This is a genomic window from Streptomyces sp. NPDC002787, from assembly GCF_053592095.1.
Genome location: NZ_JBSFVC010000026.1, coordinates 1 through 57,671, shown reverse-complemented (window position 1 = coordinate 57,671; position 57,671 = coordinate 1). Strand labels below are relative to the sequence as shown.

The window sequence follows — 57,671 nt, the reverse complement described above, 5'->3', positions numbered from 1 at the left end:
GGCACGGAGTGGGCACGGGCGGCGAAGGCCCAGGACCTGGAGATCGCCACCGTCGTCATCGGCCCCGGCCAGGAGTACGAGGACCCGTACGGCGACTGGGCACGGCTCAGCGAGGTCGCCGACGGCGGAGCCCTGCTCGTACGGCCGGACGGGTACGTAGCCTTCCGCCACGCGACGGCGGCCGGGTCCACGGCGGACGCCGAGCGGTTGCTGACCGAGGTGGTCCGGCGGATCCTCGGGCATGCCTGAAAGGGAACAGCCGCGCGCTCAGCCGTAGCGGGGTCGCGGGAACAGTCGTAGGAGTGGGGCATGACCACCGAATTCACCACCCGGATCACCGAGGCGGTCGTCGACAGCCTCGACGGCACGGCCGACCCGCGGCTGCGCGAGCTGCTCGCGGCCCTCACCCGTCACCTCCACGCCTTCGTCCGGGAGACGGAGCCGACGATGGCGGAGTGGGAACAGGCGATCGGCTTCCTCACGGCGACCGGGCAGGCCTGCACGGACACCCGGCAGGAGTTCGTCCTCCTGTCGGACGTGCTGGGCGTCTCGATGCTGGTCGAGACGATCAACAGCGACCGTGACGGGGGCGGCGGCGGGGAGCGGGCCGGGCACAGGGACGTCACGGAGTCGACCGTCCTCGGCCCGTTCCACATGACCGAGTCCCCGGTGCGGGAACTCGGCGCCGACATCGACCTGGTCGGCGGCGGCGAACCGTGCGTGATCAGCGGGCGTGTGCTGTCGAGGGACGGCACCCCGCTGCCCGGCGCGGTCCTCGACGTCTGGCAGGCGAACGCCGAGGGGTACTACGACGTCCAGCAGCCCGACGTCCAGCCGCCCGGCAACGGGCGCGGGCTCTTCACGGCGGACGACGAGGGCCGCTTCTGGTTCCGCACCTGTGTGCCGAGCCCGTACCCCATCCCCACGGACGGCCCCGTCGGAGACCTCCTCCGGGCGACGGCCCGGCACCCCTACCGCCCGGCCCACATTCACTTCATCGCCTCCGCCGAGGGACACACCCCGGTCACCACCCACATCTTCGTCGCCGGCAGCGACCACCTCGACTCGGACGCCGTCTTCGCGGTCAAGGAGAGCCTCGTCCAGGACTTCACCGAGACCGACGACCCCTCCCTGGCGGAGGAGTACGGCATCCCGAACCCGTTCCGGCACGCCCGCTTCGACCTCGTGCTCAACCCGCTCGCTCCCCTCGACGCGCAGGCCGCACACGGAGCACACGACTCGGGGCGGCCGTAATGGAATTCGAGTACGAGGCTCAGCCCATGCGGGTCGTCATGCGCCCCGGCGCGTCGGTGACCGCGATCGCCGGGGAGGCCGAACGGCTGGGCCTCGGACGGCTGTTGGTGGTCTGCGGGCCGAAGGGCGCCGAGACCGCGCGGGCCGTCGCGGACGCGCTCGGCGACGCGTCTGCCGGATTGTTCGCGGACGCTCGCCAGCATGTGCCGGTCGAGGTGGCCGACCGGGCCGTGCGGGCGGCGCGGGCCGCGGGCGCGGACGGGTGCGTGGCGGTCGGCGGCGGCTCGGCGATCGGACTGGGCAAGGCGCTCGCCCTCCGCACCGAACTGCCGTTGATCGCCGTGCCGTCGACGTACTCCGGCTCCGAGATGACCCCCGTCTGGGGCCTGACCGAGCACGGCGCCAAGCGCACAGGCCGCGCCCCCTCGGTCCTGCCGCGCAGCGTCGTCTACGACCCCGAACTCACCCTCTCCCTGCCGGTCGGCCTGTCCGTGACCAGCGGCATCAACGCGGTCGCCCACGCCGCCGAGGCCCTGTACGCGCCTGACGCCTCGCCGCTGGTGTCGCTGATGGCGCAGGAGGGCGCCCGGGCCATGACCGGCGCTCTGCCCGAGGTGGCGGCCGATCCCGAGGACGTGGCGGCGCGCGGTCGCGCCCTCTACGGGGCCTGGCTCTGCGGTGCCGCGCTCGGCGCGACGACCATGGGCCTGCACCACAAGCTGTGCCACGTCCTCGGCGGCACCTTCGGCCTCCCGCACGCCGAGACCCATACGGTCGTCCTGCCGTACGCCCTCGCCTTCAACGCCCCGGCCGCACCCGACGCCATGGCATCCCTCGGCCGAGCCCTGGCCACCGACAACGCCCCGCACGCCCTGTGGGAGCTGTCGGGCAGCCTCGGCGCGCCCCGCTCCCTGGCCGAACTGCGCCTCAGGGAAGCCGACTTGGCCGTGGCCGCGGCCGAGGTGGCGGGGCAGGCGTACGCCAACCCACGGAAGATCACCACGGCGGACGCCCTGGAGGTCCTGAGGGCGGCGTACGAGGGCGAGCGGCCCCCGGTGTGGTCCTGACCGATACCGCCTGACCGGCAGATCGGCAGAGCAGCCGACTGGCCCGACCGGCTGCCCGGGCGAGAACCGAACGACGAGAACCGAACGACGAGAACCGAAAGGTGAACACCATGCCCCTCGGACTGCTCCGGCGGCGATTCAGGAATGCCCCCGGAGGCGCCGCGGGCGCCACGTTCCCGGTCCCGGACGGCGCGGGTGTCGTCCTCCGCGAGGTACTGGACCCCGTGAACCAGCCCATGGGCGCGGCCGATGTGACGGTGACGGAACTGGGCAGCCACCGCCTCGCCGCACGCGGCACCACCGACCCGTACGGCTTCTTCGTGGCCGTTCTGCCACCGGGCACCTACAGCGTGCTGATCATGGCCGAGGGACTGGAACCGCACCGCGAGACGATCGAGATCGTCGCGGACGCCGGTGTCTCCCGGGAGCGTGTGTGGCTCCAGTCGGCCCGGGCGCTCGAACTGCCGGCCCCCGGGACCTGGCTCTTCGACCCGCCGCACACGGCGATCCGCTTCATCGCCAAGCACGTCGGGATGGCCCATGTGCACGGCCGTTTCGAACGGTTCGAGGGCGGCCTGCGGATCGAACAGGACATGTCCCGGTCCCGCGTCCATGTGCGCATCGACGCGTCCAGCATCAACACGGGCAACAACACACGCGACACGCACCTGCGGTCCGCCGACTTCCTCGGCGTCGAACGCTTCCCGTACATCGACTTCACCAGCACCCGCTTCGCCTACCGCGGCGGCAGCAAGTGGACCCTTCAGGGCAGCCTCACCATGCACGGCGTCAGCCGCTCGGTCTCCCTCGACACCACCTACCTCGGCACCGTCAACGGCGGCTACGGCGAGGAACTCCGCTGCGCCGCCCTCGCCAAGGGCGAACTCCACCGCGAGGACTACACCCTCAACTGGCGCTCCATGCTCGCCCGCGGCATCGCGGTGGTCGGTCCGACGATCCAACTGGAACTGGACGTCCAGGCGATGTACCGCACACATGACACGCCCACGCCGCCGGAGTAGAGGGCACAGGGTCTGCGCGACGTACCGTTCCCCTGGACACAGGCCTGCTCCGCACGGCCGGGGCCCGGGCTTCGGACGTGAGCCGCTTAGGGTAGGGTTTACCTGCGCGTTCACACGGAACATGGCACTGTGCGAAGCGCACCGGGACGTGGCGCAGCTTGGTAGCGCACTTGACTGGGGGTCAAGGGGTCGCAGGTTCAAATCCTGTCGTCCCGACTCGTATGAGTCGCAGGTCAGGGCCGGTTCGGAGACCTCCGAAACCGGCCCTTGATCATTGTTGGGGACCAGTTGGGGACCGGCGTCCTTGACCGCGTCAGCGAGTCATGACGATCGGGCCCGGCAGGGAGCGCGGTGCGCGGAGCACACTGAGGTGTGCGGAGAGTGCCGCGCCGGCGGCCGTGATCTTGTGTGCGTCGGGGTGTAGGTAGCGCTGGGTGGTGGTCAGGGAGCCGTGGCCGGCGATCCTGCGGAGGACGTGCACTTGGACTCCGGCGTCGACGAACCAGGTCAGTCCGGTGTGCCGGAGGTCGTGGCGGCGAAGGTGTTCGTAGCCGAGTTTGGTGACCACGCAGGGCGAGGTCCATGTTCGCTTCGCCGTATTCAGCGAGTTTCATGGTGGCCAGCGACGGGCTCAGGCCGGCCTCTGCGGCCTCGATGATGGCCTGGAGCCATTCCTGGGCCTCTTCTTCGCTGTCCTTTCCCTCGGACAGGGACTGGCGGCGCTTGCTGGTCGGATCGGTCCACCGGACACGCGCCCGATACGGAGTGGGGCGGTCAGGACGGTACTCGATATCGGTCGAGAGCCGGACACCGACAGGAACGTTGGTCTTATCGGCCATTGAGTCCCTTGGTCGGGACGGTACGTCGGTGGCGCAGCCATTCCTCGACGTCAAGGGCGCTGTACATGACGACGCGTTCCGAGACCGTGACGAATGGCGGCCCCTGGGTTGGCTGGGCGGTGCGCCAGCGGCGCAGGGTTGAGGCGTCGACTCTCAGGCAGGCAGCGAGGTCACTGGTTGAATACCAGGCGCTGGTGAGGAGAGGCGCTCGTCTATCAGGTGATACGGCATGATGGTGAGCAACTGCAGGGTCCGCTGTGGACTCCTTCTCGCGATGCGGTTCGGCGTTGGCGATGGTTGCTATCGGTTCATTGAGCAAGTGCGGCTATTCTCCGGGGAGCACGGAACACTAAGCGCTGTCCCGTAAATGGCTTCGGGCATGCCTGCTGACCTGGCTGTTTGCTTTGTCATCCGGCGAGGGTGAGGTTGTGCAGGCGGGCGATGCCGAGCATGGCGTGGTGGACGCCGTCGCCCTTGAGGCGGCAGTCGCGGAGGATCTTCCAGGTCTTCATGCGGGCGAAGGCATGCTCGACGCGAGCGCGGACCTTGCGGTGCGAGCGATTGTGATCCTCCTTCCAGGCCGGCAGTTCCGCCTGGCCGCGTTCGCGGCGGTGCGGGATGACCAGGCCGGTACCCCGGTAGCCACCGTCGGCGATCACCGTCGTGCGGCCGACGGCGGCCTTCGCTCCGGACAGCTCCCACGCCTTGCAGTCGTTGCGGTTGCCCGGCAGCGGCCGGCCGACCGCGACGACCAGCCGCGTGTCGGCGTCGATGACCACCTGGTGATTGGTCGAGTACCGATAGTTCTTCGACTGCTCGGCGACCCGATGGTCGCGGGTGGGGACCAGGGTGCCGTCCACGATCAGCACGGTGTCCTTGCGGAACCGTTTGCGAGGCTGCAGGGCCAGCGCCGGGCCAAGGTGGTCGACGATCCGGTCGGCCGCGGACTTCGACACCCCAAACAGCGGCGCCAGTTGGCGCAGTGTCAGGTTCGTCCGCCAGTACGCGGCGACCAGCAGCACCCGGTCCTCCAGCGGCAGGCCCCACGGCCGACCTTTGCGCACCGGGTCCGCACCCTCACGCCGCAACGCGGTGATCAGCTTGCCGAACTGACGCGAGCTCAGCCCGGTGAACGGGGCTATCCAGGAGGGCTCCGACGCCGTGATCACACCAGCCACGACAAGATCATCTCACCCGCGACCAGCAGTTACGGGACAACGCTTAGACGGATCTGCGGAAGAGTCCAGAGACGGACAGCACAGTTCGCGAACGGAGAACGCGCGGCGGATTTACAGCAGGCAGCGGCGACGTGCCTTCGCCATCGCTTCGATCTGTGGTTGTGCTCGGGTGCGGACGTTGGTGCATTGATCGTCTCCGGAAACGCCGGTTTGTCTAACCGGCGTTTTCGGGCTATGTTGCCGCCGAGTCGGACGGCGGTAGGCGGTCATTTGGATGTTTCACTGTCATGTCCATTGACGCGGCCGGAAGTCCCAGGAGGGGGCTCACAGGACTCCTGCCGTCGACGGCCGCTCTTTCGCTGCTACGCAGGGTGAGTGAGGGCTGGGAAGCGACAGGAGCGGGAACCTGAGTGCCGGGAAAATGACGCTGGGCCTATGAGCCCATTCCCTGCTGGACCGAGGCCCGTTGACCGTCAGCTGGAGCAGTGGGACGCCGGCGCGGGATGACGTCCCGCCGAGTGGTGTATCAGCGATCACGTCTATCGCCTTGTCCGTACAACGGTGCTGGTCGATGGACTGCTTGTGAGCGGCAAGATCGGCCCGTTACGCCTTGGGTGCCAGGGCGCGAGCGGTTTCCGGAGATGCCGATGGGTGCCGAGGGTGGGCGACCCTCTGCGCGGGGCTGTTCGTTCCTGATGGTCAGTTGTCCCGGAAGAGACCAGCGGACGCGGTGACCCCGCAATGGGTGGTCGCAGGTGGCTGACCTGCGCGAATGACCTTTCAGCTGTTTCACGCTCGTACCCGTTGATGCAGCCGGAAGTCCCAGAAAAGTCCCACGGAACTCCCACTGCCGACAACCACTCCTTCGGCTTCATATAGGGCGTGTGAGTGCGGTTGGGATGGTGAGGGGCCGCTCCGTCGTTGTGGCGTGCCAATGGCCGGTCCGCCGCACCGGGCGGTGCCACACGGCTGCTGCGACTTCGGCGCGGAGTTGGTGCGGGCCATCCGCGAGGGCCTCGCCCCGGGTGCCGGAACCGCCCGCCGGGAGAAACACGGGTGGTGCCGCTGCCCCCGCATCTGGTGGCCCTGTGGCGCGAGCACGTCGCCGCCTTCGGCACGGCCGACGACGGCCGGCTGTTCTTCAGCGAACGCGGCGGAGTCCTCGCCTACGCCACCTACCACCGGGTCTGGCACGAGACCCGTGACCTGGCTCTGCCGCCGGCCCTCGTCGGCACCCCGCTCGCGAAGCGCCCGTACGACCTGAGGCACTCGGCGCTGTCCACCTGGCTGTGCGCCGGGGCGGACCCGGCCGAGACCGCCCAGAGGGCCGGCAGCAGCGTCAGAGTTCTCCGTGTCGCGGTACGCCAAATGCCTCTACGACCGGCAGTCCATCAGTAACCAGGCGCATCGAAGGGCTTCTGAGCGCCTACGACCAGCCACTCGCGTCGGACGAGTAGCGCCGGGGAACAGCGGGGACGACTTCGGGGGCAACTGCGGTCGGCCGTACATCTCTGCGCTGCTCCCCGGTCAGGGCTGCGGGGCATTGCCCATCTCCGCAGTGAAGACCACGGGATCGCTGTCGAACCCGCGGACCGTCTCGTGGAACTCCCACACTCCGGAGGCATGCCGGGTGAACTCCGCAACCGTGGCCGCGGTGGATTCGGAGACCTGCGCGAAGTCGTCCTTCAGCAGCTCCGTGTACCCCTCGACAACCAGCACTCCGGCGTTCGATATGTCACCGAAGGTCTTGGGGCCGCTGTTCTGGTGGATCGCCACGCCCACGACCACCCGCGCGAAGGAGGAAGCGAGGCGATCGAGCTCCAGGGTCATCACTTCGACGTAGCCGAAGCCCTGACCGGTCTGGCTGTGCCGGCCCATGTTGATGGTGCCGTCCGGTGAGCGGCTGTCGGAGTGGACGACGTACACCGGCCGCCCGTAGGGAGCATCCGCCGAGTAGGTCGTGGCGATGATGTCGAGATGGTGAGGTGGCTGATTCCAGGGACTCGGGTCCCACTTGAGCCGCACCTCGGCCTTCCCAACTCCCTGACTGTCGCTGCTCACCTGATTGCTGCCTCTCCCGTATCGAACCATCACGGGATGGTCCCCGCATGGTCAAGTATGGCTCTCGGCCAACCTGTTGAAGCCTTGTGCGGCACGTTCCTTCGACATGCCGCCGGGGCAATGGTGGGCAGGCCGGGCAGCCTGGTGATGATGTCGTCGCGGGTGCTGTCAGCTCAGGCTGTGGGTCGATTCCAGGTAGCCGGTGCAGGATCGCCCGCCGATTCGGCTATTCCTGTCCATACGCTGTGGACAGGAGTAGCTCCGACTCACCGTCGTACGGCGAGAAGCTGGGCGCGTTCGTCTCCCTCGGCGAAGGCGTCGATGACCTGTTGCATGGCGGCGAGCGCGCCGTCGGCGGAGCCGGGCCGTGCGGGCGGCGGTCAGATGCGCGCTGACGAGGGCGCGCAGCCCGTGGCCGGCCTCGGCGGTCTGCTCTTCCCAGGGCGCGGCGGGAAGCGATCTCGTCCCGGGTGAGGCGTCGCCCGGTGGCCGATACCTCGGCAAGGATCGCGGCGTAACCGTCCAGATACTGCTCGGGAAGTTCCCGGTCCGTCACGTCGTCCCCCGCATCCTTGACGCGCCGGTAACGGCTTCTTAGCAGCCACCGGCATGCAGACCCTCATGAACACTGCCGGGAACCGGCAATGCGCGGCCGGGACTGGATCGTGCAGCATGGCTCGTGGGGAGCACGGAGGATGGTTTCTATGCCGGACACCGGCAGGTGTCCGGCAGCGAGGCTCGGAACGACCGTGCACCGTCGGAGACGACTCATGCGCGCCGCGGGCGGAGACGAACGGAGGGGGACCGGGAGATGCGGACAATTTTGGCAGCGGCAACGGGTCTGCCCACGATCCTGCTGACCACTGCCCTCATCGTGGTCGTCTGCTTCTGGCTCCTTGCCGCCGTGGGTGTCGCCCGCGTCGACAGCTTCGACACGGACGTGGATCTGTGGGCATGGCGCATGGGCGGCGTGCCTGTGACGGTCGCCTTCTCGCTGCTGACGGTGCTCGCCTGGTCCCTGAGCGTCGGAGCGGCGGTTCTGCTTGCCGTGTTCGCGCCCCCGGCACCGGTCGCCGGGATGCTGCGCCTGGTCGCATCCGTGGGGGCGCTGTTCGTCGCCTGGGCCGCGACCTGCCTGATCGTACGGCCACTGCACCGCCTCTTCCCGGACGAACCCAGGCCGTCCGTGCCGAGCGAGACTCGCACGGGCGATGCCGCCACACTGCCGCACACCCACGGCGGACATCCCCACGAGGGCGTGCCGCGCGACGCCGCGCTCCCTCCGCGGGACCGCGCTGCCTGAGCCGCGCCGCCGCCGGATCTCACCTCCGGCCTCTCTTCCTCGCGCTCAACTCCCTTACGCCTGAAGGACGTATGCCATGGTCGCCATGATCGTGGGCATCGGCGTGCTCTTCGCCGTCTGCCTGCTCCTCGTACTTGTCGTCGCCCATTTGTTCCGCAAGGTGGAGCAGGGCAAGGCGCTGATCGTCTCCAAGATGCGCAAAGTCGACGTGACCTTCACCGGACAGGTCGTGCTGCCGGTGCTGCACAAGGCGGAGGTGATGGACATCTCGGTGAAGACCATCGAGATCACCCGAGCCGGCAAGGAGGGGCTGATCTGCCGGGACAACATCCGCGCGGATATCCGGATCTCGTTCTTCGTGAAGGTCAACAAGACCGTGGAGGACGTCATCAAGGTCGCCCAGGCCGTCGGTACGGCGCGGGCGAGCGACCGGGACACGTTGCAGGAGCTGTTCCACGCGAAGTTCTCCGAGGCGCTGAAGACTGTCGGCAAGCAGATGGACTTCACCGACCTGTACACCAAGCGCGAGGAGCTGCGGTACCGGATCATTGAGGTCATCGGCGTCGACCTCAACGGCTACCACCTGGAGGACGCGGCGATCGACTACCTGGAGCAGACGCCGCTGACCCAGCTCGACCCGGCCAACGTCCTCGACGCTCAGGGCATCCGGAAGATCACCGAGCTGACGGCCGTGGAGCACGTGCGCACCAACGAGGCGCAGCGCAACGAGGAGAAGGAGATCACCCGGCAGAACGTCGACGCCCGCGAGGCGATCCTGGAGCTGGAGCGCCGCCAGGCCGACGCGGAGATCAAGCAGCGGCGGGAGATCGACACCGTACGGGCCCGGGAAGAGGCCGAGACGGCTCGGGTGATGGAGGAGGAGCGGCTGCGGGCGCAGGGCGCGTTCCTGCGGACCGAGGAGCAGCTCGGGGTTCAGCGGGAGAACCAGGCACGCGAGGTCGCCGTCGCCGCCAAGAACCGCGAGCGGGTCATCGCCATCGAGAGCGAGCGCATCGAGAAGGACCGTCTACTCGAAGTCATCGCTCGGGAGCGGGAGACGGAGCTGACGCGGATCGCCGCGTCGAAGGAGGTCGAGGCGGAGAAGCGGGAGATCGCCGAGGTCATCCGTGAGCGGGTCGCGGTGGACCGTACGGTCGCCGAGCAGGAGGAGTCCATCAAGAAGCTGCGGGCCGTGGAGGAGGCGGAACGGCAGCGGCAGACCGTGATCATCGCCGCCGAGGCTCAGGCACAGGAGAAGCTGGTCAAGGACATCAAGGCCGCCGAAGCCGCCGAGCAGGCCGCCACCCACCGTGCCGCCGAGGAACTGACCCTGGCCGAGGCACGGTTGAAGACCGCCGACCTCGACGCGCGGGCCAAGCTGCGCCTCGCCGAGGGCGTCCAGGCGGAGGCCGCGGCCGAGGGGCTGGCCGCGGTCCAGGTCCGCGACAAGGAGGCCGAGGTCATCGAGAAGGCCGGCCGTGCGGAGGCCGGGGCGACCGAGGCGCGTATGCGGGCCGAGGCGGAGGGTGCCCGGGCGCAGGCGCTCGCCGAGGCGGAGGCCATCGGCGAGAAGCTGAAGGCGGAGGCGGCCGGGCTGACGGAGAAGGCGGCGGCGATGGCCGCGCTGGACGAGGCGTCCCGGGGCCACGAGGAGTTCCGGCTGCGCCTGGAGGCGGAGAAGGACGTACGGCTGGCCGGGCTGGACGTGCAGCGGCAGGTCGCCGAGGCGCAGGCCACGGTGCTTGCCACCGGGCTGGAGAACGCCGACATCAACATCGTCGGCGGGGAGTCGGTCTTCTTCGACCGGCTGGTGTCCTCCATCGCCCTCGGCAAGGGCGTCGACGGCTTCGTCCAGCACTCCCAGACGGCCCAGGCGCTCGCGAAGCCCTGGCTGGACGGCACCTCCAGCTTCACCGACGACCTCAGCCGCGTCCTCGGCTCGATCTCCACGGCCGACGTACAGAACCTGACCGTCTCCGCCCTGCTGATGAAGCTCATGAGCAACGGCGGCGCGAACGCGGGACAGTTCCAGAAGCTCCTGGACAAGGCCGGTGAGCTGGGCCTCGCCGACACCTCGCTGGCCGCGCTCAACGGCAGCGTCAGGGCCTGACCCGCGCCGCTGGGGCTCCAGGCACGCCAGGACCCCATCCGCGCCGCGAAGCCCCCCGGCCCGTGGTCCGGAGCTGCCGCACAGGGGACGGCAGCTCCGGGCCACGTTTCCTTCGACTTCTCTCCGACCATCCGAGAGGGACCCCATGACCACCGGGACCAGCGGTCTGGACACCGGCACGTACGAGGTGCTGCGCGACCGGCTCACCGCGCAGGCAGCGGAACTCGCCCACCGCGCCGAGGCGCTCAACACCCGCCGGACCGAGGAGTTCGGTTCCACCCTGCTGGAACTGACGAGCACCGAGCGGCTGCGTACCGAGCACAACTGCGTGCCGCGCGACGTCGTCGCCGTCGGCGGCACACTGCTCTTCGGCCACAACGTCTTCCTCGGCCTCAAAGCGGAGACGGCCGTGAGCGATGTCTTCGTGCTGTACGACCGGGACCTGAACCGGTTGCCCGAGGACGCCGTGCCGGGCCTGCTCGACGACCCCGCCTTCGTCCGCGAGTTCGCCGCTCTCTACCGCTACTACCGCCAGGCCCACCTCCTGCAACTCCGCCGCATCGACGGCAAGTTGCTCGCCGTCTTCCAGACAGGGGAGAAGGCCGGCGACATCCGTGTCCTGCGCTGGGCGGTGACCGACGACGGACGGGCATCCTTCCTGGACGCGCGTGGCGAGCGCGACCACGTCTTCCCGCCCTCCCACGACTTCGCCTGGACGCAGACGACCCGCGAGCACCACGTTCTGGGCCGCCACCCGCATGTCTCCATCGAGGGCGAGGTCTTCGTAGAGACCGTCGGCGGCGCCCTCACGGTCAAGATCGAGGACAACACCGAGACAGGCGAGGGCATCTACGCCGAGCCGGTCGCCGAGCCGCTGCAGTCCCTCGCCGACGCGGACATCGCGTACGCGCGTGTGGGCGCCCTTATCCTGCTGGACGTCCTGCCATACAAGGAGGACGTCCACCGCTACCTGGTCTTCAACACGCTCACCAAGAGCGTCGTCCGCCTCGACGGCATCGGCCGGGCCTGCCGGACACTGCCCGAGGACCAGGGGATCGTCTTCCCCGGCGGCTACTGCCTCGCCACCGGGACGTACAAGACCTTCGACGGCATCGCCGCCTCCTCGGACATGGCGGACCTGGAGTTCGAGCGCGCGGTCCGTTCGCCGAACGGCGAGGACGTGCTGTTCGCCTTCCACGCGCGCGTGGAGGGCCGCAGCCTGTTGCTGCCGTACAACATGATCCGCAAGGAGGTCGCCACACCGCTGTCCTGCCACGGCTGGGCGCTGTTCGACGACGGCACTTTGATGGTGCTGCGTGCCGACAGCGATGAACCGCAGCGTGTCCATCTGCTCCAGCTCTGGAACTCCCCGTACGTCTCCGACACCCATGCCGCCGCCCAGCCCGTCGGCACCGGCCCGCTCGCTCGCGTCGGCAACGCCGACCTCGTACGGGGCATCTCCGACTGCCTGTCCATCACGCGCGCTGTCACCGAGACGACCCCGACGAGCGGGGTCTACGAGGCACTGGCCGCCGCGTGCGTGCGGGCCACCGACTCCTACCACTGGCTGAGCGAGCCCGAACTCGGAGACTTGCACACGCCGCTCACGCAGGTCCGGGCCACCGCCGAGCAGGTGCTGGCCGAGTTCGAGACCGTACAGGCGCTCACCCGGCAGGCCGCCGACGTGCTCGCCGAAGCCGCCACCCGCGTCGCCGGAGTCGTACGCCGCCTGCGCGGCGAAGCCCCGCGCAGCGCCGCCGCCTGGGTGACCGGCCTGACCGAACTGCGGCACGCCCAGGGCCACCTGCTCACCCTCAAGGACATGCGGTACGCGGACACTGCCCGCATCGACCACCTCGCCGCCGACGCCGAGGCCGACCTCGCCTCCTTCGGTCAGCGGGCCGTCGCCCACCTCGCCCGCGAGGACGCCTTCGCCGGCCACGAGGCCGACATTGACCAGCTCGTCGCCGACGCCGCGGCGATCACTACCGTCGCCGAGGCCGCGCCCGTCGCCGCCCGCCTCGACCAACTCGCCGACGGACTGCGCACGGTGACCGAGGTCGTCGCCGGACTCGACATCGGCGACGCCACCGTCCGCACCTCCATCCTGGAGCGGATCTCCGAGGTCTTCGGTGGCGCCAACCGCGCCCGCGCCACCCTCGACGGCCGCCGCCGCGCGCTCCTCGACCGGGAGGGGCGGGCCGAGTTCGCCGCCGAGTTCGCGCTGCTCGGCCAGGCCGTCATCGGTGCGCTCGCGGCCGCCGACAGCCCCGAGGCGTGCGATGAGCAACTCGCCCGCATGCTGGTGCAGGTGGAGAACCTGGAGTCCCGGTTCGCAGAGTTCGACGACTTCCTAGGCGAGCTGGCGGACAAGCGCGACGAGGTCCACGAGGCGTTCTCCGCCCGTAAAGAGACCCTCGCCGATGCCCGCGCCCGCCGCGCCGAACGCCTGGCCGACTCCGCGACCCGCGTCCTGCAGACGGTCACCCGCCGCGCCGTCACGCTCCTTGACGCGGACGCCATCGCCACGTACTTCACCTCCGACCCGACGACCGCCAAAGTCCGCCGCATCGCCGCCGAGCTGCGCGAACTCGGCGACCAGGTCAAGGCGGAGGAACTGGACGGCCGCCTGAAGACCGCCCGCCAAGAGGCGTTGCGCGCCCTGCGTGACCGCACCGACCTGTACGCCGACGACGGCCGCACCCTCCGCCTGGGCACCCACCACTTCGCTGTCAACACCCAACCCCTCGACCTCACCCTGGTCCCGCACGGTGACACCCTCGCCTTCGCGATCACCGGCACCGACTACCGCTCGCCGGTCGCGGACCCAGACTTCGCCGCCACCCGCCCCTACTGGGACCGCCCCCTGCCGTCCGAGTCGCCCGAGGTCTACCGCGCGGAGCACCTCGCCGCCCGGCTGCTGGACGAACACGGCCCGGCGGCGCTCGCAGAAGCCGACCTGCCCACCCTCGTCCGACAGGCGGCAGAGGCCGCGTACGACGAGGGCTACCAGCGCGGCGTCCACGACCACGACGCGACCCTCATCCTCGCCCCACTCCTGCGCCTGCACGAGGGCGCCGGCCCGCTCCGCCACCAGCCTGCCGCCCGCGCCGCCGCCCAGCTGTTCTGGGCGCACGGCACGACGGCCGAGGAGCGCGAGAGCTGGACCCGCCGTGCGGTATCGCTGGCCCGTGCCCGGGACACGTTCGGGCTCACGCCGGCGATCGCCGACCTCGTGGCCGAACTGGCGGAGGCGATCGGCACAGAAGCGGCGGCCACCTACCTCTTCGAGGAGCTGACCAGCGGCCCCGACGGCTTCGTCATCAGCGCCGGCACCCGCACGCTGCTCGACAAGTTCCGCCGCACGACCGGCACTTCGGCATATGACGACGACCTTGCCGTCCTCGCCGACTCGGGCGCCCGCAGACAGCTGGTCGAGGCGTGGCTGACGTCGTACGCCACCGCGACCGGCACGGAGATCACTCCCGGCGACCTGGCCGAGGCGGTGGCCGCCGAGCTCTGCCCGGACCTGCCCCGCTACGAGTCCGACGCGCCGCTGACCGAGACCGTCGAGGGGCTGCTCGGCACCCACCCGCGCGTCAGCGGCGGCACCCTCACCGTCCGCATCGACGAACTGCTGGCCCGCACGAGGGAGTTCCGCACCCGTGACGTCCCCGCTCACCGCGCCTACCAGCGCCGTCGTACGGCACTGGTAGGCGCCGAGCGCACCCGCCTCCGCCTGGATGAGTACCGGCCTGCGGTGATGTCCGCGTTCGTGCGCAGCAAGCTGATCGACGAGGTGTACCTCCCCCTGGTCGGCGACAGCCTCGCCAAGCAGCTGGGCACCACAGGCGAGTCCAAGCGCACCGACACCGGCGGTCTGCTGCTGCTCATCTCCCCGCCCGGCTACGGCAAGACGACGCTCATGGAGTACGTCGCCGACCGCCTCGGCCTCGTCCTGGTGAAGGTCAACGGCCCCGCGCTCGGCCATGCGGTGACCTCGCTCGACCCGGCCGAGGCTCCCAACGTGACCGCCCGCCAGGAGGTCGAGAAGATCAACTTCGCTCTGGAGGCGGGTAACAACACCCTCCTGTATCTGGACGACATCCAGCACAGTTCCCCCGAACTGCTGCAGAAGTTCATCCCACTGTGCGACGCCACGCGCCGCATCGAGGGCGTAGGGGACGGGAAGCCACGCACGTACGACCTGCGCGGCAAGCGCTTCGCGGTCTGCATGGCCGGCAACCCCTACACCGAGTCCGGCAGCCGCTTCCGCGTCCCCGACATGCTCGCCAACCGCGCCGACGTCTGGAACCTGGGCGACGTCCTGACCGGCAAGCAGGACGCCTTCGCGCTCAGCTTCATCGAGAACGCGCTGACCGCCAGCCCGGTCCTGGCGCCCCTCACCGGCCGTGACCGCGCCGACCTCGATCTGCTGATCCGTCTCGCGGAGGGCGACTCGACGGCCCGTGCCGACCAGCTCGCCCACCCGTACGATCCTGCTGAGCTGGAGCGGATCCTGGCCGTCCTGCGACACCTGCTCGCGGCCCGCGAGACGGTTCTGGCGGTGAACGCCGCCTATATCGCCTCGGCGGCCCAGTCCGAGGCCACCCGCACCGAGCCGCCCTTCCAGCTCCAGGGCTCGTACCGCAACATGAACAAGATCGCCCAGCGCATCCGGCCGGTCATGAACGACACCGAGCTGGCAGCACTGATCGACGACCACTACCGGGCCGAGGCCCAGACCCTGACCACCGGCGCCGAGGCCAACCTGCTCAAACTGGGCGAGCTACGTGGCACGCTGTCGCCCGAACAGCTTGCGCGCCGGACCGAGCTGAAGGCGGCGTACGTGCGCGCCCAGACCCTGGGCGGCCCGGACAACGACCCCCTCACCCGAGCCATCGCCGCCCTGGGGCTGCTCGCTGACCGCGTCGCGGCCGTGGAGACGGCGATCAACCGCGCCGCCGACCCGCGGTACCTGGTGGCCAACCCGGCCGCCCGGCACGCGGCCCGCCCGGCCGCCGCCCCTGGGGAGGTGTGAGATGGCGCGCCCTCGCCCGGCGCCCCTGCCTGCGGAGCTGCCCGACGCGGGCAGGGTCCGCCGTCGGGCGCGCACGGCGTCTGCCTGCTCGGGGCGCTGCTCGTGCTGCCCTTCACCGTCGGCGCCCTGCCCGGGGCACGCGAGGCGGGCGCGCTCCTCGGGCTGGTGACCGGCACGCTCGCCTTCGTGCTGTACGGAGTGCTGGTCGAGGAGTCCACGCCGGCCCGGCACTCGATGCGCAGGATCACCGCACGGACGCTGACCGGCATGCGCTCCGTCGACCTGGCCCGTCTCACCCGTGTTTCGGCTGCTGACGTCCTTCTCGTACGGGTCCGTCTACCGGACTCTCCTCGTCCGTGACGCTGACGGTGTGTGGCTCGGCATCACCACCGACGCCGGAAAGCACGCGCTGCGCAGGGCGTTGGAACAGCGCCCGGGAGACGGGAGCCTGCCGCCCCCAAAGGTGAGTCGAGCGGCGCGCGCCCATCTCGACGGCGACCGGCCCGGGCAGTCCGCCGTGCACACCGTGCTCGCCTTCCTCGGCCTGGGGCTGGGCATCTGCGGGTACGTCGCGGCGCTGGCGGAGCTGGGCGGGATCGGCTGACCGCACCCGCCCGGCGCGTCAAGCGGGGCTCGCCGCGCCCAGTTGCTCGTGCAGCGCGGCGACGACCTCCAGCGCGATGTCGTCGGGAGCGGCGATTGGGGGCGGTTCCGCCTTGCTGGACAAGCGGTCCCCGACGAGGCGGTCCGCCGACGCCTCGCAGAGCCGGTCGGCGTGCTTCTCGTCGACGACGGCCTCGAGAGCAGGATCCTCGACCACGCGCGCGGGGGCCGACACTTCCGTCGTATCGGAGGCAGGCAGGCAGGATCGCCCTCGGCCCGCCCCGCCTCCGCTCGTCGAGCACACCAGGCCCGGGAGCCGGTGCTCGGTCATCGTTACTTGTCGGCGCGGTAAAGCTTGATGTCCTTGTTCACGAAAAGATGCACGTACCCGCACTGCCAACAGATGAGCCCCCTCGCCGTCTCGTCCGCCCACGCCAACTTCAAGAACTCCATGCCGACGCTGTTGAGCATCACGTGCCGCTCCCGGAACAGATCACCGCGGCAGACCTGACAGGTGATCCAGAAGTCCCCGATCGCAGCCCGAACCGGCTTGCGTGGCATGGCGGTTCTCCTCCCCCGTGCGGTTCACCGGTATCCGGAAGAAGACCGGTGCTTGTGCTGGTAGCGGTCATGACGCAGGGCGCCATCGGCCAGTGAGCGCCCGCCCGGCATCGGCCGCGGTGGACGGTGCTGTGCTGTCAGGGGCGTCCCTGGATGTAGCGGAGCCAGGTGCCGGTGTCGGCGGTCCTGCTCGGTGCGGGTCTGCGGCTGTGCCGACCGGGCTTGTGCCTGACCTGACGCTCGACGATGAGCCAGACCACGGGCAGCAGCATCAGCCACAGCAGCATCACACCCACGGGGCCGGTTCCCGTTTCGTAGCCGATGATGCCCGCTGGCAGAGAGGCGAGCACGGCGCCCACGGTCCGTCGCCCCCACAGGGCCACCGATCCGAGCAGTGATCGCTGCCGTGCGCGGCGTATCGCCGTGACTCCCGCGTAGCCGCCGAAGCCTCCCGCCACCAGCAAGTCGAGCGCGAGGACGGTCTGGATTTCGGGCAGACCCTCCGGGGTGTCGCTGGACTCCTGGGTGACTCCGTTCATGGTGACCGCGGTCGTGTAGTCGCGCCAGACGGTGACCGTGACGTGGTCGCCCTTTCGCAACTGCTTCAGCGCGGGTCCTCGTCGTCCATGTCGAGTTCTGCGGGGACCGGGTGGCGGCCGTCGAGCTCGAGCAGATACAGCTGGCTCCGGCCCTCGTTCTCGATGACCGTCCCCCGCACCGTCGCTGGGTAGGTGTGCAGGCAGTCGGCCGGGGGAGACATCAGGAGGGTGCACGGCCGGGCGGAGCGAAAGGCTCGTACTTCGTCCACTGCGTCCGGCACCGTGGCCAGGGCGACGACGCCTGCCACGCCTGCCGCGGCCGCCAGTGGAGCCACGGCCAGTCCCAGGGCCCGGGTCCACCATGTGTGCCGGCGCCGCCGCGCGTCCGCTCTCCTGTTCCTGGTCACCGGGCCTCCTTTCCGTTTTCGCGCAGACTCGCGGTTGGGCACAGTGAGCCACAGTGCATCCCACAGCGGGTAGGCGGGGTCACGGCACGGTCCGCGCAGGGATCATTGCCGGAGCTCGGCAGCATGAGACACATATGCACCCCTCCCGGCGCCGCTCCGAGCGCCGATGGGGAGAGCCGCGGCCTTGGGCCCTGCCCGATCCCGAAAGGTGACGTGCCCGTGCCAGGGAAAGCCGTGCCTCCGACAGCCACTCCCAGTGAGCGAGACTGTCAGTGGGGGGACGCCCTGCCGGCCCCGTCCCGTGGACGCCCCGGCCTGTCGGCTCGGGCACGGACCGTCGGCTTCAGTCCGCAGGAGATCGTGATGAACGGCTCGGTACGGATGGGACGAGTCCTCGGGGTACCGCTGCGCATCCACTGGACCGTGCCCCTGCTGGTGATGCTCTTCGGGTACAGCCTGGGCAGCCGGACGCTCCCCGCCACGGTCCCGGAACAGTCGAACGGCGTCTACACGGTCGCCGGCCTGGCCGGCGCCCTGCTGCTTCTGGGGAGCCTGCTGGCCCACGAGGCCGCCCACGCCATCACGGCCCGGAGGAAGGGCATCGAGGTCCAGAGCATCACGCTCTGGGCGCTGGGCGGGATGACCGAGATGGGCAGGCCGGGCGCCGCACGCGCAGTCTTCCTGGTGGCTGTGAGCGGGCCGCAGCCTGGTCGTCGGTGCGGCGGCGTTCGGCGCGGGCATCGGGCTGGACGCGGCATCCGGCTGGGCGGTACCCGCGGCCGTCCTGGTGTGGCTCGGATGGGTGAACGGCGTCCTGGCCGTGTTCAACCTGCTGCCGGCCGCGCCGCTCGACGGAGGGCGGGTGGTGCAGGCACTGGTGTGGTGGCGTACGGGAGACCGCGACCGGGCTGAAGGGACAGCCGCACGCGGCGGGCAGGTCCTCGGCATCCTGCTGATCGCTCTGGGATGGATCTCCGTTCTCCGTGGCGTCTTCGGCGGTCTGTGGCTGGCGGTCATCGGCTTCTTCCTCGTGGTCGTCGCCGGCGCCGAACTCACTCCGCGCACGGCTGGCCCCGGCCCTGCGCGGAGTGAGAGCGGCCGACGCCATGTCCAGTCCCGTGGAGACCTGCCCGGAATGGTTCACCGTGGAGCGCTGCGTCGAAGACGTGGCCCTGCGGACCCACCACTCGACCCTCGTCCTGACCGACTTCGAAGGACGCCCCAGCGGCCTCCTGCAGCTTCCCCGGCTCGCTCGGATCCTCGGCGAGCAGCGGCAGACACTGCGCGTGCGTGACGTGGCGGTCCCGCTGCAGCGGTGCACGACCTGTGCGCCGGACGACCTTCTGCAGGACGTGCTCGACAAGCTCCGCCCAAGCAGCGGCCTGCCCATCCTTGTCACCGACGGCCCGCACGTGGTCGGGATCATCACCGCGCGGGACATTTCCCGGATCGTCCAGCGCCACGGACTCCGCAGGCCGGAGAGCCAGTGATCGCCGGGCCACGTCGGCGCCGGGGCAGACGGCCAGGGGCGGCGCCCCGGTAGCCGGGCGCCTGAAATGCAGCGTTATGTATGCGTGATCCGTTCCGTAGCGCTGTGCTGCTGAGTTGGGTACGCGGGACGGCGCCGGTGTCGCGTCGGCCTCCTGCAGGCGTGGGATCAGGAGCGAAGCTGGCCGCAGTTCCGTGCGATGCGCGCGGGTTCGTTCGGTGACAAGGCGGAAGGAAGGCGCAACGTAGTGACGATCGCCGATGCGGTGTTCGCGTGGGTGGGTGTGGGAGCGCTGCTGGCGGCGGTGCTGCCCCGGGTGGTGGCCGGACGGCCGTTGTCGCTGCCGCTGGTGTTCCTGGTGGCCGGCATCGGCGTGTACCTGCTGCCCCTGCCGCTGCCTGTGATCGATCCGGTGGATGACCGGCTGCTGGCGGAGCACGTCACTGAGATCTGCGTGATCATCGCGCTGATGGGCGCAGGACTGGCGCTCAACCGCCCCGTCGGCCGACGTCGCTGGGCCACGACGTGGCGGTTGCTGGGCGTCACGATGCCGTTGACCGTCGTGGTCACCGCTCTCGTGGCGTGGTGGCTGCTGGACTGGCCGCCGGCCGCCGCGCTGCTGCTGGCCGCGGTGCTGGCGCCGACCGATCCGGTGCTCGCCTCGGAGGTGCGGGTGGGGGAGCCCACCGAGGACCCCCATGATGAGGACGAGGTGCGGTTCGCCCTCACCAGTGAGGCGGGCCTCAACGACGGGCTCGCCTTCCCGCTGACGTACGCGGCTGTGGCGCTGGCTGCTGCCGCGGGCAGCGGCTGGTCAGCCGCCTGGGTCGGCGCGTGGGTGGTGGAGGACGTCGCGTTCAAGTGCACGGTCGGTGTGCTGTGTGGGTTGCTGGTCGGCCGGCTGCTGGGCTGGCTGTTCTTCCAGACCCGATCGCCCGTTCTGCGGCTGTCCGAACACCGCGAGGGTTTCGTCGCGCTGGGCGCCACGTTCCTGTCGTACGGGGTGACCGAGCTGCTGGGGGGCTACGGCTTCCTCGCCGTGTTCACCACCGCGTGCGCGATCCGGGCGGCCGAGCGTGCTCACGGATTCCACAACGTCCTGCACGACTTCGTGGAGCAGATCGAGCGCCTGTTGACCGCAGCGATGCTGTTTTTGCTCGGGGCCTTCACCGCGCTGGGCGGCCTCGCCTCTTTGACCTGGCAGGGTGCCGTCACCGCGCTGGTACTGCTGGTAGTGATCCGGCCGCTGTCCGGGTGGGCAGGGCTGCTCGGGGGCCGCCCGCTGGGACAAGAGCGCTGGGTGGTCGCGGCCTACGGCATTCGAGGCATCGGTTCGTTGTACTACCTCGCCTACGCGCTGGGACAACACGACTTCCCGGTGCCGGAACGGGAACTGTGGGCGGTGGTGACATTCACCGTACTGGCTTCGGTCGTGCTGCACGGTGTCACAGCGGGGCCGGTGGTGGCCCGGCTCGACCGGTCGCGGACTGCCCGGCCCCCGCGGCAGGAGGGAACGGGCGGAGCGGGCGGCACCGGGCGCGGTCGGCGATGAGTAGCTCGGCAAGGATGGGACGCACTCTGGGAGCGCCGCTGTGCATCTACTGGACCGTGCCCCTGCGCGTGATGCTCTTCGGGTTCGGTAGAAGTGGTGCGTGAGGTGGGCGGCGGTGACCGTACCGAGCAGCGTCGGCCGGTGCCGTCGTAATTCGATGACGGCACCGGCGCCGTCTCCTCCGCGGGTGGCTACTGGCCGGCTCGTGGCCGTCGGCCGGCGGCCACGGGGGTGCCGTCTTGCCTGGGACGGTGGGCGATTGAACGTCTGGCACAGGGCGACGAGCAGAAGCACCGCGGCAGGCTGCGGGGCATGAGGCCCGAACCTGACGGGGCCCCACCTGCCGCCCGCCAATGCCGAACGCGCTTCGGACCCGCCAGGCCGTCGGGTCCGGGCCATGGTGCCCGCGACCGGTGGGGCCTGTCGATCGAACCATGATGACGACGTGCAGGGATCTCCGGGCAGTGAGCAGCGCGGGCGAACGAGCCGCCGGAACGGCGTGGAGCGCGGCAGGTCGCACAGGGTGGGCGAGAAGCGGCGTTCGGCACAGGCCGGTGGTTCGGTGTACGACACCTCGCCGCGATCACCGACCGGTGGCTACACTGCGCCGCAGGTGAGCCGGGAAGTCTGGTCGGCATCGGGTTCAACGTTTCTTGGAGTCGACCATGACCAGATCTGGCAAAGGGCAGGCAGCGTTGCGTTCGCTTACGGTTGCCGGTGTGCTGCTCACCCTCGTCGGCGCGGCGATGTGGGTGCTGCCAGGCCCCGGCCTACCCGTTCTTCTGACCGGGGCGATGTGCCTGGCGGCTGCGGGCGTAGCGCGACTGACCGGTCGGCCCCGGTAGCTCCGCGGCCGCCATCCCCGGCCGGCCGATCCCGCCACACCGTAGAAACCGGTCGGCCCTGCCACACCGCAGACCTTCTCCATGCGCTGTCCGGCGTGGCCGGGTCAAGTGCGCGGTGCACGGAAGCTGTGCAGAGACCGGCATCAAGGGAGCGTAAAGATTGCCGGAACCAGGCAGTGTTTTGGCACCGTCTATATGTGAGCATGCGGTCACCGGCACGGTGGCAGGTGGGGAGAGGCGGTGAATGCAGATGACCTGGTTTCTGGGTCTCGGCATAGCAGGAGTCGTACTCCTCGTCTTGTCCCTCGTTTTCGACGGTGTCCTTGAGGGCCTCTTCGACGGCGTCGATGCGCTGGACGGCTTCTTCGACGGCTGGCTGTCGCTCCCGGTCATCGCCGGTTTTGTGTCCATGCTCGGCTTCTCCGGCGCGATCGTCATGGGTACCACCGGGCTCGGCGCGTTCGGCGCCACCGCGGTCGGCGTGCCCGCCGGAGCCGCCACGGGCTGGCTCGCGTACCGCCTCAGCCGCGCGCTGCTGAACGACCGGGCCGGTGCCGCACCGCGCGACGACGACCTGATCGGCGCAGCGGGCTCGGTGGTGACGGCCATTCCGGCCGACGGCTACGGCGAGGTGCTGGTGCACCTGGCCGGGCAACCGGTGAAGCTCGCGGCCAAGAGTCCGGCCCCGGTGGCGCGAGGCGCCGAGATCTGGGTGGAGGAGGCGCTGTCGCAGACGGCGGTTTCCGTCCGCCCGGTCGAACGCTGACCCACCACACCCCGCCGCACATCGGGCGCCGCAACAGCCGATACATCGACGCTCTTGCATCCACATGACCCATATCGATCTGCCGTCCCCTGGGAGGGCTGAGGGGAAGGACATCATGAGTCCAGTAGTCATCGCCGTGATAGGAGTCGTCGTACTCCTTGTCCTGCTCGGCCTCGTCGTGGTCACCCGCTATAAGGTGGCGGGCCCCAGCGAGGCGTTCATCGTCACTGGGCGGCGCGGCAAGCAGGCCACCGACCCGGAGACCGGGCGGGTGTTCACCGACAACAGCGGTCAGAAGGTCGTGGTCGGCGGCGGCGTGTTCGTCGTGCCGTTCGTGCAGCAGAAGTTCACCCTCGACCTGTCGTCCCGGCACATCCCGGTCGCGGTCCGGGGCGCGGTCACGTTGCGAGGCGTGAAGGCGCACCTGGAGGGTGTCGCCATCGTCAAGGTCGGTGGCACCGAGGACTCGATCCGCGCCGCCGCGCAGCGGTTCCTGATGCAGCAGGACGGAATCGTCGGCTTCACCCAGGAGGTGCTCTCCGGTGCCCTGCGGGCCATCGTCGGCCGGATGTCGGTGGAGGACATCATCCGCGACCGCGCCGTGTTCGCCGGGCAGGTCGCCGAGGAGGCTGAGGCGAGCCTGTCCGGGCAGGGACTGGTGCTGGACGCCTTCCAGATCCAGGACATCACCACTGAGGGCTCCTATCTGGAGGACCTCGGCCGTCCGGAGGCCGCGCGTGCCAAGCAGGAGGCCGACATCGCCGAGGCCGTCGCCCGGCGTGCCGCCGAGCAGGCCCGGCTGAAGGCCGAAGAGGAAATAGCCATCGCCCAGCGGACTTTTGCGCTGAAGCAGGCCGAGATCAAGGCCGAGACCGACGAGGCCGCAGCCCGTGCGGCCGCTGCCGGCCCGCTGGCCGAGGCTGCCCGTCAGCAGGAGGTGCTCAGCGAGCAGGAGAAGGTCGCCGAACGCCAGGCCGCGTTGACCGACCGTGAGCTGGACACCAAGGTCCGCAAGCCCGCCGACGCCGCCCGCTACCAGGCCGAGCAGGAGGCCGAGGCCCGCCGCATCGCGCTGGTCAAGGAGGCCGAGGCGACCGCCGAGCGGTCCAGGCTGACCGGTGAGGGCGAGAAGGCGCAGCGCGCCGCGCTCGCCGCGGCAGTACGCATCGAGGGTGAGGCGGAGGCCGCCGCCATCGGTGCCAAGGGGGCTGCCGAGGCCGACGCGATGCAGAAGAAGGCCGACGCCTTTGCCCAGTACGGCGACGCGGCCGTGCTGCAGATGCTGGTGGAGGTGCTGCCGCAGGTGGTCGCCAAGGCGTCCGAGCCGCTCAGTGCGATCGACAAGATGACGGTGATCTCCACAGACGGCGCCAGCCAGTTGTCCCGTACGGTCGCCGACAACGTGGCCCAGGGCCTCGAACTGCTCGGTTCCACCACCGGAGTCGACCTCGCCGAGCTGCTGAAGGGCATCACCGGCAGGGTCGGCGGTGCGCAGCCCGCGCCGACGGGGCCCGCTGAGGCCAACGGGAAGGTCGAGATCACCGGCTGACGCCGACATCAGCCGGAGGCGCGAGCCCGGGCGGTCTGGCACCGCCCGGGCTTGTGCGAAAAGGCGCTCCTGACGTGCCGCGCCGCACCGAGGTGACTGTGCACGTTCTTCCGCCGCTGGTCGGCTTTCCGTAAGAGAGGTGTGAGTTGTGTTCCTGTGGTTCTGGCTCATCGGCTGGTCGGCATTCGCGCTGCCCCTGGCCATAGCCTCGTTGCGGGGCTGGGCGCCGAAGTGGGTCCGGCGTCGTACGAGCCCGTGGAGTATCCGCGTCCGGGGAGTCGCGCTGCTGGTGCTCTGGCTCGGCGGGCTGACGGGCCCGTTGCTGCGGTGGAGCGACCTGGACTCCGCGGACGCCAGTTTTCTCGCTTCCGTGGTGCAGGGCGGACTCCTCATGTTCGCAGGAGGTCTGGTGGCCGGATCGCAGCTGGGAGAGTGGTTCTACCGGCGGGCCGTGCGAGCACAGGTGGTCGACCAGGCTGAAGGCATCAGCGGGCGGTTGTGATGATTGGCCGGGCCGAACCCGGTGCCCCGCTCGCTATCACTGGCTGACTGATCTGGTCAGCCGGCTTTCCTCCCCCACCGTGTGTCGATCCGCTCCCAGTCCACGGCCCACTGCTGCATACGCCGCTGATTCAAGTGGAAGCGTGCGACGGAGACAGCGGCCAGGGCGATGCCACCCGCCCCTGTGGCGACCAGCAACCCTCCGGCGGCCGCATGGGATCGCGCCTGCCCGTCGGTCAGGGGAGGGGCGGTGAGGTGACCGCTCTTGTCGATCCAGACCGTGACCCGGTCGCCGGCAGGACTCGTGGCCGACACCCTGGCCTCACCAGTACGTGACGAACCGTCCGGCGCGGTCCAGCGGACCGTCGCCCACACCCGGGGATCGCCGGCTGCCCTGGCGGGCACCTTGCCCTTGGCGTCTTCCACGAGTACGGCCGACACCGCGCGGCGCTCCGTCCGCTGCCGGTCGGCGGACCGCTCGATCGCGTCCGCCGCTGCCAGCCCCGCGTACAGGCCGCCCGCCAGGGCCAACACCCATCCAGCGAGGATGATCCAGGCTTCGATGACGTCGCTGAGCCGCCGTAGCGGGTTTCGCCGCCACCGCCAGCATCGAATCCTGGCACACGGTGCCGTTGCCATCGGCCGACACCCCTTCGTGAGTACCGGCAGCTCGCTTCCAGCCTGCTGCAGGGGAGAAACGGCCTGGTCCCAGTGCAGCAGGCCAAGACGATGCAGGGCACCGGGACCGCCGCCCAGGCTCCCCACACTTAGCTTGCGCGCACAGCCGTGGTGGCCGCACTGCCGGAACCCGGCAGTGTTCCCCACCGTCCGAATGCCGGTTTCTGTCAAAAATTCGCCTACGCCCTGGCCGCAGCTCCTGGTGAGCAAGCACGGATGTCGGCCGGTCGGACAGCGTAGGGCGATCCGGTACGGGCCGGTAGGACCGGCCGTGCGGAGCGAAGCCGTCAGCAGGCGTGCAGCAGGCGGCGCCAGGTCCGGCGGAACCGGCCCATCAGATGGGGGCACAACGGGCTGCCGTGGCGCAGGCTCACGGCGGTTTCCCGGGTCATCGCCGCGAAGAACGCCCGCCCGGGGCGGCTCTGCACGGTGGTGTTCCACCGGTAGTCGCGACACTGATCCAACACGAAACACACGAGCTCTCGCCCCAGCCCTTGGCGTTGCCACGCGTCGCAGATCCAGAGGTTCAGGATGCGCCCGGTGCGGCACGTCCGGCAGGTTCGGAAACGGAGTCGGCCGATGACACGGCCGCACGGGCCGGTCAGGACCAACTCGACCGGACCGCTCGCAGCTATGGCGGCGACGCGGCTCAGTCGTAACGGTCGACCGTCAGGGGAGCCGTCGTCCGAGAACCCGGTCATCGCGGGTGGCCCTCCTGCTGTCTCTTCCCGGTGAGCGGGTTCGGCCAAGCTCCGGCGTCCTGCTCCCGACGGCTCCGGGCCACGTATCCCCGCTCCTTCAGGCCACCACGTGGGTCTCGGGCTGCTGGTCGTCGCCCTTGCGTCCGGCGGGGATTCCGGCGAGGTCGTCGACATCGAAGAGGCGGGCGATCGGGACGTCGGTGGAGCTGTGCGCGATGATCGAGAAGGCGATGCAGACGGCGATGAGGGTGAACGCTTCCTGGCCTTGCGGGATACCGGCCTGCAGCACGAGCAGCCCGTAGACCACGGACGCGAAGCCCTTCGGGCCGAACCAGGCCGCGACCAGCTTTTCCTGGCGGGTGAAGCGGGTGCCGAGCAGGGAGAGCAGCAGGGATGCCGGGCGGATCAGCACGATGGCGAGGATCACGGCGACGTATCCGCCGAAGGACAGGTCCCCGAAGAGCGATGGTGTCAGCAGCGCGCCGAACACCAGCAGGGCCGCGAACTTGGCCAGCTCAGCGAGCGCCTCGCCGAGTGGTTCGAATGCCTCCTTCGCCTCCAGGGACCGGGCGGTGAGCACGGCGCCGGCGGAGAACGCGGCGAGGTAGGGGTTGGCGTGCGTGAGGTGGCAGACCGCGTACAGGGTCACACCGATCGCCAGCGGCAGCAGCGGCTGCAGCTTGGGCTCGGCGCCCAGCAGCCTGAACCGTACGAGCTCGATGACGATGTAGGGCAGGACGATGCCGAAGACCAGCCCGAGGACCAGCTCCAGGGCGATCTTGCCCAGGGATGCCTCGGCGTGCCCGGAGGTCGGTCCGGCCGCGGCGATCAGGATGAGGACGACGGGCAGGGCGAGGCCGTCGTTGATGCCGCTCTCCACGTTCAGCAACTGCCGCAGTTTCGCCGGGACTTCCTTGCGGCCGACGATCGCGGAGGCGAACACCGGGTCGGTGGGCGCGAGCACCGCGCCGACGAGGAAGGAGGTCGTCCAGTCCAGGCCCACGAGGTAGTGCGTGATCAGTGCCATGCCGGCGAACGCCAGGGGCATTCCGAGGCCGAGCGCGCGGGCCGGGTTGCGCCAGTTCTCGCGCAGCTTGGGGAAGGAGACGTGCATGCCGTCGGTGAACAGCACCGCGAACAGCGCCAGATCGGCCGTCACGGACACGATCTCGCTGTCCGGCGTGATGTGGATCAGACCCAGAAAGCCGTCACTGACGAGCGCCCCGCCTACCAGGAACAGCAGCGATGTCGACAGAACAGTCCGGGCGGCCAGACCTGACAGCAGCACCGCGATGAGCAGTGCCACCCCGAAAACCATGACGAGCACCATGCTCGCGACCCCCGATCGGCGAAGAGAGTTCTCCCTGAACCGCCGACCAGACTTCCCGGCACACCGCGGGGAACCCTACACGTTCCTTACGCCGCACTGACAGGCCCTTGTCGTGCACTCTGGGCCGTCCGACATTGCCGCGGTGCGGCATGGAGCGCCGAGCGGGACGCGCCTCACTCGGTTTCCGCCTGCCCGTGTGTCAACGCGTAGGTCAGGCCGATCTGCCGCATGACCGCCCGAGCCTGGTGGCTGGGATGGGTGATGATCAGCCGCGTTCCGCGTGCCCGCGCGGCTCGCAGTGCGGTGAAGAGCGCCGCGCATCCGGCTGGGCTGAGGTGCCGAAGCTCCGCCAGGTCCACCTCCAGGACATCCGGTCCTGCTTCGATCAGCCGCAACAGGCGCAGGCCCGTCCGTCCCGCGCTGCGGGCGTCAAGGTCGCCGTGCAGCCTGACAACCTCATGACCGGCACGCGGTCCGGGACCGGCCGTTGGGCGGTGGCGGAAGCGGAAGAGGTGCATCAGAGCCTCCAGGCAGGCGGACATATCCGCCGACCAGGCTTCCCGGCACACCTGGGGGCAGCGTACGGGTGGTGACCGTCGCGCGCCCGTTGCGCGCGTCCCTGCCCTGGTCGGCGGAGTCCCGGCCCTCGGTGCGGCAGTGATGCCTTGCCGACAGTCGGCATGCCAGCGCCTTCGACAACTGCCGGAGACCGGCAACGAGCCGACCTGTACGGAGCCGCTCCTGCGGGCATGCGCTAGAAAGGCGTCAACAAGGCATCGACATCGGGGGTACTCACATGGCGGGGCGGGACGCGTCCGGGGAGTACGACGAGTACCTGGAGGGATATGCCGACATCCTCGCGGACGCCTCGGCGACCGGGCGTCGGCTGACCCGGAGTGAACTGGATTCGCGCCGCGCGTTGGGTGAGCAGGCCGCGGAGGCGGGCCTCGGACTGCGGGCCCTGGTCGGCGCTCACATGACCGCCACCCGGGCGCACTGGCCGACCGGGGACGGCGTTTCAGCGGACGACGTGCTGGGCGCCGTGGCGCAGGCCGTCGACGCCTTCGCTGAAGGCTATGAGCGGGCGCAGCGGCTCGCCGTACGCCAGGAGGAAGCCGCTCGCCGTGAGTTCATCGACGACCTGCTGTACGGCCGCAGCGACCTGGGACGGCTGGCCCAGCGCGCGGAACGGTACGGGCTGCGGCTGTCGTACGAGCACGCGGTCGCCGTGGCACGCGGCACGGTCGCGTACGAGGAGGGGGACACGGTTCTGCGAGAGGTGGAGCACGCGCTGATCGGCCGGTTCGGAGACCGCAGCATCCTGCTCACCACCAAGGACGGCCGACTGGTGTGCATCGCCCCGGGCGGCCAGAGCGACGTACTCACTCACTTCGCCAAGCAGGCGTTCGCCGCCACCGGCGGCGGCCAGGTGGGAATCGGCCGCCCGCAACCCGGCGCCGCCGGCGTCGTCCAGTCCTACGAAGAGGCCCTGAACGCCCTCGACCTGGGCGAGCGCCTCGAACTGGACGAGCCCGTGCTGCACGCGGCCGACCTTCTCGTCTACCCGGTCCTCACCCGCGACCGGCAGGCCATGGCCGACCTGGTGGAAAGCGCCCTCGGTCCGCTGCGCGGAGCCCGCGGCGGGGCCCAGCCGTTGCTGGACACCCTCACCGCCTATTTCGATTCCGGCTGTGTGTCTGCGGAGGCGGCGCGGCGGCTGTCGCTGAGCGTGCGCGCCTTCACCTACCGGCTGGAGCGCATCCACAAGCTCACCGGTGCGGACCCCTCCGACCCCGTCCACCGCTACACCCTGCAGACCGCGGTGATCGGAGCCCGGCTGCTGGACTGGCCGACGAAACCCGAGTGATGCCGTGATGACGATCACGGTGATGTACGGCGTCCGGAGGCACCCGATCCGCATACCTGCGGTGGCCGCGGATAGTGTGTAAAGAACGCGTCAAGGGACGCGGGGTGTGCCGGGAAGTCTGGTCGGCGTCGAAGGGGCACGTGTGCCCGAAATCCGATGCTGTGGAGGGCCTCCCGGATGGCTGATGGTCAGCGTGAGCGTTCTGTGTTCCTCGGCCTGCTGCCCTGGCCGGAGCGGATGCAGGTGGCCCGCGCCCTGCGCACGGAGACGGTCGGCGGGCTGGTGCTGCTGGCGGCGGCCGTGGTGGCGCTGGTGTGGGCGAACACTCCGTGGAGCGGCACGTACGAGGAGATCCGTGACTTCCACTTCGGGATGCCCGCGCTCGGCCTGGACCTGTCGGTGGGGCACTGGACGTCGGACGGGCTGCTGACCATCTTCTTCCTGGTCGCCGGGATCGAGCTGAAACGCGAGCTGGTCGTCGGTGAACTGCGGACCCCGGCCACGGCGGCCCTGCCCGTGGTTGCCGCCCTGTGCGGCATGGCGGTTCCCGCCGGCGTCTACCTGGCCACCACAGGGATCGGCGGGGGCAGCGGTCAGGGCTGGGCGGTGCCGATGGCCACGGACATCGCCTTCGCGCTCGCCGTCCTCGCGGTGCTCTCCACCCACCTGCCGTCCGCCCTGCGGGCCTTCCTGCTGACGTTGGCGGTGGTCGACGATCTCGGCGCGATCCTGGTGATAGCTCTCTTCTTCACCAGCGACCTGAACCCGGCCGCGCTGGCCGGGGCCGTGGCCGGTCTGGTCGTGTTTTATCTGTTGCAGCGGTTCCGGGTGCGTGGCTGGTGGTGGTACGTGCCGCTGGGCGTGGTGATCTGGGCGCTGATGTACAACGGCGGCGTGCACGCCACGGTCGCCGGTGTTGCCATGGGCCTGATCCTGCGGACCGCACGGGGCGAGGGCGAGGACGCCTCCCCCGGGGAGCGGACCGAGCATCTGCTGCGGCCGGTGTCGGCCGGCGTGGCGGTGCCGTTGTTCGCGCTGTTCGCCGCTGGGGTGAGTGTGTCGACCGAGGCCGTGGGCGAGGTCTTCACCCGCCCGGAGCCACTGGGCGTGGTGTTGGGTCTGGTCGTGGGAAAGACGGTGGGGATCTTCGCCGGCACCTACCTGGCCGCCCGGTTCACCCGGGCCCGCCTCAATCCGGACCTGGCCTGGGCGGACGTGTTCGCCCTCGCGGTGCTGGCCGGCATCGGCTTCACCGTTGCCCTGCTGATCGGTGAACTCGCCTTCACCGACCCGGCCGACGTCGAGTACATCAAGGCCGCCGTCCTGCTCGGCTCGCTGCTCGCCGCGGCCGTCGCGGCGCTGCTGGTCAAGCGCCGCAACGGGATCTACCGCCGCCTGTGGGAGGCCGAGACCCGGGACGATGATGCCGACGGCATCCCCGACATCTACCAGCGCACCGCTTCCGGCCGCGATGGTGTCGAGGGCGCGAGCTGAAACGGTGCCTGCTACTCAGCCTGTGCTTGGGTGATCACTCCAGTGGGGTCGCCGCTACACTCGCCGACACTCTGACGGCATGAGCTGCTGGACCTGGACAAGGGAGCCGAAGGTGCGGGAGCCGTTCAAGCGAGGCGGTGCGGTCGACATCGCGATGGGGTGGCTCGCTTTGCTGGTCTCGACTGCTCTGCTGTTGAAGGGCGTAGAGCTGACCAGACATGGGGCCTCGCTTTGGTGGCCGATGAGCGCAGGCGCGATGGTCGTACTCAGCCTGCATGGCCAACATGGCCTGTATCGGATCCGCCGGGACAGCCGCCGCAGCAGTCTGTGAGTGCCCCTTGCCGACTGGCCGTGGCACTCCCGTCGCGGCCACGTCGGCCACGGCCAAGAGCCGTCTCACGCCTTCTCGCCGTAGACGAACCGCTCGATCTCGGAGACGGGCAGGTCACGCCTGGTCGGCCGGACATAGCGCGCGAGGTACTCCCGGCTGCCAACCTGCTCCCGCTCGGCCCAGCCGTACTCCTGAAGCAGACTCCGGGCGTCCTCGGGGGCGAGACCGAAGTGCCACACTGCATGCTTCACGACGAAGTCCTGGTGGGCCCGCTCGGCGCCGTAGAAGTCGATTCCGTCGAGGAAGTCCTTGGGGACGTACGTGAAGATCAACCGACTGCCGAGGGCGGCCTTGGCCAGGAATGCGAGCGTCCTGCGCACGCTGTCCTCCGTCAGGTACTGCGTCACGGCCTCCCAGACGAACATCGTCGGAATCCCCTGATCGAGGCCATGGGCGTGCAGCAAGTCGGCGAGGTCATCGGTCTGGAAGTCGACCGGGACCAGAACCACGTGGTCAGGAACCCGACCGAAGATCGCCTCCAGCCGCCGCCGCTTGTGGGCGATGTTGGCGGGCAGGTCGATTTCGGACGCCCGCGCGCCCGCCGACGGCACCAGACGGTAGGCCCGGGTGTCCAGGCCCGCGCCGAGGAACACGAACTGCTCGATCTCTGCCTGTACCGCTTCGGAGACCTTGTCGTCGGCATACCGTTTGCGGGACAGGACGCTCGCCCAAAGACCAAGGGTTCGGAAAGAGGGGTGGTCAGCGCTCCGCGTCGTACTGTTCCCGCCACCGGTCGATGAGGGTGGCCATCTCGCGCTGTAAGAAGGCGTAGAAGTCCCTCATCTCGTGCAGGCGCCGCCCGGCGACGCTGTCCTCGCCTGCGGCCTTGATGCCCTCGGTGGCGGCGTCGCCCATGACGGCGAGCGTGGCGTTCTGGTTGCTCATCAGCCTCGCCCAGGCGTGTTCGCGGAAGCGGTAGTGGTCCCGCCGGCTGCCGGGCGCCGGGACCCGCTCGATCATGCCGATGGGGAGGAGTTGCTTGACCGCGCCCGACACCGCACCGGAGCTGATCTGCAGCTCGTCGCACAGGTCGTTGGCTGTCATGGTCTCCTGGCGGCTGAAGAGGAGCGCGGTCATCACGCGCGCGGTGGTCTTCTGCATCCCGCCCTGGGCCAGGGTGAGCGCGAGCCGCTCCGCCGCCTCGCGCAGTCGCCTGCCCTGGCTGCCTGCTGGAGTGGACCAACTCCCGCACCCTGGGGGCGTACGACTGGCCCGAGAAGCTTCGTCCTCGCTCACTTTTCCTGGCTGGAGGAGTGGGCGAAGCCGTCGCTGACGGCCAAGGCGCGGTACCTGGAGACACTTCGGGCCCAGGCAGCCCGGTTCGTAGATCCGGAGGAGCTTGTCGTAGCTGCTGCCGCGATGACTCTCCCCATGCCCGAGCTTCCGCGGGCGGACCCGGTCTTCGTGGTGCTCGGCGGCAACAGCCGGGTGTCAGGGGCACTCGTGGACCTGTGGCGGCGGTGGCAGAGCGCGGCAGGGCGACTCTGGGAAGGGCCGGGGTGCGTGCATACCTCTCGTACGAGATCGTGCGAGGCATCCGCAGCAGTCGGAAGGGTTACGATGCGGCCCGAGCCGAGGCCGCGCGCCTGATTGAGTCCTGGGAGGAACAGGCCAGGGCGGCAGCGACGTTGGCGGACCGGGCTCCGAGATGTCGACTGACGGCGCATGTGCCGGAAGCGTCCGAAGGCACGCCACGTCATGATGTCCGGGATTTCCTGGACGGGCTGGATACGTGGACGCTCGGTGTGCTGGTCACGTGGACCGTTGATGCCGACTGGGGGAGCGGCGTCCTCACATTGGAAGTCCCCGATCTCGTCGCCGAACGGCTGCTCGGCCCGGCGAGCGGCCTTCCGTGCAGCCCAGTCGTTGGGACGGCGGATCTGCCCGAGCGCGACCGTGGTCCTGGAAGTCAGCCGGGCATCGTTCGTCCAGGCATCTTCGATGACACCCCGGTCTTCGACCGGCGCCCCGTCACACTCGATCACATCCGTGCGCTGCGCACGCTGACACCCGGTGCCGACCAGCTGCACCTCGTCTTCTCGGCGAGCGGGGGAGCGGAAGTGCTGCCTCTCGACACCATCGAGAGGCGGCTGGCCAAGGGGTGGCTGGGCGTCCTCATCGCAGGCGCCCGCGACCTGCCCGGAAGCGTGATCGGCCCGGAGGAGCCGGAAACCAGTCCCGAGCCCGAGGGGAGTGATGCTCAGCTGCCCGGTCGCGGCCAGGGCGTCCACGATCCGCATTTCGGTGAAGGTCTGGGTCTTGCCGAGGGCGGACGCCGGACCCTCCGCCAGACCTACGGCACCGAAGATCGGGATCTGAATCTTCGCCTGCTTGCCCTGGCGCGCGGCGCGCGCGACCTGCGGAGCCTGGATGCCGAGGGGCCTGGCGGGCTGCCGGTGGCGGTATGGCGCGGCCTGCTCACGGAGGACCGCCTCGACCTCGTGCCTTTCCGGCAGCCCGGCAGCGACCGGTGGCGAAGTGGCAGCGGCCTTCCTTTGGGTCCCTTGGCCGCAGTCCAGCTCTACACCACCAACGCCAACCCTCTGATCGAGGGCAAGGGCCACTCGCCGCTGTGCCGGCACGCCCGTGAACGAGCGGTTGTGGCCGGCGACGAGCTCCTCACCGTCGCGGATCTCATGGCTCGCACCGACTTCGACTGGTGCAGCAAGTGTGGTGGCTACGCCATACGCAGACTCACTGACTCCCAGCTGTCCTACTACCGTGCGGCTCACCGATTGCATGACATCAAATGGCGACTCGATGGCAGGAGCGGAATTTCCGACACCGACACCTCCATGGTGATCACCCGACTGGAGGAGCTGGCGGCCTGGCAGCCGGTCGATGAGGAACAGTGGTGCAGCAGTGATTCCTGGCAATGGCAGGACATCATCCGCGAGCTCAGGCGCAAGGCCGCCAGGTCTCACGCCGTGACGGGCCCTGGCGAGTCAGCCTCTTGACGTGGCGGCGGCCCTTGGGCGCGCGCGTCACGGACATGCCCGGTGGGGACCAGTTGGGGACCAGACGGTGTCCGCGCACCTGAACGGCACGCACGGCACCGCACGCTGTGCACCCTGATTTCTGACTGTATGTGCAGACAAAAGGGATAGCCCATACTCCTGGGGGTCAAGGGGTCGCAGGTTCAAATCCTGTCGTCCCGACTTGGAAGAGTCGCGGTCGAGGGCCGGTTCGGAGAGATCCGAACCGGCCCTCGGTCATGTGCGCCCAGCAAGGGCGATTGCTTGGGGTTGAAAGTCCCCTGGGGGAAGAGGTGGTGACCCCGAGCCGGAGGCAACGGCGTCATCGTGAGGTGGGGTCGGGAGGAAGCCCGGGGCGAGACCTGGGCACTGAGGAACACGAACCGCGTATGAGGCGTGTTGGTCGGGTGAGCCTGCATGGCAAGGCGAAGCCCGTCACCGCCAAGAAGGCCAGTGCGTGAACGCGGCGGGGATCCAGGGACAGTGATCGTTCTTACCTGGGGAGATCTGTTCGGGTGTCGGTTGTGCTGAGGCGTCGCCGCGCCGACGGAGTGGGCCGGGAGGTCGGCTCTGACCGGGCAGAAGTCAGCAGAGACCGCAGTACCGGCCGGGATGAGCAGAGTGGCTGGGAAGGGCCGAACATCGAGTGGCACGGGTGATGTGGTGGTTGCTCGTGCCGGGCACACGGACCGCAGCAAGTCCGGGTCGCGCGGCGGGCCCATCCACCATGATCCCGGCGTCCAGGTACCTGCGGATCTGAACCGCCGGATGCGCGGCCCGCATGTCCGGTGGTGTGAGAGGAGGGCCGGGCGACCCGGCCCTCCTACTCGATTGCCGGGTCCTGGCCGGGTCACGATTCGGTCAGCAGGCGCTCGGGCCGGTGGGGCGAGAGGTCCAGCTTCGCCAGCACCCCGGGGACGGTGATGCCGGGCAGGACGAGAGCGAAGAGCTCCGTGACTTCGCTCACCAGGTCCTTCTTCTCCGGCAGGGAACTGCTCACCAGCTGGACGCCGGTCCACGCCCCGACGAACAGCCGGGCGATCGTGGCAGGGTCGGCGTGCTGCTGGAGTTCGCCCCGGTCCCTCGCGGCGACGAGCAGGTCCATGCTCAGCTGGATCCAGTCGGGCCAGCGGGTGCCGAACAGCGACCTGGCCTTGGGGTCGACGGAGAGCCGGATCGACGCGCTCAGCAGGGGCTCGCGGGGGAGGCGGTGGGCGAGGAGCAGTGCGACGTCGATCCACTCCTGCATCTTGTAGGTCTGGGAAGCGAATCCCTGCGTGGTCACCGCCTCGTCGAGCACCCCCTGTGCGAGAGCCTCCTTCGACGTGAAGTGGAAGTACAGCGCGCCCCTGGTGAGTTGCGCGCGTTCCAGGATCACGGAGATGGACGCGGCGTCGTATCCGTACTCGTTGAAGACCTCGGCCGCGGCCTCCAGGAAGATCCGGCGGGTCCGGACGGCCCGGTCCTGCTTTACCACGTCGCTCCTTGTTTACCCAGGGTCTCCTTCAAGATGAAAGGACCAACGGATCGGTATGTTAGGCGGTTCAGCCTAATCCCGTGCAACGGCCGGTGCGAACCCGGCCACCGTCCCGTTCACCGCTCGTCGACGCGGCCGGCGCACCGGCCCGCCGCCAGGGGCCCCGAGACGCTGTGCCCCGCGCGCATCCGCTCGTCCCAGCGGGCCACGACTTCGGAGCCCGACGCCTCGATGTCGGCCCGCGTCCTCTCCGAGGCGAGGCTGGGCAGCACCATCTTCCAGAACCGCGTCACCACGCGCCGGGAGGGCAGGGCGGTGTCCTTGCGCCCGAGGGACTCGATGCCCATGACGATCGCCATGATGGTGGAACAGGCGTCGTCCGGCAGCACCCCGTCGGCCAGGTTTCCCTCGTACTCGGCGATGGTCAGCATCCCCCGCACCCAGCCGCGCCACTTGAGCCAGAGCTCGGCACCACCGTCCCAGGCGGCGTCGTTGTCGAGGCCGAGCCCGGCGCGCAGCACCACGTTCTCCTCGAACTGCGTGGCCAGGACGTGGGTGGCGTCGATCAGGGTCTGCAGGGGCGAGGGTCGAGCCTCGGTGCAGGCGGTCGTGATGTACCGCAGGCTCTCCTCGGCGGCGGCCTGCACGGTCTCGCCCAGTTCCTTCTTGCTGCTGAAGTGAAAGTTGAGCGCGCCTGTACTCACGCCGGCCCCGGTGCTGATGTCCGCGAGTGACGCGGACATGAATCCTCGGCGGTCGAAGACCTCGGCCGCCGAACAGATCAGCTCCTGCCTCGTGCGTACCGCACGGTCCTGCTTGGTCATCCTTGCAGCTCCGGGGGTGATGAATGGTAAGCCCTGTGCACACGTCCGCGCACACAGGGTCACGCTAACAAACCGAACGTTAGGTTTCTTCTTTTCGGCTGACTCCGCGACGACCATGAACCGGGCGGACTTGGCGGCCTGTCGGGCTGTGGATCTCAAAGGGCCGGGAGAATACCATGCCATATGCTCGCTATCCAGTTCGATTGTTTCGGTGGTCCCGAGGTCCTCACCCCCGTCGAGCTTCCTCCTCCGGTCCCTGGACCGGAGGAGGTTCTCGTCCTGGTGGAGGCGGCCGGCGTCAACTTCGCCGACACGCACCAGACCGACGGTACGTATCCGATCGCCGACAGCCTTCCGTTCGTCCCGGGCAGTGAGGTCGTCGGGCGAACCCCCGACGGGAGACGGGTGTTGGCCCGGGTGACCGGAGGTTACGCCCAGCAAGTGGTCGCCAGACAGTCCGCGGTCGTGGAAATTCCCGAAGAGATGCCGGCGGCCGAGGCGTTGGCGCTGCTGATGCAGGGGCTCACCGCCTGGCATCTGCTGCGGACCGCGGCCCGGATGCGGGAGGGCGAGACCGTCGTCGTGCACGCCGCAGCGGGCGGAGTCGGCAGCCTCGCCGTCCAGTTGGCCAGGGAGTTCCGCGCGGGTCGGGTGCTCGCCCGGGTCTCGTCCCCGGCCAAGGCGGAGCTGGCTCTGCGGCTCGGGGCGGACGAGGTGGTCGAGTACCCGCTGGAGCGGAAGGCCGATGTGGTCCTGGACGCGGGCGGCGGGCCTCTCCTCGGTTCGGCGCTGCACTCGCTCGCCCCCTTCGGCCGGCTGGTCACCTATGGCGACGCCTCCCGTGAGGGCCTCTCGCCGATCGATCCCGCACTGCTCCACCAGCTCGGTGTGTCGGTCGTCGGCTTCCGGCTGCGGCACGCGCTGGCGGCGCCCGGCGCGATGAGCGGGCCGCTGAAGGAGCTGTTCCGCCTGGTCGACGAAGGGCGCCTGAAGCCCGTCACGGGTGCCGCGTATCCGCTGGCCGAGGCGCGGCGAGCGCACGAGGACATGCTGGCGCGGCGCACGACGGGCAAGATGGTCCTCGTCCCCTGAGGGCGGCTGCTTCCTGATACGCCTTCGGCCCGGTGCCCGTGCCCGGATCTCCGGTCCGAAGGCGGTTACCCCGCGATGGGCGGCCGAAGAACGGCGGTGCCTATGGTCGTCCCATGACCACCCCCATGGCGGCCCGCATGACACCGGGAGACCGGTCGAGCCCGGCACTCCGAGGAGTGCCGGGCTCGACCGTGTGTGGGTCACAGAACAGATCGACGGATACGTTTCATGAGGACGGATCAGGGCTGCGGAGCCGAGTGATCAGAGGATGGTGCCGGTGAGTTCGCCGCGGAAGGCGGTGTGGCCGGTCTGGGTTCCGGTGACCCGGACGATCAGAGCGTCAGCGGCCGACGGCAGTGGTTCGGCCTCGACCAGGCAGGCGACGTCGAACTCGACGTAGCGCTCGAACTCGATGTCGACCGCTGTGGTGTGGAAGACGCCGTGGGGGACAGTGGCCTGGGCGGCCTGGACCGCCGCTTCGATCAGACCGAGGCCGGGCACGTGGTCCACGGGGTGGTCCAGGAGATGGGTGTTGGCGATGTCGCTGCGCAGGAGCCAGCGCAGGGGTTCACCGGTCGGGCAGAGGACGACGTCCGAGTCCGCGGCACGGCCGACGGATGCCGGGTCGAGCGGCGCGGGCAGGGGCCAGTTCCCCCAGTCGACGATGGCGCGCTCGCCGCGCAGCCGACGGTAGGCCGCCGGGGATATCCAACCGAAGTCCGTCCGGGCGCCGGCCACCAGCACTCCCTCGCGGAAGACCCGCATGTCCATCGGTAACGAGCGTGCCGCCCGGCCGGTTCGCTCGCGCCGCGGTATCGCGACCTCCACCTCGAAGAGGGGGGCCTCGCCCGGCTCCAAACGGAAGTCCGGGTCCACGGTGTAGTGGAACTCGCTGAGCGTCGTCTGGTGCGTGAGCGGTACCTGGTACTCGGCGTGGGCGACGGTCAGTCCGCTCTGCCGGACGGTCTGGGTGAGGAGACGAGCGTCGTACGGCCAGGAGCCGGTGTGGGTGGGCCACTGGGCGCGTAACAGGAACGTGTCGGGGCCGCTCTCCCTCCAGTCGGTGATCAGGACGCGCTGCGGATCTCTCAGGTGGACGAGTTCCTTGGGAACCCGTTCGTGGCTGTCGGTGCCAAGTGGCACGTCGGCGAGGTGATGCCCCGTTCTGCGCGGGCGTGTAGTGGTGTCGGACACGGAAACCCCCAGGTGATGACTCAGTGGTCGGCTTAGCCATCGTCGAACTCGCGCTCGACTCGCATGAACATACCGATCCATCGGTTCTTTTTACAAGGAATGCCGAGGACCGCACCAAAGACTGCTCAAGCGAACGGCCCGGAGCAGGTCGTGGTCCGAAAAGGCCCTGGTGAAGCGGCTGTTACGGCACCGAGGACGACTCCTCGGCGAGACGAGCAAAGAAGGCAAAGACGGCCCGGCGTGTCGCTGGGCCCCGTACCGGCCTGCTGCACGTCGGTACGGGGCCCAGTGACGGTCCGCTTCCGGACCGGTCGGGCGTCGCCGGGGACTAGATGTAGGGCGTCCCGGGGTCGAGGCCCACCAAGACCCTGCCGTGCACCTCCAGGCTCATGTTCGGGTTCATCAGACCGTGGAGGGTGAGCGCCTCGATGTCACGGCGGAAGCGCCGGAAGTGTCCCTTGCGGACGAGCGACGACGCGGAGCTCACCGAGTTGAGCGCCTCGACGGCCTCGTTCACCAGCTGGATCGCGTGCCCGGCCCGGCCGCGCACCGTCGCCTTCTCCGTGTCGGTCAGCGGCTCACCGACGTCGGCGCGCTCCTGGAGCAGCGTCAGCTGCTTCTCGAACAGCGCCTCCGCGGCGGCGATCCGGTTCTCGGCGACGGCCACCTGGTGCTGCGTGAGCGGGTGCTCGCGCTGGTCCTCCCAGGTGGTGTAGGCGATGGGCCGGCCCAGGCCCCCGACGAACGTCTCGTAGGCCCCCTTCGCGGCGCCGAGGTAGATCGCCACCGACTCGGAGATGACCATGCTCAGCAGGCCGTAGTCGCGGCCGGTGGCACCGGAGTTGGAGCGGCCCGCGGCGGTGCCGGTGAGTGCCTCGCCCACGGTGACCAGCCGGTGCGCGGGCACGAACACGTCACGCGCGGTCGTCGTGGAGCTTCCGGTGCCGATCGTGGCGGACACGTGCCAGTCGTCCGCGATCGACAGCTCCGACATCGGTACGAGGGCGTAGGCCTCGTCGAAGGTGCCGTCGGGCAGCTCCACCGTGGCGGCGACCAAGTCCCACTCCGCGCCGCGGCACCCCGTGTTGAACCGCCAGGTGCCGTTGAGGAGGTAGCCGCCCTCGGTGGCGACCAGCGTGCTGTCGCCCGCGGTGAAGGCGCCGGAGATCCGGACCTGACCCGCGGCGAAGATCTCCTCCTGCGTCACGTCCGGGTACAGCGTGGCCAGCCAGGCGGTGGACACCCAGGCCACCGCCACCCAGCCGGTCGAGGCGCAGCCGCGCGCTATCTCGGAGAGCACCGCGTACTGCTGCGGCAGCGACAGGTCGAGCCCGCCGAACCTGCGCGGCACGGCGATCCGGAAGACGCCCGCCTTCTCCAGCAGTTCGATGCTCTCGTCCGGGATCCAGCGCCGGTCCTCGGCCTCCAGCCCGTTCTCCCGGAGCGTGGGCACGATCTCTCGCACCGCCTCCAGGACGGAGTCGAAATCGGGTTCATGCGGGGACATGGCGCCTCCTGGCATCGCTCGTGTGCCTGCTCTTCACCGTCGGGACGGTGCGCGGCCGACCGTAATGGCCGGGTGGGTGCGGGCGGGTAACACGCTGTCACTGAGTGGTAATCGCATGATCTCCGCCCGGCCGGGGGCGCCCCTGAGGGGGCGGGGCGGTGGCGGGTGTTTGGGCGAGCTTTGACCGTCCGGTCCCATCATGGCGACGTCTTCGCCCCGAAGGGGTTCACGGGAACCGCCGGGGCGCCGAGTGGAGGAGCGACATGAGTGGTGAGTGGTTCCGCAGGTTCGTCCCCGACTCCCCGGGGGCTTCCGTGAGCGGGGGTGCGCTGAGACTGGTCTGCTTCCCGCACGCGGGCGGCGGCGCGAGCGCGTTCCTCCGCCTGTCGCGCGAGGTCGCGCCCGGCATCGAGCTCGTGGCGGTGCAGTACCCCGGCCGTCAGGACCGTCGTCATGAGGAGCCGCACGCCGGTATCGGGCCCCTCGCTGACGTCCTCGCCGACGAGATACGGCGCGAAGTGGCGGGCCCCTACGCCTTCTTCGGACACAGCATGGGGGCGATCGTCGCGCACGAGGTCGCCCTGCGCCTGGCCGAGCGGGGAGAGCCGGGGCCGCGGCGGCTCTTCCTGTCCGGTCGCGGGGCTCCCTCGACGACGCCCTACGCGAGCGACCGGCTGCGCACCGACGCCGACGTGCTGGCCATGGTCCGCAGACTGGGCGGCACGGCCGGCGCCGTCTTCGACGACCCGGACGTGCTGGCCATGGTGATGCCGACCCTCCGGGCCGACTACCGGGCGCTCGGCTCCTACGTCTGGACACCCCGCCCCGCCCTGGACATCCCCTTCACGGTGCTGATCGGGGACGCGGACCCGGTGGTGCCGGTCAGCGCGGCGGCGGGGTGGAAGGAGTTCACGACGGTCGGCACCGACATGGAGGTGTTCGAGGGCGGTCACTTCTACCTCGACGTCAGGACGAAGGAGGTCGCCCGGGTGGTCACCTCAGCCCTTGGCCGGGACGGCGAACGGAGCCCGGCGGCCACGGTCTGAGCAGGACCGCGCGGGGGCGGCGCGAGGCGTCTGCCCCCTCTGCATGTCCCGCATGTCGGCGCGCCGGCCGATCCTCGGCCGGCGCGCGTCTTCCCCGGGAAACGTGATCGAGGCGCTTGTAGTCCGCTTCTAAAAAATCGAACGGTTGGTATGGTTGCAGAGGGTGGCAAGGTCTGAACCAGACGGCTAGGGGGACTGCGTTGGTGGTCTGCTTCCCGTCGAGAAGGTATTTCGTGCAGGTCGGGGGGCGGGCGCTGGGCAGGCGTCGACACGTAGGGCTTAAAAAAACCGATCGGTTGGTTTATTTTTGGTGGCGGGCAGAGGTGACGTCGCCAGGGGGATGTCGATGGAAGCAGGGTTAGGACAGCGTCAGCTGTCGCAGGGGGGCACGGTCATGTGCCCTGACGGTCTCGTCCCGGAGGCCGAATCGGAGCTCTTCGCCTCGTTGCGCCGCAGTGGCCAGCGGCAGAAGGCCGAGCATTACGTGAAAGGGTTGCTCAGTACGTCCGGCCGCAAGACGCTGGGGCAGATCGCGGCGCACCTCGGTGGCCCCGCGGCACAGCAGAGAATGCACCACTTCATCAGCGAGTCCCTGTGGGAGTGGACACCGATCCGGCACGCGCTGGCCCGGCAGGCGCGGCTGTTGCTCGGACACGAGGCCTGGGTCGTCCGGCCCACCGCGATCCCCAAGGCCGGAGCCCACTCGATCGGCGTCGACCTCCAGTACGTTCCGCACCTCGGACGCGCCGTCAACGGCCAGCAGGCGGTCGGGGTGTGGCTGGCTTCGGAGCGGGTCGCCGTACCGGTCGAGTGGCAACTCGTACTGCCGCGGCGATGGCGGGAGGAACCCCTCCGTCGCAGGGCGCGCATTCCCGCCGACGTACGGGCGGACTCCGTGGAGGAGTGCGTCCGCGAGGCGATGGCCCAGGCGGGGCAGGCCGCCGGAGTGCCGAGCCGGCCGGTGATCGCCGATGCCGAGGGAGCGGACGCCGTGGCGATCGCCCGCCGACTGAAGGCCGCAGGGCACCAGTTCGTCGTCCGCACCGATCCGGCGACCCGGCTGGGCGTCGACAGGTCGGTCCTGCCCGCCTACGGTGCGCGCGAGCGCGGCGCCGGAGAACTGGTCGCCCACCTCGGCCGGATGCGCGCCCCGGTCGGCCCGGAGCCGGACCGGCCCGTCGCCTCGGTGATCCCGGTGCAGGCTCCCGCCTCCCCGCACGGCGGCGCGGTGAGAGGCCTGCGCCTCATCGGGGAGTGGTCCGCGCCGGACCGGGGCGCCGACCGGCTGTGGTTGACCAACATCACGGGCATCTCCGTGTCCGCGCTGCTGGGGCTGACACGGCTGAGCGACCTCGTGGCGCGGGACGCCGTGGACATCGGCGACCGCGTCGGGCTCAGGGACTTCGTCGGCCGTTCCTTCTCCGGCTGGCACCGCCACGTCACACTCGCCTCGATCGCCCACTTCGCCACCGTGCTCGCCGCCGAGCCGCCGTCCTGCGCCGCGGCTGCCCGCAGGGCCGCGTGACAGGGTGCCCGGCACGCCACCACCCCGGTGCGTCCGTCGACCACGGGCTCGAACCAGGACCTGACGTCCCCTGGCTCTCCGACCTCCCGCCCCTCCGACCTCCTGGCCCGCCGGTCGGCGTCGCGCACCCCGGGGATCGACTTCCCCGTGACGCCGGCGGGCCGTCCATGAACGCCGCCCCACCACGCCACGAGCATGGTGGGCGACGCACCAACGCGAACGCGAACGCCCGGAAGAGGAGTACGCACTGTGCGGTTGAACCTGATCGGCCCGCTCCAGGTCGTCACTGACGACGGCAGGGAACACACCCCCAACGCGCCGAAGATCGGTCGGATGCTGGCGGTCCTCGCGCTCCAGCCGCGCGAGGCGGTGCCCACCGCCGTACTGATCCAGGAACTGTGGGGGCAGAACCCACCACGCAGCGCGGCCAAGACGCTGCAGACCCACGTCTACCACGCGCGTCGCCTGTTCCAGGAGGAGAGGGTGGCGGCCGACGGCCGGAATCTGCTCGTGGCCAGAACGCCCGGCTACGAGTTCCGGGTCGACGACGACGAGGTGGACGTCAGCAGCTTCGAGCAGTACCTGAGACAGGCACGCCACGAGTCCCGGAGCGGGCACTTGGAGAGGGCCGTCCACCAGGTGAACGCCGCCCTCGCCCTGTGGCGCGGCCCGGTGCTGAGCGGCGTGCCGGTCGGCACCGTGCTCGCCGGCCGGATCGCCCGCGTCGAGGAACTGCGGATCAACGCCCTCGAACTGCGCATCGAGATCGCGGACAGGCTGGGCCGACGGCGCGAGCTGCTGCCCGATCTGCGGGCTCTGGTCGAGGAGTTCCCGCTCCACGAGTGGTTCCACGGGCAGCTCATCTCGACACTGCACCAGGCGGGACGCAGGAGTGAGGCGCTGCGGGCCTACCACGCGCTCTACAGCATCCTCCAGACGGAACTCGGCCTGGAGCCCTCGGCGGAGCTGCGGCGGCTCCAGGCCGAGATCCTCGGCTCCTCGGGGCACGAGGAGCCGTCGGGAGCGTTCCGCCCCGAGGTCCCGGAGACGGCGCGGCGGCGCCTGTCGTCCGTGCCGAGGATGCGTACCACCGCCGTCGCCTGTTTCGGCTGACCGCCCCGGGTGCCGCGGATGCCCCGACGGCCGGTCCGGGACAGCGGCACGTCGGTGGCGGCGACGGATATTCCCGCCGACCACGCAGAAGGTGAACGCCCGTACCGCCAGGCGTTTCGTCACCGGCACATGAACAGGCGGTGACCATCGTGAACCCCGAGGGGGGCTCCCGCCCACAACGGTGTGGCACGGGACAGCGGCATGTGCCCGAGATTTGTGTGATCTTGGACCACGGCCCTGCACGATGGTGACGGATCTTGACGGATTCGGGCGGTTGCCGTGGATCGACCACTCCGCGTCCCGCCCGCGTATCCCGCCTTTACGGGGATGGAGTTGGGCGAGTCATGCAGTTCCGAATGCTGGGTCCGATAGAAGTTGTCGACCATGGCGAGCAGGTGCCCCTCGGCGGCACCAAGCAGCGCGCCACCCTCGGTTTCCTCCTGCTCCAGACGAACAAGGTGGTGGCCACCAGCCACCTCATGAACGCGCTGTGGGGCTACGACGACGTCCCCGCCACGGCACGCAAGATTCTGCAGAACGCGGTCTACGGCCTGCGCAACATCCTTTCGTCCGGTAAGGCCGAGGTGGACCCGGGCGCCGCCGCCCTGCTGACCCAGCCGCCCGGCTACATGATGCGGGTGGACCCCGAACGGGTGGACCTCCAGCTGTTCCACACATGGGTCGCGCAGGGCAGGGAGCAACTGGCGCGTGGCGCCGCGGAGCCCGCCTCCGCGCTCCTGCGCGACGCCCTCGCGCTGTGGCGCGGGCCCGCCCTCGCGGACCTGGTGGAGAGCGGCATCCAGTGGCCCGAACTGGCCACGATCGAGAACACCAGGCTCGACGTCCTGGAGGACTACTTCGACGCGCAGCTCGCCTGCGGCCACCACCACTCCGTCCTCGCCGAACTGGAGCGGATGGTGCAGGCCGAGCCGCTGCGCGAACGGTCGTGCGGTCAGCTCATGCTGGCCCTGTACCGCTGCGGACGACAGGCGGACGCCCTCAACGTCTACAGCCGCGTCCGGGCCGTGCTCGTCGAAAGTCTCGGTCTGGAGCCCGGCCGGGGTCTGCAGCAGCTCCAGCAGGCCATCCTCGTCCAGGACCCGACCCTCTCCCTCGCTCGTCCCGGCCCTCCCGACCCCTTCGCCGTCCGGGCCGAGATCCGCGTCGGCTCCACCGAACCCCCCGCCGCCGCCCCGGTACCCGCGGACTCCCCGGAACCCCGGGAGAGCCGGCCTCCGGAGACCCGGGTCACCCCGGCGGAGGGCATCACGGTGCCGCAGCAGCGCGTGCCCGACCCGGCCGGGCCGGAGCGGCACGCCGACTCCACGCGCCGCACGGTCTCCGCGATGTCCGTACGCGCCCGGCTCGCCCCGACCCGCGCCGACGTGGCCCCCAAGGACGTCGACGCGCTGCTGGAGAGAGCCTGCCACCTGGTCACGGAGCAGGTCGAACGGTTCGGCGGCACGGTGACGGCGTCGATCGGCTCGATGTCGCTCGCCGTCTTCGGACTCGACGGGCCCAGCGACGACGACGCCCGGCAGGCCGTCCTCGCGGCGCTCGCCATCCGCGACCTCCTCGACGTACCCGCCGACGGCGACCCCGAGGCGCCGCGGCTGGCCGTGCAGTGCGCCGTCACCAGCGGAGAGGTACTGCTGCGCCACCGCAGCCACGAGGACACCCCCACCGTCATCGGCAGCGTCCTGGACGAATCACAGGCGCAGCTCTCCGAAGTGCCGGCCGGGCAGGTACGGGTCACCGACTCCGTCCGGCGGACGAGCGAGCACGCCGTGCGCTACCGGCTGCCGGACCCGGCCTCCGGGAGCTGGGAGGCGCTCTGCGCCCGTGACGAGGGGCACGCCGAGGAGAACGGCGCCGAGATGTACGAACAGGACATCCTGCGCGGGCTGGTACGGCGCACCCGGCACCGCGGCGTGCCCCACCTGGTGACGGTGCTCGGGGAGCGCGGCACCGGCAAGACCCGGCTGCTGCGCGACTTCGAACGCTGGGTGAGGGCGCAGAGCGACGCGCCACGTGTCCTGACCGGGCGGATCCCGGCGGCCGGCGAGGACGGCCACCGTCTCCGGCTGGCGGCCCAGATCCTGGCCGCCTACTGCGGCGCGGCTCCGGGGGAGGACGCGACGGCCGCGCTGACCCGTACGGTCCGCGGACTCTTCCCCAGCGACCGGGCCTGCGCCCTCCTGGTCTCCCGGCTCCGCCCGCTCGTGGCCACCGTCGGCATCGGTGTGGACGACCGCTTCGGCGGGCCGCCCGTGACCGAGACCATGAGCGCCTGGGCCCAGCTGTTCCAGCAGGCGGCGTGCCGGGAGCCGCTCGTGCTGTGCATAGACGACCTCCACCGCGCCCCTGACGCGGTACTCGACGCCGTGGAGGAACTGGCGAAGACGGCCGGGTCGGGTCCCCTGTGCGTGGTCGTCGGAGCCGGCCCGGAACTCCTGCTGCGAAGGCCGGGCTGGGCCGGGGGCAAGAACCACGCCACGACGGTCACCCTGGACCGTCCCGAGCGGGTCACCAACGAGCAACTCGTACGACTGCTGCTGTCGGCCAGCGGAAACGAGGACGCCCGGACCCTCACGTGAGGAACGCGTGCTCCGCGACCGGACTCACCAGCGGGTAACCGGGCACCCATCATTTCCGGAATTCAGCAGATGGTCGCCGCATGACCGCCCGCTGGAACACCCGGAAGAGGATATCGGCACGGTCCGCCGGTGAACGCGCATTCCGCGCTGAAAAGGAGCTGGACATGAATCCCGAATTGACCGTCCTGGAGCTCGCCGAGCCGTATCTGCGCGGCCTGCTGACCTCGGCCGGCCTCGATGTCGAGTACGTGCGGGGCGAAGGCAACACGCTCTACCGCCTCGACGCGAAGGGCCAGGAGACCCCCGTCCTCGACTACGCCGGCGGCTACGGCTCGCTGATCTTCGGACACAACAACCCCGAGATCGTGGCCCGGGCCGGGGAGCTGCTGGACGGGAACGTGCCGGTGCACGCGCAGTTCTCCTTCCACCCCTACGCCAACCGCCTCGCGGCCGAGCTCAACCGGATCGTCAACCGGGAACTCGGCACCGACGAGCCGTACTACGCCACCTTCGCCAACAGCGGAGCGGAGGCTGTCGAGGCGGCGGTCAAGCACGCCGAGCTCGACCGCGTGCTGCGTGTGAGCGAGACCCTGGAGGAGCTCGCGGCCGGGGTGGAGCGGGCCCGCGCCGCCGTGGACGACGGCTCCGCGACCGTCCCCGACGCCGTGTACGCGCAGCTGTCGACCGAGCGCCCGGCCGGCGACCCGCTGGCACCGGTGATCGCCGAGATCACCCGCAGGAACGAGGAACGCGCGGCGAAGGCCCCGGTCTTCCTCGCGCTCGAGGGCGGCTTCCACGGAAAGCTGATGGGCAGCGTCCAGCTCACCCACAACGAGGCCTACCGCACCCCGTTCGCGGCGCTGGGTGTCCGGGCCAGGTTCGTGCCGCGGGGCAGTCGCGAGGCGCTCGACGAGGTGCTCGCCGAGGAACGCGGCGTGCTGCTGGGCCTCACCGTCGAGGACGGGGAGGTCCGCGTCGTGGAGCGCGAACACCCCGTCCTCTGCGCCTTCCTGCTGGAGCCGATCCAGGGCGAGGGCGGCATCCGGCCGCTGTCCGACGACGACGCCCGGATCATCCAGGAGTTCGCCGACGCCACCGGCTGCCCGCTCGTCCTCGACGAGATCCAGAGCGGTCTCGGCCGCACCGGCAGCTTCCTCGCCAGCTCTCAGATGGGCCTGCGAGGCGACTACTACACGCTCGCCAAATCCCTGGGCGGCGGCCTGGCCAAGGCGTCCGTGATGCTCGTGCGGCAGACGCGCTACCGCGCGCAGTTCGAGCTGGTGCACAGCTCGACGTTCGCCAAGGACGCCTTCTCCTGCCACCTCGCGCTCAAGGTCCTCGAGATGCTGGAGCGGGACGGCGGCCGGGCCTACCGGCAGGCCACCGAGCGCGGCGCCGCGCTGCGGGCGACCCTGGAGAAGGTCCGCACCGCCTTCCCGGACGTGGTCAAGGAGGTCCGGGGCCGGGGCCTGATGCTCGGGTTCGCGTTCCACGACCAGTCGGCGGCCGAGCACCCGGCGATCCGCGAGGCGGCCGGCGGCGGACTCTTCGGCTACGTCATCGCCGGGCACCTGCTGAACCGGCACTCCATCCGGACGTTCCCCACCGCCAGCGCCGTCGACACGCTGCGCTTCGAGCCGTCGGTGCTGCTCACCGACGAGGAGATCGGACGGCTGGAGGAGGCCCTCACCGACGTGTGCGTCATCCTCCGGGAGCAGGCCGGGGAACGACTGGTGCTGTCGTCCTCCTGAGCCCACCCGCACCGCTCCTCTCCCGATCCGGCGGCGGCACCCCCACCGCCCCGGACACGCTGCCCGGCCCGTGCTCGTCCACGGGCCGGGCAGCGTGCTGTCCGGGGCGGGGAAGCCGTGCCGCGTGACGTCGATTCTCGGCAATTACCGGGCCATGGCCGGGCATTGGCGAAGGAATTCCGTCACGTACGTAGTGTCGGCTTATCGGGATCGCGTCACATTCCCGCCGCGAGATGCGTGGACAGCCGGGCCCGACGAAATGCGTGAAACGCGCCACGAGACGCGGTACGGGTCTGCGCCATGGGAATTCGGTTTATGGAAGGGCAGCGGAAGTTCATGATGAATGAGCATGCTCCGGCGATCGACAGTCACCCCGGGGACAACGAGCCGATCGCTGTCGTCGGACTTGCCTGCCGGCTGCCGGGAGCCGACGGCCCCGCCGCCTTCTGGGAGCTGCTCGGCGGTACCAGCGCGATCACGGACGTGCCGGAGGACCGGTGGGGGGCGGGGGAGCCGTCCGCCGTCCGGCGCGGCGGATTCCTCGACGGCGTTGCCGACTTCGACGCCTCGTTCTTCGCGGTCTCCCCACGTGAGGCCGCCGCGATGGACCCCCAGCAGCGACTCGTCCTCGAACTGGTCTGGGAAGCGCTCGAGGACGCGGGCATCCTGCCCGCCTCCCTGCGCTCGACACCCACCTCGGTGTTCGTCGGCACGCTCCGGGACGACTACACCAACCTGCTCTACCAGCGCGGCACCGACGCCATCGGCCAGCACACCATGACCGGCGTCAACCGCGGCGTCATCGCCAACCGCGTCTCGTACCACCTCGGACTGCACGGCCCGAGCCTGACCGTGGACGCCGCCCAGTCGTCCTCCCTGGTCGCCGTGCACCTGGCCTGCGAGAGTCTGCGCAGCGGCGAGTCCACCACCGCGATCGCCGCCGGCGTCAACCTCAACCTCCTCGCCGAGAACACCGTCACCGAGCAGCGGTTCGGCGCCCTGTCGCCCGACGGCGTCACCTACACCTTCGACGCCCGCGCCAACGGCTTCGTGCCCGGCGAGGGAGGCGGCGTCGTCCTCCTCAAGCCGCTGCGGCAGGCGGTCGCCGACGGCAACCGGGTCTACGGCGTCATCCGGGGCAGCGCGGTCAACAACGACGGAGCCACGGACGGACTCACCGTGCCGAGCCGGCACGCCCAGGAGCAGGTCCTGCGCACCGCCTACCGGCGTGCGGAGATCGCCGCCGGTGCCGTGCAGTACGTGGAACTGCACGGCACCGGCACCCCCGTCGGCGACCCCGTCGAGGCCGCCGCGCTCGGCGCCGTGCTCGGCGCCGGGCGCCCCGAGCACGAGCCGCTGCGGGTCGGGTCGGTCAAGACCAACATCGGTCACCTGGAAGGCGCGGCGGGCATCGCCGGGCTGATCAAGACGCTTCTCGCCCTGCACCACCGCCGGCTTCCCCCCAGCCTCAACTTCGAGACGCCGAACCCCGCGATCCCGCTGGCGGACCTCCGGCTCGCCGTGCAGCGCGAACCGGCCCCGTGGCCCCACCCGGACCGCCCGCTGGTGGCCGGCGTCAGCTCCTTCGGCATGGGCGGCACCAACTGCCACGTCGTGCTCGCCGAAGCACCGGCCACCGCGGACGCCGACGCCCCCGAGGACGAGCGGCCCGCCGCAACGTCCGCCGTGCTGCCCTGGGTAGTCTCCGCCGCCGGTGACACCGCGCTGCGCGCCCAGGCCGGGCGCCTGCACGCCCACGTGACCGCGACCGAGCCGTCCCCCCGGGACGTAGGCTGGTCCCTGGCCACGTCCCGCACCGTCTTCCGGTACCGGGCCGTGGTCCTCGCCCCCGACCTGGCGGGCCTGCTCGACGGCACCGCCGCCCTCGCCGAGGGCCGCCCGGCGGCCGACGTGGTCACCGGGGCCGTCGCGGACGGCCGCACGGCCGTCCTGTTCACCGGCCAGGGCGCCCAGCGCATCGGCATGGGGCAGGAGCTCCACGCTGCGTTCCCCGCCTACGCGGCCGCCTTCGACGAGGTCGTCGCGGCCCTCGATCCGCACCTGCCCCGACCCCTCGCGCAGATCGTCACCACCGGCGAGGGACTGGACGAGACGGCCTGGGCGCAGCCCGCGCTGTTCGCCGTCGAGGTCGCCCTGTACCGGCTGCTCGAATCCCTCGGGGTACGGCCCGACTACGTGGCCGGGCACTCCGTCGGCGAACTCGCCGCCGCCCACGTCGCCGGTGTGCTCGATCTCGCGGACGCGGCCCAACTGGTCGCGGCCCGTGGCCGTCTCATGCAGGAGGCCCGCGGCGACGGCGCGATGATCTCCGTACAGGCCGGCGAGGAGGAGGTCGCGGCCGAACTCGCCGGACTGGCGGGGCAGGCAGCCGTCGCGGCCGTCAACTCACCCACCTCGACCGTGATATCGGGCGACGCCGATGTCGTGGGGGAGGTCGCGCGACGACTGCGCGAGCGCGGCCGCAGGACCAGAGCGCTCACCGTCAGCCACGCCTTCCACTCGCCGCACATGGACGGCGTGCTCGACGACTTCCGCCGGGTCGCGGAGCGCCTCACCTACCGCCCGGCGCGCATCCCCGTCGTCTCCAACGTCACCGGCGACCTCGCCACCGACGAGGAACTCTCCTCGCCCGACTACTGGGTCCGCCAGATCCGCCGGGCCGTCCGCTTCGCCGACTCCGTGCGCCGCCTGGAGGCCGAGGGCGTCACCACGCTGATCGAGGCCGGTCCCGACAGCGTCCTGTCCGCCCTCGCCGAGGACACCGTCGAGGACCCCGGCGCCGTCGTGGCCGTGGGGACGCTGCGCCGCGGGCGGCGCGAGACGCAGACACTGCTCACCGCACTCGCCACCGCCTTCACCCGGGGCACCGACGTCGACTGGGCCGCGCTGACCGGCGGACCCGGGGTCCGCCGCGTCGACCTCCCCACCTACGCCTTCCAGCGCAGGCGTCACTGGTTCGACGGACCGGCCCGCACGGGCACCGCGCCCGCCGACGGCCCGGACGCCGAGGTGTACGAGGACGGCACACGGCAGGAGGCGGCCTCCGCACAGCCGCGCGGCGCTCTGGGCGCACGCCTGGCAGGACTGTCCGGCACCGCCCGCGGGCAGGCCGTCGCCGCGCTGGTCGACGAGCACATCGCCGCCGTCCTCGGCCACACGGACGGCGAGGCCGTCGACGCGCTCACCCCCTTCCAGGAGCTGGGCTTCAGCTCCCTCATGACCACCGAACTCCGCTCGGCGCTGGCCCGGGCGACCGGACTGCGCCTGCCCACGAGCCTCCTGTTCGACCACCCCACGCCCCGCAGGCTGGCCCGCTTCATCGAGGCCGAACTGCTCGGTGACGGCGGGGAGACCGCCGACCCGGGCACCGTGGCCGAGGACGGCGAGCCGATCGCCATCATCGGCATGGCCTGCCGCTACCCCGGCGGAGTCTCCTCACCGGAGAGCCTGTGGCGACTGGTCGCCGAGGGCACCGACGCCGTCTCCGCCTTCCCCGACGGCCGCGGCTGGTCCGGCGACCTGTACGACCCCGACCCGGACCGGCAGGGCACCAGCTCCGTCCGGCACGGCGGATTCCTGCACGACGCAGGCGAGTTCGACGCCGCCTTCTTCGGCATCTCACCGCGCGAGGCCCTCGCCATGGACCCCCAGCAGCGGCTCCTGCTGGAGACGTCCTGGGAGGCCGTCGAACGCGCCGGGGTCCTGCCCGCCTCACTGCACGGCACCCGGACCGGCGTCTTCGTGGGCGCCACGTCGCTGGAGTACGGACCGCGCATGCAGGACGCGCCGCGCAACGTACAGGGCAACGTGCTGACCGGCTCCACCGCCAGCGTCATGTCGGGCCGCATCGCCTACCAGCTCGGCCTCGTCGGCCCCGCCGTCACCGTGGACACCGCCTGCTCCTCCTCCCTCACCGCCCTGCACCTTGCCGTCCGCTCGCTGCGGTCCGGCGAGACCAACCTCGCCCTGGCCGGCGGCGCCGCGGTGATGTCGTCGCCCGGCATGTTCGTGGAGTTCTCCCGGCAGCGGGGCCTGGCCCCCGACGGCCGCTGCAAGTCGTTCGCCGACGGCGCCGACGGCACGGGCTGGGGCGAGGGCGTCGGCATGCTCCTCGTGGAGCGGCTCTCCGACGCCCGCCGTAACGGCCACCGGGTCCTCGCCGTCGTCCGCGGCTCCGCGATCAACCAGGACGGCGCCAGCAACGGCCTCACCGCACCCAGCGGCCTCGCACAGCAGCGCGTCATCCGCGAGGCCCTCGCCGACGCGCGACTGACCGCCGCGGACGTCGACGCCGTCGAGGCGCACGGCACCGGCACCAAGCTCGGCGACCCCATCGAGGCCGAGGCGATCCTCGCCACGTACGGCAGCGACCGCGACGGCGCGGAGCCCGTGTACCTAGGCTCGCTGAAGTCCAACATCGGACACGCGCAGGCCGCGGCCGGAGTCGGCGGCGTGATCAAGATGGTCCAGGCGATGCGGCACGCCATGCTGCCCCGGACCCTGCACGTCGACCGGCCCTCGCCGCACGTCGAGTGGTCCACGGGAGCCGTGGAACTCCTCGTCGAGCCCCGCGACTGGCCCACCGTCACCCGCCCGAGGCGCGCAGCCGTGTCCTCCTTCGGCATCAGCGGCACCAACGCCCACGTGATCCTCGAACACGACCCCACCGAGGCCACGCCGATGCCTCCCGCCGGCCCCGGCGGCACGCGCGCCGACACCGGTACCGCGGGCCTGCCCGCGCCCTGGCTGCTGTCCGGCCGCGACGAGAAGGCGTTGCGCGCCCAGGCCGCCCGGCTGCGCGACAGCGTCACCGGGGTCGGCGTGTCCGACGACGCCGGCACCGCCTCGGTGGGCCACGCCCTCGCCACCCGCCGCACCTCCTTCGAGGAACGGGCCGCCGTCTTCGGCGCCACCGTGGCCGACCGGCTCGCCGCACTGGAGGCACTGGCCGACGGCACCCCCTTCGGGGACATCCCGGACGCCGTGACCGGCAGCGCCGCCGGCGCCGGCCGCACCGCGTTCCTCTTCACCGGCCAGGGCGCCCAGCGGCTCGGCATGGGACGGGAACTGTACGCGGCCTCACCGGTCTACGCCGCCGCGTTCGACGCCGTGTGCGCGGCGTTCGCCGGAAAACTGGAGCGTCCGCTGCGCGAGGTCGTCCTCGCCGACCCGGACGGCCCGGACGCAGACTTGATCCACCGGACCAGCTTCACCCAGCCCGCACTGTTCGCCACCGAGATCGCGCTGTTCCGGTTGCTGGCCCACCACGGGACCACTCCCGACCTGGTCGCCGGTCACTCCATCGGCGAACTCGCCGCCGCCCACGCCGCGGGCGTGCTCGCGCTCGACGACGCCGCGACCCTCGTCGCCGCCCGTGCCCGGCTGATGCAGTCCGCCCGCCCCGGCGGCGCCATGATCGCCGTACAGGCCACGGAGGACGAGATCCTGCGGGCCCTCCAGGGCCATGAGCACGCCGTGAGCATCGCCGCCGTCAACGGCCCCCGCTCGGTGGTGATCTCCGGTGACGCGGACGCCGCCGAAGCGGTCGCCGACGCCCTGCGGGCCGAGGGCCGCAAGACCAGCCGACTGAAGGTGAGCCACGCCTTCCACTCGCCGCACATGGACGACGTCCTCGACGAGTTTCGCGCGATCGCGGCGGGCCTGGGCTTCCGGGCCCCCGACATCCCCCTGGTGTCCACGGTGACCGGTGCACTCGCCACCGCCGACGAACTCGCCTCGCCCGACTACTGGTCCGGACAGATCCGCGCCACCGTCCGCTTCCACGACGCCGTACGGGAACTGGATCGCCAGGGCGCCACCGTCCTGGTGGAGGTCGGTCCCGACGCCGTCCTCACCGCCCTGGCACAGGAGGCCCTCGCCGAGACCGCCACCACCTGCGTCACACTGCTGCGGCCGGGCCGCCCCGAGACCGACACGTTCGCCCGTGGCCTCGCCCGCGCCCACACGGCCGGCGCCCCCCTGGACGGCGGGTCCCTCCACCCGCCCGGCACCGCAGTGTTCGAACCGCCGACGTACGCCTTCCAGCGCGAGCACTACTGGCTCGCCCCCGAGGCACCCGTCGACGCGCGGGTGCTCGGCCTGGACACCGCCGACCACCCGCTGCTCGCCACCGTGGTCGCACTGGCGGAGAACGACGGCACCGTCCTCACCAGCCGGCTGTCCCTGCGCGACCACCCCTGGCTCGCCGACCACGCCATCACGGGTACCGTCCTGCTGCCCGCCACGGCCTTCCTCGAACTGGCCGTCGCCGCGGGCGGCCACGTCGGTACCCCCCGGGTCGACGAACTCACCCTCGAAGTACCCCTCGTCGTACCGGAGGGCCTGTCGGTCCGCGTCCAGGTCGCCGTCGGCGCGCCCGACCCCGCCGGGGCCCGGCCGTTCACCGTCCACGCCGGCCCGGACACCGCCGCGGACGACACACGCCGGTGGACCCGGCACGCCTCCGGCACTCTCGCCCCGCCGGCCCCCGCGGCGACCGGCGAGGACCTGACCAACTGGCCGCCCGACGGTGCCCGGCCCGAACCGCTCGCCGACGCCTACGACCGCCTCGCCGCTCTCGGCTACGACTACGGCCCCGCCTTCCAGGGCCTCACCGCGGCCTGGCGCGACGGGGACGACCTCTACGCGGAGATACGCCTGCCCGAAGGCCCCGCCGAAGCGGCGGAACACTACGGCCTGCACCCCGCGCTCCTTGACGCCGCCCTGCACCCCCTGGTCCTCGCGGCGGCCGACGGCACCGACCACGACAGCATCCGGCTGCCCTTCGCCTGGTCCGGCGTCACCCTGCACGCCGTCGGCGCCGCCGACCTGCGCGTCCGGATCAGCCCGCACGGCACCGACACCTACCGGATGACCCTGGCCTCCGCCACCGGCGCCCCCGTGGCCGAGATCGAGTCCCTCACCCTGCGCCCCGTCGACCGGCGGAAGCTCGCCGCGACGGGCCGCACCACGGCGGCCGACACGCTCTACGCCCTCACGTGGCCGGCCCTCGTCGCGCCCCAGGACGACACCCCCGCCCCGGAGCCCGCCTTCGTCGAGGCGCGGGACGGTCTCGCCGACGTGACGACGGCCGACGTCGTCGTCGTACGGCAGTACGGGGCGCACGGCAGCACCGCGGCGGACGGCCGGCACACGTCGACCCTGCGGGTGCTGCGTCTGGTCCAGGAGTTCCTGGCCGACGAGCGGTTCGCCGCGGCCCGCCTCGCCGTCCTGACGTCGGGCGCGGTCGGCGCCCTGCCCGGCGAGGACGTCACCGACCTCGACGCGGCCCCCGTCTGGGGCCTGCTCCGCTCGGTGCAGACCGAACACCCGGACCGAGTGGTCCTGGTCGACCTCGACGCCGCCGCCGCGGACACCGAGACCGGCACCGCCGGGCTGCTCACCGCCGCACTCGCCACGGGAGAGCCGCAACTCGCGCTGCGCGGTGGGACGTTCCACGCACCCCGGCTGGCCGTCACAGAAACCGTCCGAGCCGACGGCGCCGAGTCCGGGTTCGCACCCGACGGCACCGTCCTCGTCACCGGCGGCACCGGAGGGCTCGGCGCCCTCTTCGCCCGCCACCTGGTGACCGAACACGGCGCCCGGCACCTGCTGCTGGTCAGCCGCCGCGGCCCCGACGCGCCCGGTGCGGCCGAACTCGTCGCCGACCTCACCGCACAGGGCGCCGCCGTCCGCGTCGAGGCCGCCGACATCGCCGACCGCGAGGCCGTCGCCGCGCTCCTCGAGTCGGTGCCCGGCGACCACCCGCTCACCGCGGTGGTGCACACCGCCGGCGTCCTCGACGACGCGACCGCCCTGTCGCTGACCCCGGAACGCCTGCACACCGTGCTCGGCCCCAAGGCGGACGCCGCCCGGCACCTGCACGAACTGACCGGCGGGCTCGGCCTGCGCGCGTTCGTCCTGTTCTCCTCGGTGTCCGGCCTCGTCGGCACCGCCGGCCAGAGCAACTACGCGGCCGCCAACGCCTACCTCGACGCGCTGGCACAGCACCGCCGCGCCCAGGGCCTGCCCGCCACCTCCCTCGCCTGGGGCCTGTGGGACGCCACGCACGGCATGGGTGCCACGCTGACGGCCGCCGAGATCGCCCGCTGGGAGCGGGCCGGGATGCCGCCCCTCACCGTCGAACAGGGACTCGCCCTCTTCGACCGGGCCCTGACCTCGGACGCCCCGCTGCTGGCCCCCGTATCGCTGCGGCTGTCCGGGGCCGGTGCCGCCGAGCCGCATCCGCTCCTCCAGGGCCTCGTCCCCGCCCGCCTCCGCCGCGTCGCCCGGGCCTCCGGTCCGGACGCCGCCGGGGAGTCCTCCTGGGCCCGGCAGATCGCCGCGCTCCCCGAGGACAAGCGGAAGGAGACCGTGCTCGACCTGGTGCGCACCAAGGTCGCCGCGGTGCTCGGCCACTCCGGAGCAGGCGCCGTCGCCCCCGACCGTGCCTTCAACGACATGGGCTTCGACTCCATGAGCGGCGTGGAACTGCGCAACGAACTGTCCCGGGCCACCGGTCTGCGGCTACCCACCACCCTGGTCTTCGATCACCCCGCCCCGGCCCCGCTTGCCGCCTACCTGCTCGGCCGCGCCGTCGAGAAGGAGGCACCGGCCGTGGCCACCCGGCGCACGACCAGGGCGGACGAGCCGATCGCGATCGTGGGGATGGCGTGTCGTTATCCGGGTGGGGTGGCGTCGCCGGAGGATCTGTGGCGGTTGGTGGCTGGTGGTGTGGATGCGGTGAGTGGGTTCCCGTCGAATCGGGGGTGGGATCTGGAGGGGTTGTTCGATCCGGATCCGGGGCGTGCGGGGACGAGTTATGTGCGTCATGGTGGGTTTTTGCATGATGCGGATCTGTTCGATCCGGAGTTCTTCGGGATGTCGCCGAGGGAGGCGACGGCGGCGGATCCGCAGCAGCGGTTGTTGTTGGAGACGGCGTGGGAGACCTTCGAGGACGCCGGCATCGACCCGACCTCGCTTCGCGGCACAGCGACCGGCGTCTTCACCGGTGCCATGTACGACGACTACGCGGCCCGCGTGGTCGCGCGGGCCGGCGAGTACGAGGGCTTCCTCCTCGCGGGCAACCTCTCCAGCGTCATCTCCGGCCGGATCGCGTACTCGTTCGGTCTGGAGGGTCCCGCCGTCACGGTGGACACTGCCTGCTCGTCGTCGTTGGTGGCGTTGCACTTGGCTGCGGGTGCGTTGCGCGGTGGTGAGTGTGATCTGGCGTTGGCGGGTGGGGTGACGGTGATGTCGCAGCCGACGACGTTCGTGGAGTTTTCGCGGCAGCGTGGGTTGTCTCCGGATGGTCGGTGCAAGGCGTTTGCGGCGGGTGCGGATGGTACGGGGTGGTCCGAGGGTGTGGGGCTGCTGTTGGTGGAGCGGTTGTCGGATGCGCG

45 protein-coding genes, 1 tRNA gene and 2 pseudogenes (1 of these 48 running past the window's edge) are annotated in these 57,671 nt (G+C 70.7%); 29 read left to right on the top strand and 19 right to left on the bottom strand.

The window, feature by feature from the left end:
* The 5 genes from ACWD26_RS31780 to ACWD26_RS31760 form a co-directional block, all read left to right on the top strand.
* A protein-coding gene (locus ACWD26_RS31780) for an FAD-dependent oxidoreductase (RefSeq protein ID WP_451275410.1) crosses the window boundary here: on the top strand, positions 1–249 show its 3' portion. The gene continues 1,509 nt to the left of window position 1, outside the view; 249 of the gene's 1,758 nt are visible here — the last part of the coding sequence; the start codon falls outside the window, past its left edge; its stop codon occupies positions 247–249.
* Between the two features lie 60 nt (positions 250–309).
* Entirely contained in the window at positions 310–1,254 is a 945-nt protein-coding gene (locus ACWD26_RS31775; RefSeq protein ID WP_451275409.1) for a dioxygenase family protein, read from the top strand.
* Positions 1,254–2,321, top strand: a complete 1,068-nt coding sequence (locus tag ACWD26_RS31770) for a maleylacetate reductase (RefSeq protein ID WP_451275408.1) — start codon at positions 1,254–1,256, stop codon at positions 2,319–2,321. Before ACWD26_RS31775 ends, ACWD26_RS31770 begins: the two co-directional genes overlap by 1 nt.
* A 110-nt stretch (positions 2,322–2,431) precedes the next feature.
* Positions 2,432–3,343: a YceI family protein gene (locus ACWD26_RS31765; protein ID WP_451275407.1), complete on the top strand. Its 912-nt coding sequence runs from the start codon at positions 2,432–2,434 to the stop codon at positions 3,341–3,343.
* A 142-nt stretch (positions 3,344–3,485) separates the two neighbouring features.
* Positions 3,486–3,559: transfer RNA gene (locus tag ACWD26_RS31760), tRNA-Pro, on the top strand.
* A 97-nt stretch (positions 3,560–3,656) separates the two neighbouring features.
* Here the strand turns inward: ACWD26_RS31760 and ACWD26_RS31755 are convergent.
* From ACWD26_RS31755 to ACWD26_RS31745, 3 genes are all read right to left on the bottom strand, one after another.
* On the bottom strand, positions 3,657–3,911 hold the full coding sequence (locus tag ACWD26_RS31755) for a tyrosine-type recombinase/integrase (protein ID WP_451275406.1): 255 nt from the start codon (positions 3,909–3,911) through the stop codon (positions 3,657–3,659).
* A gap of 260 nt (positions 3,912–4,171) precedes the next feature.
* Positions 4,172–4,501: a helix-turn-helix transcriptional regulator gene (locus ACWD26_RS31750; protein WP_451275405.1), complete on the bottom strand. Its 330-nt coding sequence runs from the start codon at positions 4,499–4,501 to the stop codon at positions 4,172–4,174.
* Positions 4,502–4,589: 88 nt separating this feature from the next.
* Positions 4,590–5,360: a transposase gene (locus tag ACWD26_RS31745; RefSeq protein ID WP_451275404.1), complete on the bottom strand. Its 771-nt coding sequence runs from the start codon at positions 5,358–5,360 to the stop codon at positions 4,590–4,592.
* Positions 5,361–6,416: 1,056 nt separating this feature from the next.
* On the opposite strand from ACWD26_RS31745, the gene ACWD26_RS31740 reads away from it, so the two are divergent.
* Positions 6,417–6,758 (top strand): hypothetical protein, encoded by a 342-nt coding sequence (locus ACWD26_RS31740; protein WP_451275403.1) that lies wholly within the window; start codon positions 6,417–6,419, stop codon positions 6,756–6,758.
* A gap of 129 nt (positions 6,759–6,887) precedes the next feature.
* Here ACWD26_RS31740 and ACWD26_RS31735 read toward each other — a convergent pair whose 3' ends face one another.
* Together ACWD26_RS31735 and ACWD26_RS31730 are read right to left on the bottom strand one after the other, a co-directional pair.
* Positions 6,888–7,421, bottom strand: coding sequence for a TerD family protein (locus ACWD26_RS31735; RefSeq protein WP_451275402.1), 534 nt, complete (start codon positions 7,419–7,421; stop codon positions 6,888–6,890).
* Positions 7,422–7,690: 269 nt separating this feature from the next.
* Positions 7,691–7,977: pseudogene (locus ACWD26_RS31730) on the bottom strand (PucR family transcriptional regulator); the annotation flags it as partial.
* A gap of 255 nt (positions 7,978–8,232) precedes the next feature.
* On the opposite strand from ACWD26_RS31730, the gene ACWD26_RS31725 reads away from it, so the two are divergent.
* The 5 genes from ACWD26_RS31725 (at position 8,233) to ACWD26_RS31705 (ending at position 16,479) form a co-directional block, all read left to right on the top strand.
* The gene (locus ACWD26_RS31725) at positions 8,233–8,724 is read left to right on the top strand and encodes a hypothetical protein (protein WP_451275401.1); all 492 of its coding nucleotides are present in this window, start codon (positions 8,233–8,235) and stop codon (positions 8,722–8,724) included.
* A gap of 76 nt (positions 8,725–8,800) precedes the next feature.
* Positions 8,801–10,834, top strand: a complete 2,034-nt coding sequence (locus tag ACWD26_RS31720) for an SPFH domain-containing protein (RefSeq protein ID WP_451275400.1) — start codon at positions 8,801–8,803, stop codon at positions 10,832–10,834.
* A gap of 145 nt (positions 10,835–10,979) precedes the next feature.
* A complete protein-coding gene (locus ACWD26_RS31715) occupies positions 10,980–15,875 on the top strand; it encodes a DNA repair ATPase (RefSeq protein ID WP_451275399.1) in 4,896 nt (1,631 codons plus the stop codon).
* A gap of 102 nt (positions 15,876–15,977) precedes the next feature.
* On the top strand, positions 15,978–16,235 hold the full coding sequence (locus ACWD26_RS31710) for a hypothetical protein (RefSeq protein ID WP_451275398.1): 258 nt from the start codon (positions 15,978–15,980) through the stop codon (positions 16,233–16,235).
* Between the two features lie 10 nt (positions 16,236–16,245).
* On the top strand, positions 16,246–16,479 hold the full coding sequence (locus tag ACWD26_RS31705; protein WP_451275397.1) for a hypothetical protein: 234 nt from the start codon (positions 16,246–16,248) through the stop codon (positions 16,477–16,479).
* A gap of 18 nt (positions 16,480–16,497) precedes the next feature.
* Here the strand turns inward: ACWD26_RS31705 and ACWD26_RS31700 are convergent, their stop codons facing one another.
* From ACWD26_RS31700 to ACWD26_RS31685, 4 genes are all read right to left on the bottom strand, one after another.
* Positions 16,498–16,713, bottom strand: a complete 216-nt coding sequence (locus ACWD26_RS31700) for a hypothetical protein (protein WP_451275396.1) — start codon at positions 16,711–16,713, stop codon at positions 16,498–16,500.
* 98 nt (positions 16,714–16,811) lie between these two features.
* Positions 16,812–17,039 (bottom strand): hypothetical protein, encoded by a 228-nt coding sequence (locus tag ACWD26_RS31695; RefSeq protein WP_451275395.1) that lies wholly within the window; start codon positions 17,037–17,039, stop codon positions 16,812–16,814.
* A gap of 137 nt (positions 17,040–17,176) precedes the next feature.
* A complete protein-coding gene (locus ACWD26_RS31690) occupies positions 17,177–17,638 on the bottom strand; it encodes a hypothetical protein (RefSeq protein WP_451275394.1) in 462 nt (153 codons plus the stop codon).
* A gap of 5 nt (positions 17,639–17,643) precedes the next feature.
* Positions 17,644–17,985 carry a hypothetical protein gene (locus ACWD26_RS31685; protein WP_451275393.1) on the bottom strand — a complete coding sequence of 114 codons (342 nt, stop codon included), beginning with the start codon at positions 17,983–17,985 and terminating at the stop codon, positions 17,644–17,646.
* A 363-nt stretch (positions 17,986–18,348) separates the two neighbouring features.
* Here ACWD26_RS31685 and ACWD26_RS31680 point away from each other — a divergent pair, with 363 nt between their 5' ends.
* From ACWD26_RS31680 to ACWD26_RS31650, 7 genes are all read left to right on the top strand, one after another.
* Positions 18,349–18,897, top strand: a complete 549-nt coding sequence (locus ACWD26_RS31680) for a hypothetical protein (protein WP_451275500.1) — start codon at positions 18,349–18,351, stop codon at positions 18,895–18,897.
* Positions 18,788–19,279 (top strand): site-2 protease family protein, encoded by a 492-nt coding sequence (locus ACWD26_RS31675; RefSeq protein ID WP_451275392.1) that lies wholly within the window; start codon positions 18,788–18,790, stop codon positions 19,277–19,279. Before ACWD26_RS31680 ends, ACWD26_RS31675 begins: the two co-directional genes overlap by 110 nt.
* Entirely contained in the window at positions 19,272–19,475 is a 204-nt protein-coding gene (locus ACWD26_RS31670; protein ID WP_451275391.1) for a CBS domain-containing protein, read from the top strand. Before ACWD26_RS31675 ends, ACWD26_RS31670 begins: the two co-directional genes overlap by 8 nt.
* A 246-nt stretch (positions 19,476–19,721) precedes the next feature.
* Positions 19,722–21,026, top strand: coding sequence for a cation:proton antiporter (locus ACWD26_RS31665; RefSeq protein ID WP_451275390.1), 1,305 nt, complete (start codon positions 19,722–19,724; stop codon positions 21,024–21,026).
* Positions 21,027–22,121: 1,095 nt separating this feature from the next.
* Positions 22,122–22,637, top strand: coding sequence for a hypothetical protein (locus ACWD26_RS31660; RefSeq protein WP_451275389.1), 516 nt, complete (start codon positions 22,122–22,124; stop codon positions 22,635–22,637).
* Positions 22,638–22,752: 115 nt separating this feature from the next.
* On the top strand, positions 22,753–24,186 hold the full coding sequence (locus tag ACWD26_RS31655; RefSeq protein ID WP_451275388.1) for a flotillin family protein: 1,434 nt from the start codon (positions 22,753–22,755) through the stop codon (positions 24,184–24,186).
* A gap of 148 nt (positions 24,187–24,334) precedes the next feature.
* Positions 24,335–24,688, top strand: a complete 354-nt coding sequence (locus ACWD26_RS31650) for a hypothetical protein (protein WP_451275387.1) — start codon at positions 24,335–24,337, stop codon at positions 24,686–24,688.
* Between the two features lie 56 nt (positions 24,689–24,744).
* Here the strand turns inward: ACWD26_RS31650 and ACWD26_RS31645 are convergent, their stop codons facing one another.
* The 4 genes from ACWD26_RS31645 to ACWD26_RS31630 all read right to left on the bottom strand — a co-directional run bounded on the left by ACWD26_RS31645 (position 24,745) and on the right by ACWD26_RS31630 (position 27,965).
* A complete protein-coding gene (locus ACWD26_RS31645) occupies positions 24,745–25,326 on the bottom strand; it encodes an Rv1733c family protein (protein ID WP_451275386.1) in 582 nt (193 codons plus the stop codon).
* A 326-nt stretch (positions 25,327–25,652) separates the two neighbouring features.
* The gene (locus ACWD26_RS31640) at positions 25,653–26,066 is read right to left on the bottom strand and encodes a GNAT family N-acetyltransferase (RefSeq protein ID WP_451275385.1); all 414 of its coding nucleotides are present in this window, start codon (positions 26,064–26,066) and stop codon (positions 25,653–25,655) included.
* Positions 26,067–26,163: 97 nt separating this feature from the next.
* A complete protein-coding gene (locus ACWD26_RS31635) occupies positions 26,164–27,396 on the bottom strand; it encodes a cation:proton antiporter (protein WP_451275384.1) in 1,233 nt (410 codons plus the stop codon).
* A gap of 173 nt (positions 27,397–27,569) precedes the next feature.
* On the bottom strand, positions 27,570–27,965 hold the full coding sequence (locus ACWD26_RS31630; protein WP_451275383.1) for an STAS domain-containing protein: 396 nt from the start codon (positions 27,963–27,965) through the stop codon (positions 27,570–27,572).
* 227 nt (positions 27,966–28,192) lie between these two features.
* On the opposite strand from ACWD26_RS31630, the gene ACWD26_RS31625 reads away from it, so the two are divergent.
* The 3 genes from ACWD26_RS31625 (at position 28,193) to ACWD26_RS31615 (ending at position 31,088) form a co-directional block, all read left to right on the top strand.
* Positions 28,193–29,263 (top strand): PucR family transcriptional regulator, encoded by a 1,071-nt coding sequence (locus tag ACWD26_RS31625; protein ID WP_451275382.1) that lies wholly within the window; start codon positions 28,193–28,195, stop codon positions 29,261–29,263.
* 177 nt (positions 29,264–29,440) lie between these two features.
* Positions 29,441–30,757: a Na+/H+ antiporter NhaA gene (gene nhaA, locus ACWD26_RS31620; RefSeq protein WP_451275381.1), complete on the top strand. Its 1,317-nt coding sequence runs from the start codon at positions 29,441–29,443 to the stop codon at positions 30,755–30,757.
* 112 nt (positions 30,758–30,869) lie between these two features.
* The gene (locus ACWD26_RS31615) at positions 30,870–31,088 is read left to right on the top strand and encodes a hypothetical protein (RefSeq protein ID WP_451275380.1); all 219 of its coding nucleotides are present in this window, start codon (positions 30,870–30,872) and stop codon (positions 31,086–31,088) included.
* Positions 31,089–31,153: 65 nt separating this feature from the next.
* Here ACWD26_RS31615 and ACWD26_RS31610 read toward each other — a convergent pair.
* Positions 31,154–31,828, bottom strand: a pseudogene (locus ACWD26_RS31610) (class I SAM-dependent methyltransferase); the annotation flags it as partial.
* Between the two features lie 19 nt (positions 31,829–31,847).
* On the bottom strand, positions 31,848–32,384 hold the full coding sequence (locus tag ACWD26_RS31605) for a GbsR/MarR family transcriptional regulator (protein ID WP_451275379.1): 537 nt from the start codon (positions 32,382–32,384) through the stop codon (positions 31,848–31,850).
* A 263-nt stretch (positions 32,385–32,647) separates the two neighbouring features.
* Here ACWD26_RS31605 and ACWD26_RS31600 point away from each other — a divergent pair, with 263 nt between their 5' ends.
* Complete coding sequence (locus tag ACWD26_RS31600) at positions 32,648–34,105, top strand: hypothetical protein (RefSeq protein WP_451275378.1); 1,458 nt, start codon at positions 32,648–32,650, stop codon at positions 34,103–34,105.
* An 868-nt stretch (positions 34,106–34,973) separates the two neighbouring features.
* On the opposite strand, the gene ACWD26_RS31595 is transcribed toward ACWD26_RS31600, so the two are convergent.
* On the bottom strand, positions 34,974–35,600 hold the full coding sequence (locus ACWD26_RS31595) for a ScbR family autoregulator-binding transcription factor (RefSeq protein WP_451275377.1): 627 nt from the start codon (positions 35,598–35,600) through the stop codon (positions 34,974–34,976).
* Between the two features lie 116 nt (positions 35,601–35,716).
* Positions 35,717–36,424: a ScbR family autoregulator-binding transcription factor gene (locus ACWD26_RS31590; RefSeq protein WP_451275376.1), complete on the bottom strand. Its 708-nt coding sequence runs from the start codon at positions 36,422–36,424 to the stop codon at positions 35,717–35,719.
* A gap of 183 nt (positions 36,425–36,607) precedes the next feature.
* Between ACWD26_RS31590 and ACWD26_RS31585 the strand changes: the two genes are divergently transcribed.
* Complete coding sequence (locus ACWD26_RS31585; RefSeq protein ID WP_451275375.1) at positions 36,608–37,516, top strand: quinone oxidoreductase family protein; 909 nt, start codon at positions 36,608–36,610, stop codon at positions 37,514–37,516.
* Positions 37,517–37,777: 261 nt separating this feature from the next.
* On the opposite strand, the gene ACWD26_RS31580 is transcribed toward ACWD26_RS31585, so the two are convergent.
* Positions 37,778–38,659, bottom strand: coding sequence for a ScbA/BarX family gamma-butyrolactone biosynthesis protein (locus ACWD26_RS31580; RefSeq protein ID WP_451275374.1), 882 nt, complete (start codon positions 38,657–38,659; stop codon positions 37,778–37,780).
* A 379-nt stretch (positions 38,660–39,038) separates the two neighbouring features.
* Positions 39,039–40,217 (bottom strand): acyl-CoA dehydrogenase family protein, encoded by a 1,179-nt coding sequence (locus ACWD26_RS31575; protein WP_451275373.1) that lies wholly within the window; start codon positions 40,215–40,217, stop codon positions 39,039–39,041.
* A 263-nt stretch (positions 40,218–40,480) separates the two neighbouring features.
* On the opposite strand from ACWD26_RS31575, the gene ACWD26_RS31570 reads away from it, so the two are divergent.
* From ACWD26_RS31570 to ACWD26_RS31545, 6 genes are all read left to right on the top strand, one after another.
* Entirely contained in the window at positions 40,481–41,263 is a 783-nt protein-coding gene (locus ACWD26_RS31570; RefSeq protein WP_451275372.1) for a thioesterase II family protein, read from the top strand.
* Positions 41,264–41,609: 346 nt separating this feature from the next.
* A complete protein-coding gene (locus tag ACWD26_RS31565; RefSeq protein ID WP_451275371.1) occupies positions 41,610–42,788 on the top strand; it encodes an IS701 family transposase in 1,179 nt (392 codons plus the stop codon).
* 249 nt (positions 42,789–43,037) lie between these two features.
* Positions 43,038–43,901, top strand: a complete 864-nt coding sequence (locus ACWD26_RS31560; protein ID WP_451275370.1) for an AfsR/SARP family transcriptional regulator — start codon at positions 43,038–43,040, stop codon at positions 43,899–43,901.
* A 344-nt stretch (positions 43,902–44,245) separates the two neighbouring features.
* Complete coding sequence (locus tag ACWD26_RS31555; RefSeq protein WP_451275369.1) at positions 44,246–46,498, top strand: BTAD domain-containing putative transcriptional regulator; 2,253 nt, start codon at positions 44,246–44,248, stop codon at positions 46,496–46,498.
* Between the two features lie 164 nt (positions 46,499–46,662).
* On the top strand, positions 46,663–48,249 hold the full coding sequence (locus ACWD26_RS31550; protein ID WP_451275368.1) for an aspartate aminotransferase family protein: 1,587 nt from the start codon (positions 46,663–46,665) through the stop codon (positions 48,247–48,249).
* 336 nt (positions 48,250–48,585) lie between these two features.
* The coding region (locus ACWD26_RS31545; RefSeq protein ID WP_451275367.1) for a type I polyketide synthase at positions 48,586–57,671 on the top strand (9,086 nt) is incomplete at its 3' end.

Excerpts from the sequence above, each read along its gene's own strand:
- ACWD26_RS31775 (WP_451275409.1), top strand. The coding sequence starts at position 310 with ATGACCACCGAATTCACCACCCGGATCACCGAGGCGGTCGTCGACAGC.
- ACWD26_RS31770 (WP_451275408.1), top strand. The coding sequence starts at position 1,254 with ATGGAATTCGAGTACGAGGCTCAGCCCATGCGGGTCGTCATGCGCCCC.
- ACWD26_RS31765 (WP_451275407.1), top strand. The coding sequence starts at position 2,432 with ATGCCCCTCGGACTGCTCCGGCGGCGATTCAGGAATGCCCCCGGAGGC.
- ACWD26_RS31725 (WP_451275401.1), top strand. The coding sequence starts at position 8,233 with ATGCGGACAATTTTGGCAGCGGCAACGGGTCTGCCCACGATCCTGCTG.
- ACWD26_RS31720 (WP_451275400.1), top strand. The coding sequence starts at position 8,801 with ATGGTCGCCATGATCGTGGGCATCGGCGTGCTCTTCGCCGTCTGCCTG.
- ACWD26_RS31715 (WP_451275399.1), top strand. The coding sequence starts at position 10,980 with ATGACCACCGGGACCAGCGGTCTGGACACCGGCACGTACGAGGTGCTG.
- ACWD26_RS31695 (WP_451275395.1), bottom strand. The coding sequence starts at position 17,039 with ATGCCACGCAAGCCGGTTCGGGCTGCGATCGGGGACTTCTGGATCACC.
- ACWD26_RS31680 (WP_451275500.1), top strand. The coding sequence starts at position 18,349 with ATGAACGGCTCGGTACGGATGGGACGAGTCCTCGGGGTACCGCTGCGC.
- ACWD26_RS31660 (WP_451275389.1), top strand. The coding sequence starts at position 22,122 with ATGACCTGGTTTCTGGGTCTCGGCATAGCAGGAGTCGTACTCCTCGTC.
- ACWD26_RS31655 (WP_451275388.1), top strand. The coding sequence starts at position 22,753 with ATGAGTCCAGTAGTCATCGCCGTGATAGGAGTCGTCGTACTCCTTGTC.
- ACWD26_RS31645 (WP_451275386.1), bottom strand. The coding sequence starts at position 25,326 with ATGGCAACGGCACCGTGTGCCAGGATTCGATGCTGGCGGTGGCGGCGA.
- ACWD26_RS31640 (WP_451275385.1), bottom strand. The coding sequence starts at position 26,066 with ATGACCGGGTTCTCGGACGACGGCTCCCCTGACGGTCGACCGTTACGA.
- ACWD26_RS31635 (WP_451275384.1), bottom strand. The coding sequence starts at position 27,396 with ATGGTGCTCGTCATGGTTTTCGGGGTGGCACTGCTCATCGCGGTGCTG.
- ACWD26_RS31625 (WP_451275382.1), top strand. The coding sequence starts at position 28,193 with ATGGCGGGGCGGGACGCGTCCGGGGAGTACGACGAGTACCTGGAGGGA.
- nhaA (WP_451275381.1), top strand. The coding sequence starts at position 29,441 with ATGGCTGATGGTCAGCGTGAGCGTTCTGTGTTCCTCGGCCTGCTGCCC.
- ACWD26_RS31590 (WP_451275376.1), bottom strand. The coding sequence starts at position 36,424 with ATGACCAAGCAGGACCGTGCGGTACGCACGAGGCAGGAGCTGATCTGT.
- ACWD26_RS31585 (WP_451275375.1), top strand. The coding sequence starts at position 36,608 with ATGCTCGCTATCCAGTTCGATTGTTTCGGTGGTCCCGAGGTCCTCACC.
- ACWD26_RS31575 (WP_451275373.1), bottom strand. The coding sequence starts at position 40,217 with ATGTCCCCGCATGAACCCGATTTCGACTCCGTCCTGGAGGCGGTGCGA.
- ACWD26_RS31570 (WP_451275372.1), top strand. The coding sequence starts at position 40,481 with ATGAGTGGTGAGTGGTTCCGCAGGTTCGTCCCCGACTCCCCGGGGGCT.
- ACWD26_RS31565 (WP_451275371.1), top strand. The coding sequence starts at position 41,610 with ATGGAAGCAGGGTTAGGACAGCGTCAGCTGTCGCAGGGGGGCACGGTC.
- ACWD26_RS31555 (WP_451275369.1), top strand. The coding sequence starts at position 44,246 with ATGCAGTTCCGAATGCTGGGTCCGATAGAAGTTGTCGACCATGGCGAG.
- ACWD26_RS31550 (WP_451275368.1), top strand. The coding sequence starts at position 46,663 with ATGAATCCCGAATTGACCGTCCTGGAGCTCGCCGAGCCGTATCTGCGC.